Below are 54896 nucleotides of genomic sequence, written 5' to 3' on the forward strand. Positions count from 1 at the left end.
CCCTTTTCCGCCGCGACTTCAAACAACCTAACGGCACGCTGATAATCCTGGACGACGCCGCGACCGGAGGCGTAGAGGGCGCCAAGATTGGTATTGGCCGCAGGTAGTCCTTGCGCTGCCGCCTTTGCGAACCAAATGGCGGCCTGTGCGGCATCGGGTGCGACGCCTTTACCGCTGTCATAAAGTCCGCCTAGATTGTTTTCCCCGATGGGGTTGCCTACCGCGGCGGCAGCCCGATACCAGCGCATGGCAGCGACGAAGTCCTGTGGGACACCCCGGGCATACTCATACAAATAGCCAATTGCCGCCAGCGCCGTGGGATCGTTCTGGGCTGCCGCTTTCTGATACAACATCATCGCTTGCGCATAATCTCTCTCAATGCCTTCGCCGCTCTCATAGACTGCGCCGAGCTGAAATTGGGCAGGGGCAAACCCTTGGCCCGCCGCCTGGCGGAGGAGTTCGACGGCCCGGACCGGATCCTTTGGTCCTACTTGGCCATTCCGATACATTGTGGCCAGGCTCAATTCCGATTGAGCAAATCCCTTGGCCGCCGACTTGGTATACCATGCAAAGGCGAGAGCGCTGTTTTGAGCCACGCCGATGCCGCCCTTATCATAGAGGTAGCCCAGATTGTGTTCCGCTTGCGCGTCGCCCTTGTCGGCGGCCTGCTCAAGGTATTCCCTTCCGCGCTCCGCGTCCTGCTTCACGCCGCACCCCATCAGGTACAAAAACCCGAGATTGTTGAGCGCCGACGGCTTGCCTAAGGTAGCGTCATTTTCCCATTCCTGTCGCTTCGCGGCGAGATCACCGACTGCTGCACACGTCTCTTGCTCTGTTATAATGAAATCGCCTGCAAGCGCGTGGGAAAAGGAAGTTGCAATTGATATTCCGGCGCAGGTTGCAGCCAGTATTATTACTTTGTGCCTTTCCGGATTAGTCATTTCAGGCCGTCCATATTGGCTGATCGCCTCTCTGCGGAATGTCAAGGCCAGTTCAAAAACGATGCTCGGTGAATGAGCGCAAGACACAAGTATTTGACCGGTCGCCATCGCTCAGCGCGCAGGTCGGTTCCCGCCGTTACGGATGCAACGAGCGCTGCACTCGGTGCGCAAATCAGGGATGCCAAGATCGCGAATAAGGCGCCAGCGGCCACAGGGCTAGCCAGGACGCGCGCGGCGGGGTTGGGGAGTAGGGTCGCTTCCACGGGCCGCTACGCAAAAAACGGCCGCCGCGAGGACCAGTCGCGACGGCCTCCCTACCAAGTCGGCCGAGGGGGAAGCGGCCGACCCGGATTCTACATCAGCATGGTGCGGGCATGTGCCTGGCGCAGCTGCGACTCCATCGAACGGATGGAGCGCGACGCCGCCGCCAGCGTGTCCGCCCATTTGTCGGCCTTGGTGGGATCGACCGACTTCAAGACGATGCACTCGCCGTCCTTGAAGCCGCCGGCGATCGCGGCGATGATCCGCTCGACCGTCTTCTCCATCCTGCTCATGGCGGCGATATCGTCCTTCGACGGCTCCGGCCTGTCGTCGTCGAACATGCAGCCCTGCTCGATCCTGTCGCGGACGGCTTGCGCCGCCGCCTTGATGCTCGACCAGTCTTTCAGCTTGCCGCTGGAGAACAGCTTCACGATGTTGACCTGATCGGCCGTGGGGAGGTCGACGAGGTCGTTTGCATGGCCGAGCGGGAAGGCACCGCTATCGACCAGCTTCTGGATCGTCTCGTCCAGATTAAGCAGCGCCGTGCGGGCCTTGATGCGCGTCGGCTGGACGCCGATGTCCTTCGCCAGCTGCTCGACCGTCCAGCCGCGGTCGATCATCGCGTGAAACGCCCGCGCTTCCTCCAGCGGCTTGATGTCGGCGCGGGCGAGGTTTTCCACGATCGCCTGCAGCGCCATCTCGTTGTCGTCGATCTTGACGACCTCGCACAGAATGTCGGCCGCCTCGATCAGCTGGTGAGCGCGCCAGCGGCGCTCCCCACCGACGATCTCATAGACCGCCCGGCGGCTTGGCGAGGCCGAGGGCTCGACGTTGTCGGACGCTTGTAGCGCTTCGTCTGAGCTGTTCGCCGATCCAGTCGTCGTGCCGCCACCATTGATCTCCGAGAAATTTGATTTCCTCCGGCGACCACCGGCACCGATGCCCGTTGTTGAGGAAGTCGTTGACTCTAACTCCGACTTGCTCTGCCGCGCTTCGTTTGACGTGGAAGTAGGGAAGGCAACAATCGATGACGTGCTTGACCTCTCTCGCCGCCGCGACGGTCCAGAACTATTGCTCCCAGGTTTTCCCGTGAAAGACTCGGTGTGATGGAGCGACGGTGCCGACGCACCATGCGTCTCGCAACCATCGGCAGATCGTTGCGCCGTCGTTTGTGACTGACTGGCTGACGACGACGCGGAACCGGTTGCCTTTGACGCTGATCGTTCCCTCTCCGTCGATGAAGCCGACCGTGTAGGCGACGACTTCGATTGGAGGTCGAGCAAAGTGTTCCATTCTGCGATGTTCTCCGATGTGATTTCTTCGATTCGACCGTCGGTCAGGAAAACCGGGCGAACCGTGATGGCCTGGATAAGGCCGCGCTCGCGGATCGATTCAGCCAGCTCGCGAAGCTTCACCGGGTCGAAATGCTTGCGCGGCTGGTCGAGGTTCGGGATAACAAGGTTGAGGGGGATGCGCTTCTTCATGGTCGGGCTCCGTGGTAGGGAATTTCCTAGCAACATCAATAACTTAGTATGTAACCGATATGGATACAAGTGGTTACTAAGAAAAGTTCCGATCAGCGGGCCCCCCGCTTGCGCGCGCGACCGCCAGCAACGAAGCCGTGCAAAATGGTAATCCTGCCTCGGCGTCTGATGATCAGGGAAGCGGAAGCATGGCTGGTATCAAAGTTTCCAACAACAGCGGTCAAGGGAGCGGCAGCGGTGCATCACTCAAGGTCCGCAGGTAGGCAATGAGGTCCGCCCGCTTGTTTCCCTCCTTCAAACCCGGGAAAGACATGTCCGTACCGGGCAACGTGAGCGAGGGATTCGAGATGAAGAGATTGAGCTCCTCAAAGGTCCATTTGCCGCCAGCGTCTTTCAGAGCCGCCGAATACTGGACATCGCTTTGGGATCCTTTCTCGCGCCCGACGATGCCCCACAGATTGACCTTTTTGGGCACCTTGACGCCCGGCGAAAGATGACAGGCGACGCAGGTGCTGTCGTATATCTCTTTGCCCGATTGAGCGTTTGCTGATGCAAGGAGTGCGGAAATCGGCGCGATGGCCGGTCTTGCGGCGCCATGATCGCGCAAGTACGCCGCGACGTCCTCGTGGCCTCCGACCTTGGCCAGATGTATCGGCGGACTTCCATTCGACGTCAGGGCGTTGACGTCTGCTCCGGCGCCGACAAGGTGGATAACGCACTCAAGGCAGCCATTTTCGGCAGCAACATGCAGCGGCGTCTGCGCTTTCGCCACCCGATTTGGATCGGCCCCGTTGTCTAGCAGCAGCTTGACGATGGCAGCATGCCCACCCTTATTGGCGGCGTAGAGTGGCGTTCTTTGCCAACTGACAGGCAGGTTGACGTCTGCCCCACGCTTGATCAGCAGCGCTGCCAACTCGACATTTCCACGTTCGGAGGCGATGTAGAGCGCCGTAACACCGTCGATTTCGTTGACATCTGCGCCTTTGTCCAAGGCGGAGGTCACGGCCGCGACGTCGCCATCCTTGACCAAATCCCCCAAGCTGCTCGCTTGCGCGGGCAGGGCCAGGAGGGCGCACGAAACCCACAGCGTCCACATGCGTCCCGGCTTGATCATTGCACCCCTCTAGGCTGCTCGTATCTCACCCTGCAATTTAACCGAACGCAGAGAGTTAGTACACGCTAATATATGAAGAGGGGACGACGATCGGCTGGACGGTGGTGGTGTGTCGATGTTCATGCCGGCCACCCTCAGTCTATATTGCAGTGAACGAGCGCGGCCGCGTAGTCGACGCCGGTCTCTTCGGCATAGATTGCGGCCTGATCGCCGGGACGATTGGTGGCGGCCGCCGTCGGCTCGGCCTTGGCAATGGCTTCGGTCACCATCGCATTGCTTTTCAGGCTTGGGTCTCGGATGACGCAGAGTTTGAGCGCCGCAAGGATGTCCGGCCGCGCCTGTTCGCGCGGGATCGCGGCGCGCAAGCTGGCCAGGATGTCACCGACGCCCTTCTGCAGCGGATCACTCTCGAAGCCGGAAATGAACGACTCGGCCTGAGTCAGAGCGTCGACGGTGTTGCTGGCGTGGTCGAAGGCCAGCCTTTCGACGAGCTCGTCGCGAAGCGTGGCGGCGGACTCGAGCGTGAGGGTTTCACACGCCCGCGACCCTCCCTTCGGGCCGTAGAACGAAAGCACGACTTCGCCCTTGCCTCGCGCGGCGCTGTTCAGCGATTCCATCGTGCCCTTGGCGGCGATGCTGATGTAAATCGCGTCCATCACATTTCCCCTTCGAGCTTGTCGGCCAAGGGCGAAATGACCTCGTCCCAGATCGCATTGCAGATTTCGTTGTCGGCATGGTCGGACACGACATCGTAGCCCGAATTGCCATAGATCAGCTGGAACCAGCCGAGCTTGTCGCCGGTGGGACTTCGCAGATGGATGCCATCCTCGTCGGTCGAAAACAGCGCCAGCATGATTGCCGCCTTGTCGTCGGAACGCCTCACCACCCAATCCTCGCTGTCGTAGACGGAAATCAGGTAGCCCCGGTCGAGGCAGGCCTTCACCAGGGCGCGGGCGATGCGGCGTTCGGCGCGGATGCGGTTCGCGGTGTCGTGCGACCGGCGCGCCAGCGCCTTCTCGATCGCTTCGTCGAAGCCGGTCTTCGGCTCGCCCATCTCGGCATCCTCGGCCAGCCGGGCGGAAAGCGCCTGGTTGCCCGAGGCGGCGAGAGCATTGCAGATCGCCAGCATCTCGGCCGGCGTCACGTTGATGGTCATTGTCTTTCTCCGTGGTAGGGGGTTGGGTCTCGAGGAAGGCGCGGGGATCAACCCCACGTCAGTCCCCAGCGCTTGGCGCAAACCGGCCCGTCGCCGACATCGATGGAGCGGTGGTCGGTCAGCTCGATCGCGCAGAAACAGCAGTTGCCGGTGCGCTTGCCGTGGGCGGCGCCGGCCTTCGAAGGGTTCTCGGCCAGAGCGGTCAGAGCCGAGACCGGGCCGTCGGGACCGGGCGACCGACGCGAGCGGGTGAACTCGCCCTTGCGGTCGATGCGGCCGTACCAGTCGCGGCTCTCGAACGAGCCCGGCGACGAGACGTTGATCTGGCCGGCGTGAGAGGAACGCTCCCCAGCGAGAGCAAGGACGACCGTCTCGCCGTTGACGTCGAAACGGATCTTCGGATGCTTGAGCTTGTTGGCGATCGCCGTGTCGAACAGCGCGATCAGGCCATCCATCGAGCCGACCTTGGCCTTTGGCGCCGCGGGCTCGCCGGCTTGTGCGCGCTGGGTCAAAGTCGCCACCCAGGGCCACTGCCGCTCCGAGAGACTCGAGCGGCTGTCATACTGGTGCAGGAGGGATGCGGCGAACTCCGCGTCGCGGCCGTGCAGCTTCGGGGCTGACTGGCGCAGAGCTTCGATTTCGAGGTTCATGTCTGGTCTCCGTGGTAGGGATTTCCCAGATCGGTGCGGCTCCGGCGGTTATGCTAGGCCTGGCCCGTCCCCGGTTCGATTTCACTCGGCCGGTCAGTTTGACGAGAAGTCACCAATCGCCGGCCCGTTGCTGAAAGGGGAGTTCCGGCGAAGGCTGCAGCGGTGAAAGGAAACGGCTTTCTGCTGCACCGATCTGAATTTCTAAGTTACTTCAATAACTTAGCCTGTTACCAAATCGGTTACAAGTGGGCATAAGCCAAAAAGCCGAATAATTTCAAGTACTTCGGCGGTGGTCAGTTCACCTGCTTGAAGCGGGATTCCAGGACGGCGCCGGAAATCGAGAGCTGGTCGTCGCCGGATTGCACGATTGCCTGATCGACGTGTTCCGGGTTGATGCCGATCACCTTCCAGACGCGGCCCTGGCGGTCGGGCGCCTCGGCGCCGAGGTAGGACGCGACCTGGAGGGGCTGCGGCGGCTGGCGGAGGCGGTATTGCGCCGGCAGCTTGGGATGGTGCCAACCGCAGCCCTCGGCCTCCAGGCCATGTTCGAACACTTCGAGCCGGAGCTTTTCTTTCAGCCAGACCGAGATGTAGGCGCGATGGCAATACTGGTTGTCGGTCGGGGCCTCGTAGCAGAGCAGGGCGACGTCCCTGCCGCCCGAGAGGTCTTCCATCTTGGCGACGATCCGGCCAGGATGGAGCCTGTCGAGGCCTTCGAAGTAGAGCTGCTTATACTCGCGCTCGCTGGCGGTCTTGAACCATTCGCCTGGGGCGAGTTCGGGCATTTTGCGGTAGCCCGCCGGATATCCTCGCGGCGTGCCCCTCGACACTCCGATTTTCTGGATTTCGGGCGGGAGCTTGGTGAGCCAGGAGCTGGTGAAAATGCGCATCTTCGACTCTTTCGGTGGTAGGGCTTTGGACAGGTCCAAATGTAAATCCGGTGAACTTCTCAAGCAACCAAGATGACACTGTGTGTTACCATTTTGGTACGTTGCCTCACCCGTACATCTGCATTAGGTATGGGTTCTCTCCAGCGCCTTCGGGCGCTGTCCTGTGGTAGGGATGGAGAGGAGGGCCGATCAGGGGCAACCCGGTCGGCCTTTGATATTTCCGGCGCGGCTGCGGCGCCTCGAAGCGCACTTCGGGATAATTGACCCACGCCGTCACCGTCTCGAAACTGATGGCGCGCGGCAAGCTCTTGACGTCGTCGAGCAGCGTTCGTCCTGCCAGGATCCCATTGCCCGCGAACTCGGCGCCCGAGCGGAAAAACTGGAACGTCCTTCGCCATGGTCCGGTTGAGAGCCAGAGGTCCAGGCCCGGCGCCAACTCCACGCGGTCGAGGCTGTCGCTCTCAAGAAGTTCGCAGAAGAGCTGGTGCCCCAGAGGGCGCGGCGTCTGGTAGTCGATGGCGCGCCGGAGTGTGGCATCGATCAGGATGAAGCGCATTGCAGTTCTCGTGCCTCGAGGCGTTGGTTGATGGTGGGGAGCGTCTCGCTGGCAAACAATTCGAGCCACCACTTGATCAGCTCGGCCTGGTAGCGGTCGTCGGCCGCACGATGGCGGGGCTCGCGTAGCTGTCGCTCGATCCAGTCAAGCCGGTCGCGAAGCTCCGGCCGGTAGAGCAGATTGCGGAATGCATCTGCGAGCCGCATGTCCAGGGCGTAATCCCCGGTGCAGCCGAGGGGCGACCAGTCGCTATGCCAGGACGACCACATGTCGAGGGCCTGGCTGATGGTGGGGAGCCGGCGCCGCCGCTCCTCCTCGTCTTCTGGTAACGGGCGAAACACTTTTGGACTCCGTGGTAGGGATAACGATCCTATGATGTAACCAATTTGGTTACAATATGGTCAAGCTAAAAGTAATTTCTGCGGCCGTCCTTCCATAGCTTGACCGTGACGGTGTTCACGTAGGTCCCGACCTCGGCGAAGGATCCGTGCGGCAGATCGCGGAACTGGCCGTTCAGCTTCTCGATCAAGGCCCGGAAAGCGATGGCCTTGCGAGTTTCGCGAAACTCGGTGCCGGCCGACATGATGGCCGCGAGGCACCCGCCGTCTTCCAGGAAGTCGAGGGCGTGCACGACATGGTCGATATCGCGCTCCATGTCGAACGGCGGGTTCATGATGATGCGATCGTATTTTCCCGTCACGGAGGGGCGCAGCGCCAGGAAGTCGGCGGCGTACACCTTGCGGTATTTGCCCTGCGCCTCGAGCGCGGCGGCAAGCGCTGGCTGTAGCTCCACGCAATCGACCTGGTTGTCGAAGCGGTATTCCTTGCGCCAGCGGTCCATCCGGGCCTCGTCCCCATATCCGTAATGATCGGCGAAATCTTCGATGCCGGTCAGGCAGCGGCGCGCCAGATTGCCGGTGCCGGCGCTGGGCTCCAGGATCCGAAGGCGCGGCTTCTCGATAGGCTGGAGAAGGGGAATGCTCTTAAGCAACTCCTCGGCCGCGGCGTCGGGCGTCGGGAAGAAACCGAAGTTCTTAGCCGGCGTGGTCTTCCGGTTGCGGAAAAGGTCGTCGGGTTCCTGGGTCTGCCCGTCGCCGATCACCTCGCCGTAGTATTCGGCGAGCATCTTGTTGACCCTTTCCACCAGGTCGTCACGCGTGAACCAGAGATGGGCATTGCCGTTCTTGTAGGCGACGATCCTGAAATACTCGCCGTGATGTTCGGACTGCTGAGGCTGAAAGCCCCTGCGCTCGGCTCGCACCTGGTTCTCGATGCTGTTGTAGGTCGGCTTCTTGCCGTCGAGGATTGAGAACGTCCGCTCGATATCGCGCACCGTCTCCCATGTTCCGCCCCACGTTACGTTGCCGTGGTCGCGGTCAAAGGCGTAGGGCAGGATCATGCGGCTGCCGACCTTGAAGCCGTCGTGCGAACGGAAACGGCGATCGAGCTTGGAAAACGCCGTGGCGATGCCCCGGCGGAAGATCATTTCGGATTCGCCGGCCCACTTGTCGATCGTGGCGTACACGTTGTCGACGGTCACCGGCGGGATCCCCATGATCTCGTCGAGATTGACCAGTTCCTTTCCGTTGCCGTGCCGGTGGTCGTAGCGCTCCGGCACCCACCTGAGAGTGTCGCGCAGCTCGTCCTTGGCCTGCTTGTCCATCAGGATCTCGAGGTCGGTCATCTGGACCAGGTAATGCCAGCACGAGATATCGATCAGGCGGATTGCTGTGCGCTTCCACTGCTCGGCGTCTGGCAAATCGACGGCTTCGAAAAATGCCCTGACCTCGTGGTTGTCGCGGTCTCCGTATCGAGAGCAGGCATGATCTCCGGCGGCCGCTTTCCAGAGCGCCGCCGCCTTCTTCAATTCCCGGTCGGCTTGCTCCATTGAGGCGAACGCCCCGTGATAGGCCGCGACCGCGGCGTCCCGATAGGCGACGATCTGCTCGATCGTGTTGCGCGGGATGAGCGCGTTCATGGGCTGATCCCTTCTGCGATGCAAAGAGTCTTCCAATCGACGTATGCAATCGACACACCGCAGCGCGTGAAATGGCTGTCTCTCTGTTCCCAACCTGCGGCTCGGGCGGCGGTCTCCCATAGGTCGGGCGCGTCCACCGGCTTGAAGGATCGCGCCTTGTGCATGCGCTGGAAGGCGAACGCGTCGCCAAGCTCGCTCACGAACTCGTAGCGCTTGCTGCCGTCGAGCAGGGTGAACTCGTATTCAGTCATCTTGTCGGTCATGGTCTCTGGTCTCTGTGGTAGGGGTTGGTGGGCGACGGGACTTCCTCCCGCCGCCCTATCGAAGGGATTGTTTGCCTCTCTCAGTGCATCGCGCCTCCTTCTGCTGGTGCGTCAGCTTCCATGTCCGCTTCGGCCGCCTGGAGGTCGGCGAGCCGGTCGCGGCAGGAAGAGCAGCGGCAGCTTTCACTGCTGTCGAAGGGAAAAGGGGTTAGGCAGTCGTCGCAGTAGGGCATCTTTCAACCGTGGTAGGGAAAAACCTTGTAACCACAGTAACTTAGTCAGTTACCAATTTGGTTACAATGCAACCACGGACAAAAAATCGTGTTCGCCCAGTGCAGTTGTCAGGATGCGGCCCTAGCGGTCGCGATCGCGCTAGTCGCGCTGCTCGCGCTTGTAGTAGATGGCGCCCCAGACCGCGCCGGGGGCGACCAGCACGCCCAAGATGCGACTGCTGTAGAAGGCCCATGATGAGCACGCCTGCAAGCGCGCCGGGCGATGTTGCCCGGCCGTCGACAGGGTGGGCGACCGCCAAACTCGCCTAACCAGGCGAACTGCGAGCAAGCCAATCCGGCTCAAGTTGCAATGCTTCAATCTGACGTCGAGGGCTTGGCTCGTGTGAGCAGCATCAGAGCGCCAAAGCCGAGCGCGCCAGCCTGGCCGCGGGACCAGCTTTTCCAATTGCTCTTGCGCAATTCTGGGAGTCGATATCAACTGAGCAGCGTGTCGCCGGAGCTGCCGGAGGTCAGTTGTGGCTGAAGAAGCCATCGTTTCTGCCGATCCCCTTTATCTGACTGCGCTCGCAAGCCTCGGCGCAAGCGTGCCAGAACGTCTGACGGCCTTTGTCCCCAATAACAGTATCGCCGTCCTTCCTTTCGTGAACATAAGTGGCGAGACCGCTGAGGAGCAGTTCACCGACGGCCTGACCGAAGACATCATAACGGACCTATCAAATGTCTCGGGCTTTCTCGTCATCGCACGCAATTCAACGTTCGCATACAAAGGCAAATCCGCTGATGTTCGTGAGATCGCTCGCGACCTAGGTGTCAAATACATACTTGAAGGTAGCGCCCGGCGATCCGACAAACGCCTTCGCATCAATGTGCAGCTTATCGACGGTGCAGACCGGGGCAATCACGTCTGGGCCGAACGCTTTGATCGGGAACTATCTGATATTTTTGAGCTGCAAGACGAAGTTACCCGACGAGTTGTGGAAGCGATTTCCGGCAAGATAGGCGTAAAAAACATTTCTTCGCGGTCAAAGCCATCCAATCTCGAGGCCTATGACCTTTGCGTTAGGTCGCGAGGAAAATGGGACATTTCGAGATCAGACACCAATGAGGCGTCTGCTGATCTGGAGCGTGCTGTCTCGCTGGACCCAAATTATTGCGAGGCCCACAGCAATCTTGCCGTCTCACTGCTACACGGCTGGATGATTTGGGGAGGGCCGCAGATGCCCGGCCGCGCCAAGGCTCTGGTGCACGCGCGACGAGCGGTGGAAATCGACCCGGATGATTCTCACGCTCGCGCGATTCTAGCTTACGTTCAGCTTTATGAGCGCAATTGGGATGAAGCAAAGCTCCAACTAGATGCTGCGGTTCGGCTAAATCCCAACGACGCACATGCGGTTGCGTTGAAAGGTGAGCTTCAATTCTACTTAGGCAATCCGCAAGCGGCGCTGGTGGCTTGTGCGGAGGCACTGCGTTTGAATCCTCGTCCGCCGGGTGGGTATTTCTGGATCATGGGAATGGCGCAAATATCCTCCGGTCAGTACGAAGAAGCTGTAGTGTCCTTGAGCCGGGAAGAAACCTATGGGACGGGTTCGAGAGAGTCTCTGATTGCCGCGCTTGCCCTTTCCGGTCGCCTCTCTGAGGCACAGGAGGAAGCTCGTCTATTTCTTACGGTCAATCCAAATTGGAGGTTCGGTGATCTGGCGGCGAACTCACCCTTCAGAGAGGTGAGCATTGGGCAGCCATTCATTGGTGGTTGGCGTTTGGCGGGCCTACCAGAGTAGGCAACGCGGGTCCTCTCGCAAACATCGAAAAAGCGCCTCGGATAAGCTCCCGGCCTCTTCCCATTGACAGGCACTACAACACCCGTAAACTCGAATGGTGGATGAAAGTAGCTTTCGTTATGCCCGACGAAAAGCCAACGCTTACGCTTCCCCTAGTGGGCATAGACCCGCTTCTGTTAGACGCGTTCTCGCAATATGAAGGGCCATCCCAACAAAACTCACTGAGACAAGATCGAACCTCTACCGGCGCTGGGGCGAAGATCGTCGACAGGATGGGCGCAGGACTGGAGCTCGATGCTCCGCCACACGCGCCGGTCCCAATTTTCGCATCTATCGCGGTACTTCCATTCTCCGACGTCGGGGGCGGATCGGATCACGCGTATTTCGCCGAGGGAATATCCGAGGACATCCTGACCGAACTTTCGCGATTTAGAGGCTTGTTGGTCATCGCGAGAAATTCGTCATTCGCGTTCAAGGGTGAAAACGTCGATATCAGGGCCGTCGCAAAAGAGCTGAACGTCGACTACGTCGCGACGGGCAGTGTGCGGCGAGCGGGGAGCAGGGTCCGGGTGGCTGTTCAACTGACCTATGCTCCTACTGGGCATGAAGTTTGGGCCGAGCGCTATGATCGCGATGTCGTAGACATATTCGCCGTGCAGGACGACATTGTCAGGACGGTTGCGGTGACGCTTGAAGCGCGCCTCGGGCAGGCAATAGCAAGTCACGCGGCCCCTCGGAGTGTTCCGACGTTGGCCGCGTATGAATGTATCCTGTTGGCGCGAAAGTACGATGAGTTGCATGATTCAGCCCGCGCCAGGCCCTTTGCAGAGAGGGCGCTCGCCCTTGATCCAAGTTCATCGCAAGCTCATTCCGCAATGAGCTATTGTGCCTACATCGATTGGTTGCAAGAACCCGATGACGAAACCCTCGAAAAGATGGTCGCGTATGCGAATGCCGCCGTGCTGCTCGATAGGGGGGACGCTTCTGCTGAAGCACTTTTGGGCATGGCTCTGACATGTCAGCAGAAGTATGACGAAGCGGGCTCTCATCTCCAGCGCGCTCTAAGCCTTAATCCGGGTGAAACGAAAGCGCTGGCCTATTATTCAGAGTGGCTCGTTCGCACGGGCGACGCCGAAGAGGCTCTGCGGAACATGGACGAGGCCCTTTTGCGAGACCCTATTCCGCCGCCATGGCATTGGGAGATCCGCGGAATGGCGTTCTTAGTGCTGGAAAGGTACGCCGAAGCCATTCAAGCTTTCGCCCGTCAGACGAGGCAATTCTGGTACATCGCCGCCTACCTTGCGATCTGTTTCGCTAGGCTTGGCAGGATGAATGAAGCTACAGCCGAACTGAATAAGGCGCTACAGGTTGTACCTGATCACGAAACTCTTCGCATTCAAGTTGTGAACGAGTTTGTCAGCCAGGGCACCCGCGATAAACTTTCTTACGGGCTTTCCCTCGCCGGGCTCGACTAAGGCGAGGAGTCTTGCGCAACGGGACGGTCTGAGTGCCTAACCTTATCGCAGTGGGGGATGCCAATGGCGATTCACGAAGAACTGCAGCGTTTCTGGGAAGCCTATGTCGCTGCCTATCGTGCCGCCGACGCTTCAGCATTAGGAGCGATGTTCACTCCCGACGCCGAGGTGCATTCGCCCTATGCACCCCCAGCTCGCGGCCGTGATGAGATTGCGGCCCTCCATGCAGCTTGGACACAGGGCCACGGAGAAGCAGGCGACAAGACGATGAGGGTCATACAAGCAGGTATGTCGGGCGAATTGGCTTGGAGTCTCGCAAGCTATTCGGAAGGTCTTGAGACCGGAAACGGTACGTCGGTCTCTATCTTCGAGCAACAAGGCAACGGTTCGTGGCTGATACGAATGTGCTCCCTCAATAGCACCGATTGACCTCTTCCCGCGAAGTGGGCGCGACCCCGCCGAGGGCGTGAATTGCCCGGATCATTGACTGCAACATTCAGGTCCTTAAGCTATCGCTAAAAGGCCGGGCGCGCGTGGATTGGATCATAAACTACCAAGGTATTTTGGGCCCGCTAGTTGCTCTCTTCGCGGCGTTGATCGGCTTCGGAGGAGTAATCTATTCGCAAAGGGCGCTGGCAAAGGAATCCGCTAGGCGGCGGTCGCACGAAGAGGCTCTCGCCAAAGCCGATGCCGAGGCGGACCGCCGACAAAAGCTCGCGTCTGTCGTCAACGCAATTCTTGGCGAAGTGCAGGCACTTGGGTTGGCGCTTGCGGACGCATCGCGCTTATTGACCGCACAAATCCAGATCGCCGAGGCTATCGCCAAGGAAAGCGGAGACAAGAAAACGCGGCCACGCATCTCCTTCCGATTCGAGACACCGATTTTCAACGCTTACGTTGCGAGCATCGGGTTGCTTGAACCGGAAATGGCCTTCAAGGTTGCCAACTTCTACGGCCGCCTGATGTCGCTCGGAGTACATGATTCTGCGGAAGCGCCCGAAATGGTAGCGAGCTTAGCCGTGCGGGTAATGCGTTCAGTGGAGGTGACTCTATCGACAGTCCAGTCTGAGGCTGACGGCCTCGTCGATCTGCTCAAGTCCCACAAGCTCAGGTAGCCAGAACAAATGCCTACCGATTTCTGAGATGCCCGCCGAGTCTCCGTGGTAGGGATTGTTGCCAAAACGGTTGCAAAACACACTTGACAAAAAGCCAGGGGAGCAGGCAGAAATCGCGCAGCCTGATATTGCTTTGCGATTCGGCCGGTCCCTGAAAAATCAGTTGGTGTTGAAGCGGTCCGGCGATGGCTGAATGCCGGCCTCTTTCGCCACAAAGCCCACGACGTCGAGCACGTCATCAGAGCTTAGTTTCTCGATGGATTCGGCAAAGCGCCGCTTGAAATAGGTCTGGTGCTCGGCGCCGGCGTAGCGGGCCATGCCGATGGCAGCGGCGAAGGTGATCGCTTCGAGGCGCGCGCCGCCGAAGCCGGACTTCTGATGGAGGCTGGCGGCGAGGTCGTTGAGGGTCATTGGTCGGTCGTCCGTGGCAGGGAGTAACCGTTCTGGTTACAAATATCTTATTCGGTTACACCCCCGATGCAAGAGAAAAAGCGAGGCCCTTGCCGTTATGTTTCAAGGCGTTGTGCCGAAGGAGTGCATCGCGCAAATCCTTCGCGTCTCTGAGGTCGACAAGTGGGGACGGGTCTATAACTGCTGCTCCGGAACGTTCCGGTTCGAGCAGATCACCCTCGCCACTTTCCCCGGCGTCGAGATGCATTCCAACGACGTCAGCCTCTACTCGTCAGCCATCGCCGGCTACGTGCTGGGCAAGCCGATAGACTATGAGTTTCACGGCGCGCTCGACTTCGTGAACGAGTTCAATTTTCGGGAGCCCGATCAGCGCCTCGCCGCGTTGGCCGTCGGGTTCAATCTCGGCCGCTTCGCTGGCGGCAAGGCGAACGCCTACAAGACCAGCCATCGCGAGCACCTGGTTGAGAACTTCGGCAGCTATGTCGAGCGCACCCTGGAGAAGGTCCGCAAGCTTCCGGGCATGATCCCGATCAAGAGCTATTCGCCGCGCGACTGGATCCTGCATCTCGAGGAGGCGATCGACCGCAAGGCCGCGATCTTCTCCTACCCGCCGTTCTACAAAGGCGGCTACGAAAAGATGTTCGAGTTCCTGGCCGAGAACATCAAATGGGGAGCTCCCCGATATGAGCTGTTCGACCCCAAGGCGCTGCGCGGTCTCATCGAGCGCGTGCGGCAGGCGGGCGTCCCCTACTGCATCCTCTCGGACCAGATTTACGACGATCTGAAACCGGAGCTGGAATTCGTCTCCGGGCGCGGCCATCCGCACTACTGCTACGTGTCGACAGGCAAGTCGTCCTACCTGCAGCTCGTGCCGCGGTCGGCGCCGTTCCGCTACAAGCCGATCGACATCGACAAGATCAAGCCGGATTCGGTCGTGACGATTGGCCGGGCCGATGCCGCCCAGATGACGTTCCTCAAGGACGTTTACCTCAAGAAGGGCATCACCCACACGCCCGGCATGGTGAACTATCTGGTGCGGGTCGACGACATGCTGGTCGGCGGCCTGATCTACAACCTCGACAAATTCGCGAAGCGGTCGATCTACCTGCTGTCCGACTTCGCCATCTCGCGCGAGGGCAGGCTGTCAAAGCTAGTCACCAGGCTCGCCTGCAACGGCGAGCTGCTGCGCGACATGGGCAAGCGCTTCATCGACCGTTTCGACAAGGTGCAAACCTCGGCGTTCTCGGATCATCCCGTCTCGATGAAATATCGCGGCATCTTCGAGCAGACCAAGCGCGAAGAGATCGACGAGCCGGAAGGCAAGTTCCGCCTGCATTACGTCGGCGCCCGCATCGACGAGACGCCGCAACAAGCGTTCGAGTGGTGGTATGGCAAGCACTTCAAGCGTTGACTGGAAGGCCCTTGATATCGAGGCGCGCCAGGTTGATCCGAACACGCTCCGCCGCCGCGAGAAGAACGCGCACTACATGGCACCGGCCATGTTCAAGCGCCTTGTCGAGAACGTCAAAATCGATGGCCGCCTCACCACCACGGTCCTGGCGTGCGAGAACAAGGACGGCTCTCTCGAGATCCTGTCGGGACATCATCGCACGGCCGCGGCGATCGAGGCCGGCTTGCCGATGGTCGACGCGCTCGTGATCACCACCCCGTTGAGCGAAAAGCGCAAGGTGGCGATCCAGCTCAGCCACAACTCGATCAACGGCGAGGATGACCAGTCGCTGCTTGCCCAGCTCTACGCCTCGCTCGACATTGATGCGAAGAAGTTCTCCGGTCTCGATGACAGCGTGCTCTCTGGTGACAAGGGACCAGGTGCGACAGCGCTCGGCGGGGCGAACATCAAATACGACGAGCTGCTGTTCTCCTTCCTGCCGGAAGACCGCGTGCGTTTCGAGGTAGAGCTGGAGGCACTCGCCAAAAGGGCCAAGCGCTTCCGCATCCATGCCGCGCCGCAGTCGAAGTTCGACGAGTTCTTCGACGCCATCGTGCGCACCAAGAGCCAGCTCAACATCGTCAATTCGGGCATCGCCCTCTCGGTCATGGCGCGCCTTGCCGGCGAGCGGCTGGATCAACTCGAAGCGGAAGCGGAGGACAAATCCGATGCGGCATGAACTGCCCAGCTTGCGCGGCTCGTTTCCCAAGCCCGAAGCGCCCATCGCCGGCCCGCCATTCGGCACCCCGTTTATCGTGGTGCTCGCCATCCTGTCGTTCACCTTCGTCATGTGCCTCGCACGCGTCCTCCTTCCATGATCCAGATGCATTCGTGTGTGTGTAACGTAGTGCCGGTGGTTAGCGTGGCCGCAGCGTCAAGCATTATGGGTCAGTTTGCATTTCGGCGCATGTTTGCAGACCTTATGCCCAGCAAGGCTTTGCGGCCCGATTTGACCAGCACAATCGCATTCGGTTCGGCTCGCGGCATGATGTCCATGCGTTGCGGGATGGGTGGCAAAAAAAAGAGCCATCCCGAACATTCCGAACACTCGCACGCGCGAGTCGTCCGGTGATCAAGACCACGACCAGCGTGACGACATCGAAGCCGAAGGCCAAGGCCAAGGCTGAAGCGGCCACAGCGAAGCCGAAAGCCGAGCCGAAAAAAAAGCCGGCGCGCGGCAAGAACAAGCCGGCCGGCAAGGCATCGCCCCCTGTGGCGCCGAAGCCTGCTCCCAAACCTGAGCCGACGCCACTGCCGAAGCCGGCGGAAGGCAACCGGGGCGGGGCATCGCCGAAGCTGACCGAGCGCGATGTGCCGCGCGTGATCGCGATGCTGCGTCAGTGCGGCGGCATTAAGACGGTCGCGGCGGAGAAGCTGAACGTCGGCCGCACCACGCTCTACGCCTTCCTGAACGAGCATCCTGAAATCCAGGAGGCCGATTCCGAGATCGCCGACGAGCTGCTCGACGTTGCCGAGGGCCAGGTGGTGATCGCGCTTCGCTCTGGCGATTTGCAGACCGTGCGCTGGTACCTGGAGCTCAAAGGCAAGGACCGGGGCTATGTGCGCCGCGTCGAGCAGACCGGCAAGAACGGCGGTCCGGTCGAGACGCAAGCACGGGCGAACCCGAAAGACTACACCGACGAGGAGTTGGACGTCCTGATTGCGGCAGCGCAACGACGGAAGGCCGCCGAAGCGCAAGGGTGAATTGAATGGCGCAGAAGTCTGCCGCCGCCCGCGCGCCGCTCATTGCCCCCGACCTCGAAGACCTGCTGATCGAGCGAGACCGGCGCAAGGCCAAGGGATCGTTCGCCGAGTTCGTTAAGATGGCCTGGCTCGAACTCGAGCCAGAGACGCCGCTGGTATGGAACTGGCACATGCAGGTGGTTTGCGACCATCTGCAAGCGCTGGTCGAGGGCAAGTTTCTCGAGCTGGGCCTCCGCAACCGCCTCGTCATCAACGTGCCGCCCGGCACATCGAAATCGCTTCTCGTCTCGGTGCTGTTGCAGGCCTGGGAATGGGGACCGGCCGGCCGGCCCGGCATGCGGTATCTGTCGACAGCGTATAACGACGGGCCGGTGAATCGCGACACCCGCAAATGCCGCGATCTGATCCTGTCGCGCTGGTACCAGGATCGCTGGCCCGAGGTTTATCTCAGCCGAAGGGCCGAGACCTCGTTTGCCAACAACAGCACCGGCACCCGCGAGGGCGTGGCGTTTGGCTCGCTCACCTCGCAGCGTGGCGATCGCCTGATCATCGACGATCCGCACTCGACCGAGACGGCGGAATCGGCGACCGAGCGCACCGCCACAACCCGCAAGTTTCGCGAGGGCGCGCAAAACCGCCTGAACGACCAGAAGCGCAGCGTGATCATCGTCATCATGCAGCGCCTGCACGAGGCCGACGTCACCGGCGTCATCCTCGACGGCAAGATGGATTATGTTCATCTCTGCCTGCCGATGCAGTTCGAGCCGGACCGTTGCTGCTACACCCCGGTCAAGGTTTCCAGCTCCGTCGGCGAGCCGATCCTGGCGCGCTATGACGCGAGCAAGCAACACTGGTACGGCGAGAACGACAATCTGCCAGACGAGCGTCGCGCCGAGATCGAGGCGATCAAGCTCCAGCTCGTCTGGCGGCAGGATCCTCGCACCGTCGACGGCGAGATCCTCGATCCGATCCGCTTCCCGCCTGATGAGCTGAAACAGCTCTACAACGACATGACGTCGTATGCCGTCGCGGGCCAGTATCAGCAGCGCCCAGCGCCGCGCGCCGGCGGCATGTTCCAGCGCGCCTGGTTCGAGGGGCGCATCGTCAGGGCAGCGCCGAAGGGTACGATCTGGGTCCGCCATTGGGACTTGGCCGGGACTCGAGGCGGCACTGGCGCGCGCACCGCCGGCGTCAAGCTCGGCCGCGATCCCGAGGGCCGGTACTATGTCGGCCATGTCGTGACGCTTCGCGAGGAAGGCAAGTCGGTCCGCAAGACCATCGAGACGCAGGCCGCGCTCGACGGGAAGACGGTCCACATCAGCCTGCCGCAAGATCCTGGTCAGGCTGGCAAGGCGCAGGTGCAGGATTTCGTCGCCCAGCTCGCCGGCTACAAGGTGCATGCCGAGGGCGAGACCGGCGACAAGGTCACGCGCGCCGAGCCGTTCGCCGCTCAATGCGAGCACGGCAACGTCTACATCGTCGAAGGTGAGTGGAACACGCTCTACCTCGACGAACTCTGCCTGTTCCCAGCCTCCAAGCTGATGGACCAGGTCGACGCATCTTCCGGAGCCTTTACGAGGCTGCTCAACATCAAGGGGGCCATGGTGATCAGCGACGACGTTCTTCGGCGCGCTGCCCAGCCGGGGCCGCGATGATCAAGAAACTTTGGGGCGCATTGCGCCGTCGTTGGACATGCGGACCAGTCGCCGACGTCCCTGCGTCGGCGCCGCCGGCAGCGGTTCCTCCAGGAGCGCGTCCTCCCACGCGCATCTCGGATGCGATGCTGTCGGCGATCCGCGCGCAAGCGGCCGCACCGAAGCAGCCGGTGCCGGTCTTCACCCTGCCCAAGCACCCGGATGGCGTGCTCCCGTCGGGCAACACGGGGCTTGCCATGGACAGCGCCGTCGGCGCGGTTCAGAGCTGGGCGAACGCCTTCGCGCTGAGCGGCTACTTCTCGGAGGGGATCACCTTCCTCGGCTACGCCTACCTCTCGGAGCTGGCTCAGCGCCCGGAATACCGGGTGATCTCCGAGACCATCGCGACCGAGATGACGCGCAAATGGATCCGCTTCACCTCGAACGACGGCGAGGATAAGGCCGACAAGATCGCGGAGCTGGAGGCCGAGTTCAAGCGCCTCAACGTGCGCGACATCTTTTGCCGCGCCGCCGAGCAGGATGGCTTCTTCGGCCGTGGTCACATCTACATCGACACCGGTGACACTGACGACTCGGACGAGCTGCAAAAGCCGATCGGCGACGGCTGGGACAAGCTCAGCGTCACCAAGTTCTCCAAGAAGCCGATCAAGGCGCTGCGCACCGTCGAGGCGGTCTGGTGCTATCCGACCAACTACAACTCGAGCGATCCGCTCAAGGACAACTGGTATCGGCCCGACAGCTGGTATGTGCAGGCCAAGATCGTCCACACTTCACGCCTCATCACGTTGATCGGGCGCGAAGTGCCCGACCTGTTGAAGCCGACCTATTCGTTCGGCGGCTTGTCGCTGTCGCAGATGTGCAAGCCGTATGTCGACAACTGGCTGGAGACGCGCCAGTCGGTGAACGACATCATCTCGATGTTCAGCGTTTTCCTGCTCGCCACCAATCTCGGCGAGACACTGCAGGCGGATGGCGACCAGCTCTTTCGGCGCGCTGAACTTTTCAACTTGGTCAGGTCCAATCGCGGCTTGATGATGATCGATAAGGATAGCGAGGACTTCAAGAACGTCGCGGCTCCGCTCTCCGGGCTCGACGTGCTCCAGGCGCAGGCGCAAGAGCACATGGCGTCGGTGAGCCACATTCCGCTGGTGAAGCTGCTCGGCACGCAGCCAGCGGGCCTCAACGCCTCATCGGAGGGCGAAATCCAGGTCTTCTACGACTACGTGCACTCGTTCCAGGAACACCTGTTCCGGCAGCCGCTGCACCGCCTTCTCGGCCTGGTGATGATCTCGCTTTGGGGCGAGACCGACCCCGGCATCGACTTCGAGTTTGAGAAGCTCGAAGAGACCAACGAGAAGGAAGCGGCCGAGGTTGAAAAGATCAAGGCCGAGCGCGACGTCATCCTGATTGACGGCGGCGTGATCTCGCCCGAGGAATCGCGCCAGCGCGTTGGCGGCGATCCCGACTCTGACTTCTCCTCGATCGATGTCGAGGACCTGCCCGACCTTCTCCAAGAGGAGGAGGAAGGCCTGGTGGTCAAGGGCGCGTCGGAGGAACAAAACGAGGCGGCATGAGCGAGGGCCCGCGAAATCCGGCTTCGGCTGGTCGAGCTGGTGGGCGCAAGCACGTCGGGCGAGATAGACCCCGACAAGTTCTTCAAAACCGTTCTCGTGTTGGAACGGTTTATCTGGGATGCAGGTGTTGCCAAGCCCGAGGAGCCGGCAGATAGTGCGGCTCCCGCCAGGATAACGCCGGCACCGCTTGATCACGCTCAACCTCTGGGAACTCCTCAAAGCACAGACGCCCGACGATCGCGAGATCGCCGAGACGCTGAGGGATCGTGATGTCCAGCCTGCAAAGTCGTCGGACGGCCAAGCGCAACGAAAAGGTGCTTCGCCCCGTCCGGCCCAACGTCGGGATTGAGACGGCCTATGGGGGCCGGCTGACGCGCTTGATCGACGTCATGAGCGACAGCGTGATCTACTGGCTCAAAGCCTCCTACCGGGCCAATACGCCCCGCTTGGCGCAGGACGAGACGCCGGCGGATGCGCTGCGCCGAGCGATCCGCAAGCTTGCCGCGCAGTGGATCAAGCGCTTCGACGTCGCGTCCGAGCAGCTGGGCGACTATTTCGCGCTCTCGGTCGAGAAACGTTCGAGCGCGGCGCTACGCAAGATCCTGCGCGATGGCGGCATCTCGGTCGAGTTCAAGATGACGGCGGCGATGCGCGACGTTGTCGACGCGACGATCCACGCCAATGTGGCGCTGATCAAGTCGATCCCATCTCAGTATTTCGACCAGGTCGAAGGCGCGGTGATGAGGTCGGTCCAGACCGGCCGCGACCTCGCCGGCCTCGTGCAGGACCTGGAGCGCTATTCCGGGATCACGAAGCGCCGCGCCGCGTTCATCGCGCTCGACCAGAACAACAAGGCGACATCGGCCTTCAACACGGCGCGCCAGCTGGAACTCGGTATCGATGAAGCTGAGTGGCACCACAGCGGCGGCGGCAAGGAACCTCGGCCCACGCATGTACAGGCCGGCCGTGAGAAGGTCCGCTACAAGATTTCGACCGGCTGGTATGACCCGGCCGTCAAGCGTTTCATCCGGCCGGGCGAGGAACCCGGTTGCCGATGCGTCGGGAAGCCGATCATCAAGGGCTTCTCCTAAGGAAAAGCGCGTGATCGTACGGGATCACGCGCTTCAGTGCGCCCGTTTTGCCGGTTCAGCGTCTGAACATTCGGGCAACGGCGATCAAAATACATGCGCCAATGAAGCCGGCGACGAGATAGCCAAGCCATCCGGTCAATGATACGCCCAGCAATCCGAGAAGGAGGTTAGCGACGATGGCGCCGACAACCCCCAAAAGGATGTTCATGAGCACGCCCATATTGCTCTTCATGAACATCTCGGCGAGCCAGCCGGCGATCCCGCCGATGACGATAGCCGCTATCCAACCGACACCTGCAGTTTCCATGTTTCCCCTTTCCTAGAACCGAAATTGGTTCGGCGGGAAAACGTGCGGTAAACGAATAAAGTTCCTCGGGTGCGTGTGTGAACGGTCGCCGTGCTCTCGATAACGGCTCAGGCGGCAGCATGCAGCGTCGGGATGGCCTCGATCTCGGCGCTGAGGGCCTTCTCGGCCTGCTCCAGATCATAGTTGCGCTGGAGGTTGAGCCAGAGCACCGGACCGTTGCCGACCAGCTTTCCAATGCGGAGAGCCATCGCGACCGTGATGGGCTGCTTTTCGTCCAGGATGTCGTAGAGCGTGCGGCGCGAAATGCCGAGCAGCTTCGCGATCTCCGACTTCGGCTTGTCGAGCGCCGGAAGCACGTCTTCGCGCAGAAGCTCGCCGGGATGCATTGCGGGCAGGCTGCGCTTGATGTGTGGAGTGTTCATCAGTGGTAATCCTCTAGATGGATGTCGGTAGCGTCTTCGCCGTCCCAACCGAAGGTGATGCGCCAGTTTCCGGTCACCCGAACAGAATAGCGGCCTTTGTCTTGGCCGGCGAGTCCGTGGAAATGATAGCCGGGCAGGTCCATGTCCTGAGGCCGCGCTGCCGCTTCCAGAGCCCGCAAGATGCGAGCGACACGCTTGTCATCCTGAACGCTAAGGCCGCGTGCTTTGCCGGTCTCGAAGAAGCGTTGCAGGGCCTTCCTTTTGAATGACTTGATCATGCCGAAAGTGTAAGGCGCTGCCTCACATAAGTCAACCAGAATGTGAGGCTACGCCTTACAGTTTAACGGAAAGTCTGACCGATGCCAGCCACCTCTGAGGCCCAGCGCCGCGCCATGTACGCAGCGGCCGAGGGTCGGGGCGTGCTCGGCATCCCGAAGGCGGTCGCAGAAGAGTTCATCGGCAAGGACAGCGCGGGCCAGGCGGCCTCGTTGATGCTGGTCGCCCCCGATGGCGACGTCCTGGTGCTCAGGCGCTCGTCGACCGACACCAGCTGGCCCGGCCATTGGTGCTGGCCCGGTGGCAAGTCGGACGAGGGCGAAACGGCACTCCAGACCGCCCAGCGCGAGACCGAGGAAGAAGCCACGGGACCTGAGCTGTTCCTGGAGACCGGCCCCGCTCAGCTGCTCGACGTGCGCCCGACGCCGCAAGGCTGGCTGCACTACACCTATGCCCAGCCGGTGGTCGAAAAGTTCGCGCCGAAGCTGTCGGCCGAGCATTCCGGCTATGCCTGGGCTCCCCTGCGCTCGCTGCCCGAGCCGCTGCATCCCAGCCTGCGCGACATGCTGGGCGAGCGGCTTGGTATCGCGGCCGACATGTCGGCCGAAGCATGGGACTCGCTGCGGTCCAACTTCGTGAAGTGGACGAGGGGCGAAGACATCGTGATCGAGGGCGCTTGCCCGATTTGCGGCGGCACCGGTGAAGTCGCTGGATCTGGGATCGTGTGCGACGAATGCCGCGGCGCGGGCGCGGTGGCGCAGGCCAAAGACGCCCTCGCCATGGATCGCAACAGCGTGCGCTCGTTCGACCAGGACGGCCATCTGCGCGTCGAGATGACGCCGATCTCGAAGGCCAACATCTGCCCCTACTATGGCCGCGAGATCCCGGGCTTCGAGGCGCTGGGGCTCGATCCCGAGCGCATCTATCGCCTCTACCGCGATGCGGACGAGCTCGCGAAAGCCGCCCCGACCTTCGTCGGCAAGCCGCTCTTGCTCAAGCACATTCCGATCAGCGCCAAGGAGCACCCGCGCGAAGCCGTGGTCGGCGCGCTCGGCGACGCCGTCGAGTTCCATGCCCCGTATCTCATGGCGCCGCTCAGCATCTGGGACGGCGCTGCAATCGCGCTGATCGAATCCGATCGGCAGAAAGAACTTTCGAGCAGCTATCGCTACCGGGCCGACATGACGCCCGGCAGGCTGGCTGGAGAATCCTATGACGGCGTGATGCGGGACATTTCCGCCAATCACGTCGCCTTGGTTGAGGAAGGCCGCGCCGGGCCTGATGTTGTTGTCGGCGACAGCAAAATGGAGATCATCACGATGAAGAAAACAGCACTGCTGTCGCGCATGGCGTCCGTCGCCCACGGCGCGATCCTTGCCCACGTCATGCCCAAGCTCGCCAGCGATCAGAAGATCGAATTCAGCGCGGCTCTCGCGGGAGTTACCGCCGAAAACTTCAAGGCCAAGCGCCCGGCCATCCTCAAGGCAGTCGGCAAGGCCGCCGAGGGCAAGCTCTCCGCCGACGAGAAGCTCGACGGTCTCGAGGCGGTTCTCGTCGCGCTCGACGAGGTCGAGGTCCAGGAAGCGATGGACGAAGACGACGAGGAGGAGGAGGACAAGAAAAAGAAAGCCGAGGACTCCGAAGAGGAGGAGGACGAGGACGAGAAGAAGAAAAAGGCCGAGGACGGCGACGAGGACGATGATGACAAGGTCGACAAGAAGGCCATGGACGCGGCAATCGCCGCGGCTGTGGCGCAGGCCAAGACCGAGGTCCGCGCCGAGATGCTCAAGTCGGCCGCCGAAGTGCGCGCCGCCGAGGAGGCCGTTCGTCCCTACATCGGCAAGCTCGCCATGGCCCATGATAACGCGGATGCCGTCTATCGCACCGCGCTCACCTCACTCGGCGTCAACATCGATGGTGTCCATCCCTCGGCACTGCCGGCCATTCTCAAGGCCCAGCCGCTACCTAGCGTCGGCGCACCGAAGAAGCCGGTCGTCGCCCTGGACGCTGCCGGGGTGAACTCGTTCTACGAACTTTTCCCAGCCGCCAAGACCCACATCGTCAAGTCGCTCTAAGGCGAGCGGCTTCCCCTTCCAAGCCCGTCGAGCCGGCCAGCGAGCCGGCTCTTTTCATTTAGGAGATCGCCCATGTCTGGGTTTCAGACGCAGGTTGCCTACAATCCCGCCCCCGCTGTCGAGGGCGATTTCGCTTCCACCAACCCTCGCTCTACAGTCCTTGCCGCCGCTGGCGCGCTGGTCTGCGGCGCGCTAGGTGCTGTCATCGGCCGCTTCGCCTGGCTGAATTATGCCCTAGCCGACAGCGACAATGCGCCGGCCGTGGTCAACACCTTCGGCACCGGCCCGGTTGCCGGCTTCGTCCATCGCGAACAACAGGGCCTCATCGAGCAGTATCTGCAAGAATCAACCATGCTGGTTCCTGCAGGCTTCCCGATCACCATCTTCGATGCGGGCGATTTCTGGGTGAAGAACAACGGCGCTACGCCGGCGCAGTATGGCATGAAGGTCTATGCCAACTACGCGGATGGAACGGCAACCGCCGCGCCCACCGGCACGCCAAATGGCGCGACCGCTTCTGCAGGCTCTATCGCGGCCGCTACCAGTGGCCTCGTCGGCTCGATCAACGGTAATGTATTGGCCGTCACCGCGCTCAATTCCGGCACGATCTATCCCGGCACAACGATCTCGGGCACCGACGTCGTCTCCGGCACCAAGATCGTACAGCAGCTCACTGGCACCCCCGGCGGTGTGGGCACGTATGCAGTCAACATCCCCGACCAGGACGTCGACCCCGGTACAGTGATTTCCGGCAACTATGGCGTGTTCACGGCGGGCGGCGCGATCGCAGGCGTCTTCGGCGTCGGCGACACGCTGACCGGGGCTGGCATCACCGCCGTCACCACGATCACCCAACAGCTCAGCGGCCCGGCCGGCGGCGCTGGCACCTATGCCGTCGATGTCAACACCGTCGTCAACGCGGCGGCGCTCACCGCGGCCACCAATGTCGAGACCAAGTGGACCGTGCGTTCCTTCGCGCAGCCCGGCGAGCTGATGAAGATCAGCTCTTGGCCTCAGGGCTAAACCCGCCCGTCAATCTCGAAACCATGCGCCGCAAGCCGGCGATCTGCGAGGATAACCACCATGAAATTTCACGACTTCGATCAGGCCGCTGCGGCGTGGGCTCAGCATCGCTCGATGTTCGAGCAGGCCGGTATCTACCTTCCCGATGCACGCGCATACATCGTCGAGGCGTTCCGCACCAATCACCTCGCGATGGATGCACAACCTCAGCTAGCGACAGCACCGAACGCCGGCATTCCGGCGTTCCTCACCACGCTTGTGGATCCTGAGGTCTACCGCATCCTTTTCGCCCCAACCAAAGCTGCCGAAATCTTCGGCGAAATTCGAAAGGGCACCTGGATCGACCAGACGGCGATGTTCCCCGTCGTCGAGCAGACCGGCGAAGTGTCGAGCTATGGCGACTACAACGACAACGGCCGAGCCGGCGCCAACATGAATTGGCCGCAGCGCCAGTCGTATCTGTTCCAGACGATTTCCGAGTATGGCGAACTGGAGATCGAGCGCGCCGGCCTTGGCCGCGTCAATTGGGTTGGCGAAGTGGATGGCGCCGGCGTCACCGTGCTCGCACGATTCCTCAACACGACCTACTTCAAGGGCGTGCAGGGTTTGCAGAACTATGGCCTTCTCAACGACCCGAACCTGGCGGCTCCGATCACCCCGGCGCCGAAGGCTTACGGCGGTGTGAAATGGATCAACAACGGCCAGATCGTCGCCACCGCGAATGAGATCTATTCCGACCTCCAGTCACTGTGGCTGCAGCTCGTTACCCAGACAGCCGGCCTGGTCGACCAGAACACCAAGATGACACTGGCCATGTCGCCGGAATCGCAGCTTGCCATGACCGCGACCAATTCGTTCAACGTCAATGTCGAGGACCTGCTCAAGAAAAACTTCCCGAACCTTCGCGTCGTTTCAGCGGTGCAATATAGGGCGAAGACAGCGATCAACCCGACGGGCATATCAGCCGGCAACGTGGTTCAGTTCATTGCCGACGGCATCGATGGTCAGCAGACCGGCTATTGTGCGTTCAACGAAAAGCTCCGCGCTCATCCAATCGTGCGCGCGCTCTCCTCATGGAAGAAGAAAATGTCCAGCGGCACCTGGGGTGCGATCATCCGCCAGCCGATGGGCATCTCTCAGATGCTGGGCGTCTAACGATCCTACAACGCTTGGTGCCGGATCGTAACCGTTCTGGCACCAAAGCGTGAAGCGGGGTGGAGCAGCCCGGTAGCCCGCCTGGTCGAATCGGACCCCAGGCTGCGCGAAACTCGGCCACGGCTAGGAAGACGGGAACCATGCGGGCATTCGGCGGTTTACCGTTCACCCATGCTGAAGGTCGGTTGTTTGGGCCGCGGGGTGCGTGCCGGCCATGTGCCGGAGGCCACGCGTGCAAAACGGTGACAAACAAGACGAAAAAGGCGAAGGTCAGCGGCCGCTCAGTGATAGCGACCTGTTGCAGCTCATCTTTGACAGCGCGACCGACTTTGCGATCTTCACCATGGATCCCAACGGCATCACCACGAGCTGGAACGTGGGTGCCGAGCGCGTGCTCGGCTATGCCGATGAGGAGATCATCGGGAAGTCTGCCGATGTAGCCTTTCCTCCCGAGGAGGGCGGAACGAGCGCAGCCGCGGAGGAGCGCCGGATCGCACTCGCGGAAGGGCGAGCCGAGGACGAGCGCTGGCAGATGAAGAAGGACGGCACGCGGTTCTGGGCGTCGGGGCTGATGATGCCGCTCGGGGACAGAACCCGAGGTTACGTCAAAATCCTACGCGACCGGACCGCCCAGCACCGTGCTGAAGTGCAGCTTCAGCAGAGCGAAGAGTTATTCCGGCTCCTCGCAACCAATATCCCGCAGCTAGTCTTCCGCTCGAAGGTGAACGGTGACCGGACGTGGGGTAGTCCACAGTCACGGGCTTGGCCTTTGCCGAGAGCGTCGGCTTCGGCTGGCTCGATGCCGTCCATCCTGAGGATCACGACGCGACGATGACGGCATGGGCTGAGGCGCCGAGCAAAGGCGAATACTATTGCGAGCACCGCATCCGCCGATCGGCCGATGGCGAGTATCGCTGGCACCAGACCCGTGCCGCCCCCCTGGACGACGCCGGCGGGGCCGCACTCGAATGGGTCGGAACCTCCTCCGACATCCATGACCTGCGCACGCTCAAAGACCAGCAGAAGGTGCTTTTGGCCGAGCTTCAGCACCGCACGCGCAACCTGATTGCGGTCGTCCAATCACTCGCACGGCAGACGATGCGGTCAAGCGCGTCGCTGGAGGAGTTTGCGGAGGATTACGAGAGCCGGTTACGCGCGCTTTCGCGCGTCCAAGGATTGCTCGCGCGCGCCGACCATCAGCCGATCGACCTGCGCGAACTGATCCAAGGCGAGCTCCACGCGCACGGCGACGGAAGCGTGGACGGGGGCAACGTCACGATCGAAGGCCCCGCGACCTCGTTGCCGGCCATCTCCGCGCAATCCGTAGCGCTCGCGCTGCACGAACTCGCGACGAACGCGGTGAAGTACGGCGCTCTTCACCAACCGTCGGGCCGGCTCACCGTCAGGTGGAACATAGAGCACGACGGGTCGAAGCCACGCGCGAGACTTGAATGGCGCGAGAGCGGCGTCACCATGCCGGAGGGCGGACCCACGCGGAGGGGCTACGGCAGCGAACTGATCGAGCGGGCGCTTCCCTACCAGCTCGGCGCTAAGACGAAGTTCGAGTTCGGATCGGACGGGGTGCGCTGCGAGATCGTCGTACCGGTGACCAAGGATGAGAAGCAATATGGATGAGCCGCAACCCGATGCCCTGCGGGGCCGCCGTCTTCTTGTGGTTGAGGACGAGTACATGATCGCTGCTGACCTCGCCCGCGATCTGGAAGACAGAGGCGCGAACGTAATCGGCCCGGTGGGCTCAATCGAGGATGCGCTTGAGCTGCTCGGGGCGGAAGACCGGATCGACGGCGCCGTGCTCGACCTCAACCTGCGCGGCGAACGCGCCTTCCCTATCGCGGACGCGCTTCGCGAACGTGAAGTGCCCTTCATCTTTGCCACGGGTTACGATGCCTGGTCCATTCCTGAAGCGTACGCCGAAGTGCCGCGCATCGAGAAGCCGATCGACACCCGAGCGCTCGCACGCCTTCTATCGCTGGGCTAGTGGTCGGGGAGAACATAATGCCTATCCACTTAGCTCTTCACGGATAGTAGTTTGCGGATGCTGCTTGCGAGGGTGCCTGTTCCACAGGCGCTGAGCCAGGCGTGACACCTGGGATCCGCTGCAATCTCGCTATCCGAACTTGATCTTGATGATCTTCCACACGCCTACCAGCAGCGCGCTGATCGGCCAGCTAAAGCGTCAGGCCCCCAGTCTGAAAACCTCTCCCGTGCCGCCCTCTCGAGGCAGGGGGCCGGCATCGGCGACTTGAACCGCTTTCCACCAACCGGAGCAAATCGATGTCCACCACTGTCACCGTCGCCTGCAAGCTGCCGCACGGCCTAATCCTGCGCCTTCACGAGATGGTCGAGCAGAACGAACCGACCGCCGGCGGCAGCTTCCGCAAGGTGAAACGCGCCCAGGTGATCGGCGAGCCGGTCGTCCTGAAAGGCTATCTGCGCCGCTTCGACCGCCGCAAAGAGCCCGCCCCGATGGCGCAAGACAGCGACTACGCCCTGACCTATGGGGTCGATGCCGATTTCTTTAAGAAGTGGCTCGAGCAGAACAAGGACCTCGACGCGGTCAGGAACAACCTCGTCTGGGCGCACGTCGAGACCGACATGGTCGAGGACTTTATCAAAGAACATGAGGCACAGAAGTCGGGTCTCGAACCGATCGATCCGAACAACCTGCCGCGCGGCATCCAGGCCTTCAAGAAGGAAGAAGCCTGAGCCAGGTGACGCCGGCGAACACGGGAGGTCCGCATGGGCGTCATTGTCGCTTTCAGCTATGAGGACTTCATAGCCATCTACCCGCAGTTCGCGACGCTCAGCCAGCCGCAGGTTTTGCAGGGCGCGCTGCCGGTCGCGGTTCTCTATTGCCGCAATGATGGCGGTGGCCCCGTCACCAAGGCCGAGACGCAGACTACGCTGCTCAATCTCATGGTGGCTCACATCTGCCAGCTCATGTACGGCGCCAACGGTCAGGCGCCGGCCGGGATCGTGGGACGCGTCTCAAATGCTACCGAGGGCAGCGTATCGGTACAGGCCGACTTCCCCGTAACGCCAAACAACGCCTGGTTCATGCAAACCCCATTCGGCGCGGCCTACCGGCAGGCCACTGCCGCCTACCGGACCATGCGCTACATGCCCGGGCCGCGCCGCGCGTTCAACCCGTGGCTCAATCAGTAAAGGACATCGTCCATGGACCTCCTCCAGCAATTGCAGCGCGAGTTCCGCGCCTTCCGCAAGCACGCCGAAGATCGCATCCAGACCCTTGAGCGCAGCCTGCGCCTCGCTTCCCAGGCACCTCTTGTGGATCCGCCGGAGAGGCCCGCCACCTCCACGGCGGCCGCAGATTGCGCGCCCGGCGCGACCGGCGCGACCGCGACCACTGGTGCCACCGGCGCCACCGGCGCGGCGGTTGAAAGCGGAGCGACGGGTTCCGCGGCCGACGCCGGCGCGACTGGTGTCACCGGAGCGACCGGCCCCGCCGATCCCGCCGTTGATGCGAAGGGAAAGGCAAAGGCGAAAGCCGCCGATCAGCCCGCCGATCAGAGCGCACCTGGCGCGTAAAGCGATGGTGAAGCTTTCCGGCGGCGATAAGCTCGCCGCGAAGCTGGCCGAGATCGCGAAGAACCTCCAGAAAGCCGTGTCGGTCGACGTCGGCTTCCTGGAGGGCGCGACCTATCCTGACGGCACCTCCGTCCCGCTAGTTGCAGCGCTGAATGAATTTGGCACCCGCGACACGCCGCCCCGCCCGTTCTTCAGGGGCATGATCGCGGACAAGAGCCCCGAATGGCCCGACGCCGTGAGGGACCTCCTGGCCGCGAACGGCTACGACGCCGAAAAGACGCTGGGCCAGACGGGCGAGGCCATCAAGGGCCAGTTGCAGGCGGCGATCACCGCCTATGACGGCCCGCCGCTGCAGCCCGCCACCATCGCCCGCAAGGGCAACGACAAGCAGCTCGTCGACACCGGCCACATGCTGGCGTCGGTCGACTATGCCGTCAAGAAATCCTGAACCCGGAGACCACCACGATGAGGGCCGTCCTTTTTTCGAGCAACCTCGGCGACATTCCAGCCGACCTTGCATTCAAGAACAACTTCGCGGCCGTGACCGATCCAGCCGCCGCTAACGACTCGAGCGAGGGTTATCAGGTCGGTTCGGCCTGGGTGAACACCGCGACCGACACCGCGTTTGTCTGCGTCGATGCGACCCCTGGCGCGGCCATCTGGACGGCCACCGCACAGGTCGGCAGCACGCAGGGCGCCCCGGCAGCGCACACCGTCTCCGGCACGCTCACGCCCGCCGATCTGCTCACGCGCATCATCACCATCCAGCAGGGCGCCGGCGCTGCCTCAGTGCAGCAGCTCCCGACCGGTGCAGCGCTCCAGGCAGCGCTGCCGGCCGACTTTGAGGCCAACGAATCCTTCGACGTCTCGGTGATCAACACCTCCATCGTCGATGCCGAGGATGCCACCATCACCACCAACGCCGGCATGACGCTGGTCGGTTCGATGGACTTCCCGGCGCATAGCAGCGCCACGATCCCGTCGAGCGGCATCCTGCGCTTCCGCAACACGGGCGCCGGCACCTTCACGGTCTACCGCGTCGGCTGATCGACCATGAACCTGCACGGGATCGTCTCGGCGGCGATCGGGACGGTGAACCCGTTCGTGACCGCCACGCTGAAACGGTCCAGCGGCTACACCACGGCGGCCGACGGCACGCGCACCCCGAGCTTTGTCGACGTGCCCGGCGTCTCTCTGCAGGCGCAGTCGCTTACCTACAACGATCTGCAGCTGCTCGACGGGCTCAACATTCAGGGCGTGCGCCGCGCCGTCTACCTCAACGGTTCGGCCCTCGGCGTGGTGCGAGAGCTGCAAGTCGGCGGCGATCTCTTTGTCTTCCCCGCCGGCACTTTCCCGGAAGGCGACACCTGGCTCGTAGCACTCGTGCTCGAGTCGTGGCCCGACTGGTGCAAGTGCGCCCTGACCCTGCAAATGGATGGAGCCTGATATGGCGAACGGAACCTTCATGGTGCCATGCCCCGCCGGCCAGTGGACTAAGGTCGCCGACGGGGCCAACTATTCATCGGCGCTGTTGCAGGTGACCAGCATAGGCGGCGTGATGGCAGCGATCGCCGACAGCCAGCCGGCGGCGGATGCCTCGAATTGCGTCCTGCTCTCCCAGAGCTTCGTTCCGTTCCCGCTCGCGGCCGGCGACCAGGTGTGGTGCCAGCCGGTCGGCGCCGGCGAGGCCACGGTGCGCGGGATCGGCACCAGCGTCTGATGAGCGGCCCGGTCCCCAGCCAGTCTGGCATCCAGACGGTCCTGCGCGGCTTTCTGCTGCAATACCTGCCTGCCGGCGTCGAAGTGATATCGGCGCAAGACGACCGGGTCCCGGAGCCGGCTGGCGATTTCGTCACAATGACCGTGAGCCATCGCGGTCGCCTCTCGACCAACGTCGACACCTATCAGGACTGCGCCTTTGAGGCCTCGATCGCGGATACGGTGATGACCGTCACTCAGGTCGCGTTCGGCGCGCTGCTGGTGGGGGCGACCGTCTTCGGAACACAGGTGACTGCCGGCACGCTCGTCAGCGAGCAGACGAGCGGCACGCCGGGCGGCATTGGATCCTACACGGTCACGCCGGCGCAGACCGTGGCGGCGCAGACGCTCTCGAGCGGCGCCGAGACCATCACGCAGCCGACCGACGTCGTCATCCAGCTCGACGTGCACAGCGCCTCGGATGGCAGCGCTTCCGACATGGCGCAGACGATCGCCACGCTGATCCGCGATGAGCGGGCGACACGATACTTCGCCGACGCCGGCCTGGATGGCGCGCCGCTCTATGCCGACGATCCCAAGCAGGTCCCGTTCTTCAACGGCGAGCAGCAATACGAGACCCGCTATGTCGTCGACGTGCATCTGCAGGCCAACCAGGCAATCGGCCTGCCACAGCAATTCGCCGACCAGGCCGTGGTCGACGTCGCCAACGTCGAAGCGACCTTCCCGGCCTGACCCCTCAATCGAAACAGAAAGGACCTGGTCCATGACGACCATTCCGGCCTCGCAGCTTGTGAACGTCATCCCGAACGTTCTCAACGCCGGCGGCAAGGCGCTCGTGATGAACGGCCTCGTGCTGACCCAAAACACCCGCGTCCCGATTGGGCAGGTGCTGTCGTTCCCGAACGACGGCAAGTCGGTCTCGAACTTCTTCGGCGCATCGGCCGAGGAGACCGAGATCGCGGCCGTCTATTTCAACGGCTTCAACAACTCGACGCAGAAGCCCGCGACCATCCTCTTCACGCAGTATCCCTCGGCGGCGGTCGCGGCCTATCTGAGGGGCGGCAAGGCCAATCAGCTTTCGCTGGCGCAGCTCCAGGCTTTGAGCGGCACGCTCTCGGTTGATGTCGACGGCTATGTGCGCACCGCGAACGCGATCGACCTTTCGAGCGCGAACAGCTTCTCGGCCGCCGCGGCGCTGATCCAGACCGACCTGAATGCCAGCTTGCCGCAAGCCGCATCCGTGACTGGCGCAATCGCCGCCACGACGGCCTCGGTGACTGCGTCCATCGCCGGCAGCGTCATGTACGTGACCGGCGTCACGTCGGGCGTGCTGGTCGCTGGCGCTGCGCTTTCCGGCTCTGGCGTCTCGGCCGGAACGCAGATCACGACCCAGCTGTCGGGCACGCCGGGCGGCATTGGCGAGTATGCGGTGTCGATCGAGCAGGTGGTGCCGAGCGGGGCGATCACGGCGACCTATGGTACGCTCACGGTCAGCGCCGTCGCGTCCGGCACCCTGGCAGTCGGCCAGACGCTGGCCGGGGTCGGCGTGACAGCCGGCACGCACATCACGCAGCTTGGCACCGGCGAGGGCCTGGCCGGCACATACTTCGTCGACCAGACACAGACTGTGGCGAGCGAGACCATCACGGCCGCGCCCACGCCGCTGGAGGTCTCCTACGACTCGGTCGCCGGCCGCTTCGTCATCACCTCTGGCGTTGCCGGCGCGGCCTCTTCCGCTGCCTTCGCCACCGGTTCGGTTTCGGACGGTCTCTTCCTGACGCAGGCTACCGGCGCGACCCTCTCCCAGGGCGCCGATGGAACGACGCCTGCCGCTTTCATGGCCGGGATCACCCAGATCACCCAGAATTGGGCGACCTTCATGACGATCTTCGATCCCGATGGCGGTTCGGGCAACGCGCAGAAGCTGGCTTTCGCCGAATGGGTCAACAACACCAACAAGCGCTTCGCCTATATCGCATGGGACACGGACATCACGCCGACCGAGGGCAACGATGCGACGTCCAGCTTCGGCAACATCCTCAAGAGCGCCAATCTCGACGGCACCTGCGCGATCTACCAGCCTGCCGGTGGCATGACGACGCCCGAGCAGATCGCCGCCTTCATCTGCGGCGCGGCGGCCTCGATCGACTTTCAGCAGACCAACGGCCGCATCACCTTCGCATTCCGAGGGCAGGATGGGCTGGTGGCTGGCGTCACCACGGCGACGGTCGCGAGCAACCTGATCGCCAACGGCTATAACTTCTATGGCGCCTACGCGACGGCCGCGCAGCAGTTCCTGGAGTTCCAGAACGGCACGGTGTCGGGCGAGTTCGAATGGCTGGACAGCTACATCAACCAGATTTGGCTGAACAACCAGCTCCAGCTTGCCCTCATGGAGCTGCTCCAGAACATCAACTCGGTACCGTACAACGCGGCCGGCTTTGAGCTGATCAAGGCGGCGTGCCTCGACCCGATCAACCAGGCGCTCAACTTCGGCGCCATCCGCGCCGGCGTGACGCTGTCGGCGCTCCAGATCGCGCAGATCAACTCGGCGGCTGGCCTCAAGGCGAGCGACACCCTCCAGCTGCAAGGCTGGTATCTCCAGGTGAAGGATGCCACCCCGCAGGTGCGCCAGGCCCGCCAGAGCCCGCCGATCAACTTCTGGTACATGGATGGCGAGTCCGTCCAGGTGATCGAGCTCACCTCGACCCTCGTCCAGTAAGCGGCAACCCCATTCCCCTTCAAGGAGCTTAGATCATGTCGTCTCTGACGGCCGCGAACGCGGTCATTACGCTTGCGGTGGCGAACCTCTTCCCGACACCGGTCCAACTGCAAGGCTTCGCGGCCGACAACATCTACGACCTGGATAGCGTCGACCAGGTCGAGACCGCCATGGGCGTCGATGGCATCCTGTCGGGTGGCTTCGTCTACAACCCGATCAACCAGACGTTCGTGTTGCAGGCCGATTCCCCGTCGATCGCCTTCTTCGAGACCTGGGCCGCGACGCAGATCCAGGCGAAGGACGTCTATACCGCGAACGGCAGCACGACCCTGCCGTCGGTAGGCCGCTCCTACATCTCGACCAAGGGCTTTCTGGTCAGCCTGCCGCCGATGCCAGCAGCCGCCAAGATCCTGCAGCCGCGCCGTTTCGCGATCCGCTGGCAGAGTGTTCAAAGCGGACCGAACTGAGGGTAAGTCATGGCGCGTAAAGAGATCGACGTCACGATCCCCGATGAGGGTCGTGATCAGGGCAAGACCTTTCACATCCGGGAGATGCCGGCGACGCGCGCGGAGAAATGGGCGATGCGCGCTCTGCTCGCCGTGGCGCGCTCCGGCGTCGAACTCCCCGACGACTTCGCCGGCATGGGCATGCAGGGCATCGCCATCGTGGGCATCCGGGCGATCACCAAGATCGATTTCGAGGATGCCGAGCCGCTGCTCGACGAGATGATGGAATGCGTCACCATCAAGCCCGATCCCCGCAACCCGGCCATCCAGCGCCCGCTTATCGAGGGTGACGTCGAGGAGATCGCGACGCTGATTCAGCTCCGGCAGGAGGTCTTCAACCTTCACGTCAGTTTTTTTACAGCCGGCGGCCAGTCGAAATCGATCTCGACACAGTCGCCGGCGTCCGCCTCCTCGAATACGGCAACGTCTCCCGAGCCATCGGTCAGGTTCTCTCAAAGGGCAAAACCTCGCTCCGCGAGCTAGACGAGTGGTTGTCGATCGAGGACGTCCACGACCTTCTCGAGGTGGCGATGGTCGACGCCCACAACCTGATGCTGCTGAAAAAGAGGGGCGCCAATGGGCACGATCATTGATGAACTGATCGTCCGCCTGAATCTCGATCCAAAGAATTTTGAAGATGGCCGGAAGAAACAGACCGAGGCCTGGCTAAAGTCGCGCGATGAATTCCGCAAGGGCGGGAAGGAGATCGAGGACAGCTCGAAGAAGGCGGCCGAGACCGTCAACCTGATCACGCGGCGCGTGCTCGAACTCTTCGCCGTCATCACCGGCAGCCAGGCGCTCAGCGACTTTGTTCGCAAGCTCACCAATGCGGATGCCTCGCTGGGCCGCTTCGCGTCGAGCCTTGGGGAATCGCCCCAGCGCATCGCGGCCTGGGAGAATGCGGCCGAACGCTTCGGCGGCTCGGCCGACGCCACCGCGTCGACCCTGGAGCGCGTCAACAAGCAGCTCTACAACCTCAACAAGAACGGTGAGGCGCTGCCGCGCGAATTCTCGCAATTGCAGGCCTGGACCGGCATGCGGATCGACCCCAACCATGGGCTCGATCGCTATCTGTCCGATGTCGCGGCGGCTTTGCAGAGGTTGCACCAGATCGACGCCGGTGCGGCTCACAATGTCGCGCAGGCGCTGGGGATAGACCCGGCGACCGAACAGCTCATGTACAAGATGGGCGCCGGCATCGACGTCTATCTGGGGAAACTGGAGAAGAGCCTTTCGCCCAGCAATGAGGCGATCAAGGCGGCGCAAAAGCTCCAGGCTAGCTGGAACGAATTGCTCCAGCACATCATCGCACTCGCCAACGCCATCTATGACAAGCTCGGCCCGGTCTTGGTCGACGCGGCCGACAGGATGACGACCTGGATCGAAAAGAACCAGGACTGGATCCGGACCGGCATTGTCGACGCGGTGAAGAAATTCATCGACTGGCTCGAAAGGATCGACTGGAACGCCGTCGAGACGGGCATGCAGAATTTCGCGCACGGCGCGAAAGAGGTGGTCGACGGGGTCGGCGGCATTGTCCATGCCACCGAGATCCTGTTCGGCCTGTGGCTCGGCGCAAAGTTTCTCCGGGTTCTTGCCAATATGCGCATGCTCGCGGCGGGAGGAGCAGGTGGCGGTGTCGCCGCAGGCGGTGCTCGCGCGGGCCTGGGGTTCCTCGGCACGATTTCGACGGGCGTTGGAATGCTTCTTGCCGGCGCGGCCGCGATCAAATGGGGCGGGTCGCACCTGCGCTCCGATCCTCACGCTGCCGATCACGGCACGATCGGCAATTGGCTCATGGCGCATCTGCGCAGAGGGCCTGGAAGCCATCCCGGTAAGGATGCCGACGACAAGATCGCCGTCGACGGCAAGCCGATCTCGAGGAGCAATCCGGTTCCGGTCACGATGGCCGAGCAAAGCAACTCTGGCGGCGGCTTCTGGAGCAACCTCCTCAGTGGCATCGGCGCTGCGTTCGGCGGCGGCAGCGCATCGTCCAAGGCCGGCGGCCTTGTCGGCGGCATGGTGGGCGGCACCGGTTCTACTGGCCCCCAGCACGCCTCTGGTGGCACCCGGGGCTGGTGGACGCCCGAACGGCAATCGCAGGCTTACCAGACCCTCACGGGCGGCGGCCTATCAGATGCCGGCGCGCGCGGCCTCATCTCGCGCTGGATGAATGTCGAGGCGGCCGGCGGTCCCTCGACCGTCAACGGCATCGGCGCGTCTGGTGTGGCGCAATGGCTGGGCTCGCGAAAGGCGCGCCTCATGGCCTTCGCGAAGGCGCGCGGCAAAGACTGGAACGATGCCGACACGCAGTATCAGTTCGCTCTGTCCGAACTGAACGGCCCCGATAGCCGGGCCGGCAGCATGCTGCGCAATGCCAAGACCGACGCGCAGGGCGCTACCGGTGCATCGATGTTCGAGCGCGCCGAGGGCTACAATGCCTGGAACGGCATGGACAACTACACCGGCCGAACCTATCGGGGCATGAAGGCGATCAACACCGGCGCCGCGTCGGCAGCGCTGTCGAACATCTCCAGCACGCACACGGCCACGACGTCGACCAGCTCGGTCGAGGCCCATATCGGCAAGGTCGAGGTTCACAGCCAGGCCACCGATGCCAACGGCGTTGCGGCCGACATCAATGACGCGCTCAGCCGGCGTCTCTTCACCGCGCAGGCAAATAGTGGATTGGCGTGATGGCCGGCATTCTTGAACTTCTGACCCAGGATGCCTTCGGGTTGCTGTCGAACGCGTTCGGCCTGCAACCCTGGGGCATCTACTTCGGCGGTGTGCCGGTGATCATCGCCGATAACATCGTGGAGGTGCAGTATCGCCAGCAATGGTCGATCTCTGACTTCCCGGTCGAGCAGGGGGCCTTTCAGAGCTACGACAAGGTCCAGGTACCCTACGATGCTCGGCTCCGCTTCACCGCCGGCGGATCGGCCGCAAACCGCGCCGCGATGCTGGCGTCGATCGCGGCCGTCGCCGGCGACACCAACCTCTATGACGTGGTGACGCCGGAGGCGGTCTACCTCTCCTGCAACATCACCCACTACGACTATAGCCGGCGCTCGAATGAGGGGATGGGGCTTCTGTCGGTCGATATCTGGCTGATCGAAGTGCGCCAGGCCGTCAGTGCCGCCATGTCGAACACCCAGGATCCGAGCGGCGCTTCTCAGATTAACGGCGGCACTGTCCAGACCGCGCCGGCGAGCAGCGCGCAGCTCGCGCAATTCCAGACATCGTCTGGGCTGCCGGCCGGAGGCTTCTGATGGTCATCATCCCACTGCAGGCGGTGCCAAACCAGGCGGTCGGCGTGACGCTGGACGGTCAGGTCTCGCAGATCAGCCTCTACCAGAAGAACCCCGGCCTGTTCATCGACCTCTATGTCGACAACGTGCTCGTGATAGGCGGCGTGATCTGCCAGAACCTCAACCGGATCGTCCGGTCGCTTTACCTTGGCTTCTCTGGCGATCTCATCTTCATCGACAACCAGGGCGACACCGACCCGTACTATACCGGGCTGGGCACGCGCTACAGCCTCGCCTATGTGTCGGCGAGCGAGCTTCCGGCGCGCTAGGAAATCAGTGGATTTTAATCAAATGAGGTATCGAGGTGTGGATGCTAATTTAGGCTCGCCCTCAGCCGGCTCTGTCCCCTACACCGAGAGCCGGTCAGGCCCGGCAGTTCGACCGAACGCACCCCAACGCGGAACTGTCGGGCCGCTGCTTCTAGCCCACGCCCGCTCCGATCGGCGAAATGATCTGTGGGCCTAGCACCCTTCCGCCCTTAAAGACCGGACCATGCGAACTATAACCGGATCGTAGGGCACTTTTTCGTCACGGCTGTAGTTGATCGTAAACAGCGCCGCGCGGTCGGCGCATACTTGGATGGCGCGAACATACCTGATCTGACCGTCTTTGATCCCCGAATAGCTGGCCCAATTCGGCGTCAGGCGTTTATACGTCAATTTCCAACCGTCTTTTTCGTCCTGCCCCATGCGATGCTCGATCTCGGCTTCGAAACTGGCTTTGCCCAGCCGAGCACCCCACACGGCTAGGAACGCGTGCCTTTCGCCTTCAAAAGCTGCGCCCTGATCCGAACGCTGAGCCAGCGCGAACCCGGGTGGCACATCAAAGATGAAACCAAATTCCTTGACCCCGAAATGCTGCCACGGCTTTGCCTGGACCAAGGCAGTGGAGCACAGAATGCAAACGCAGGCCAAAATCGTACGACGCATTAGCGTTACTCGTTCAAGGTGCCCGGACTTGCGCTCCACGCCTCCCGACAAAGCGTGAGCGAATCCATGCCCCCATCCAACTTGTTGGCGGAGCGAACGTTCCATTAGCTCAGGCGATGGCGGTCGGCCTCAACTAATCAGCTCGGCAGCGTTGGAACCGGTCGCCGGCAAAGCAAGTGTAGAGTTGCTTCAGCTGCGCCGCCACCGCCTCTCGCTGATCGCACGCCTTGATCGTGTCGGGATCATCGCCCGAGCCGCCGCGGCACTGCTCATTGAGGTCGAGATAGGTCTTTTCGAGCGCGGCCTTGTTCGGCTTCGCCAGCGCCGGCGCGACGGTGAAAAGCAGGAGGGCGGCGCTCGCGGCGGCAAGGACTTTCGGCATGGGCGTAACTTTCTTCATGTGAGGCGGTGATCGAGATGGCGTTTAGCCAGAAGCGAATTTCCGTCGAGTTCGAGCTGGCAAACGGTCAGTTTGAAGGCGGCGGCAACACCGCGGAGGTATTCGGGCTGCGCGTCGCCTGCAACATCGTCAACGCCGGGCAAGGCTCGGGGCAAGCGGAAATTTCAATCTGGGGCCTGCCTCTGGCTCTGATGAACCAGCTATCCACCGTCGGTTCACAGTATCTCCAGATGTACAAGAACGGCATTTCGGTGCTCGCTGGAGACGACGAGACCGGCCAGAACGTCGTGTGGACTGGCACCATCGTTTACGCCTATGTCGACGCGCAGGCGATGCCCGACGTGTGCTTCCGGATCAGCTCGCTCCCGGGCGTCTTCCATGCCGCAAAGCCGATCCCGCCGCTCTCCATCAAGGGCTCCGGCGACGCCTCGCAGATGATGAAATCTCTCACGGGGCAGATGGGCCTGGCGTTCGAAGACGCCGGCGTCAAGGTGAAGTTCGCCAACCCCTACTATCCGGGCACCGCGTGGACGCAGATGCTGGCGATCGCGCGTGACGGCGGCTTCGACGTCGGCATCGATCGCGGCACGATGGTCATCACGCCGCCCGGCAAGGCGCGAAACAGCGACACGGTGCTGATTTCGAAAGACACCGGCATGGTCGGCTACCCGTTCTTCCAGCAGGCCTTCGTGCTGGTCCGCGCGCTCTACAATCCGGCCGTGAAGTACCAGGGCAAGGTGCAAATCCAGAGCGACCTGACGCCGGCCAATGGCACATGGAAGGTCAACCGTCTTGAGTATCAGTTGGAGGCAATGATGCCCCACGGAAAGTGGTTCATGCTCCTCGAATGCATCGCCGTTGATGCCTCGGCGCCGGCATGAGCGGCCAAGGCTATTTCGGTCAGCAGACCACGTCTGACGACACCGCCGAGATCAACCGGCTGCGCTTCCTCATCCGCCAGGAGCTGGCGCAGGCACGCACGGGCATCCCGGTCAAGGTCGTCGCAGTGCATGGTGGCGGCGTCGGCGCGCCGCCCACGGTGGATGTGATGCCGCTGATCAATCAGACGGACGGGCAGGGCAACCAGACGCCGCATGGCATCATCTACGGCATCGCCACGATGCGGAATCAGGGCGGCACGAACGGCATCATCAACGATCCCAAAGTCGGCGATATCGGCCACATGGCCATATCCGACCGCGACATCTCGGCGCTGAAAGCCAATGGCGGAGCCCAATCAAACCCGGGCAGCTTTCGCCGCGGCAACATGTCGGACGGCGTCTACATGGGCACCATCGTCAACCCGGCAAACCAGGACCAGGCCGTCCAGTTTACCGAGAGCGGCATCAAGCTCTTCGACAAGAACGGGCAGATCATTGAGTTTGCGGCCGGCTCCATCACCATCACCACCGCGCAGCTGCGCGTGACGGGCGACGTCATCGCGGGATCGGGCGGCGAGAACATCAGCCTCCTCAACCACCTCCACACCAACGTCCAGCCTGGCGGCGGGACGTCTGGCCCACCGGAGCCCGGAACATGAAGACGCTCCTTCTCGACACCGACACATGGGACCTGATGTCCGACGCGTCGGGCAACATCGCCGTCGCCGACGAGCCCTATGCGCTGGCGCAGGACGCCGCGAGCGCGATCAGGCTTTTCGCGGGCGAGCTCTACTACGACACCACACAGGGCATTCCCTTTTTCGACCAGATCCTGGGCAGGGCTCCGCCGGTCTCGCTCATGAAGCCGTACTTCAACCGCGCCGCCCTAAGTGTGCCCGGCGTGGTCTCGGCGCAGACCTTCATCCAGTCCTGGACCGATCGGACTGTCACCGGCCAAGTGCAGGTGACGGACGGGGCCGGCAACACCACCGCAGCGAGCTTCTAGCACATGGTCGACACCACCAACGTTCCCCCGCCGCAGTGGACGGACAGGGGGTTCCTGATCCCGTCGGCCGCGGAGGTGCTGGCGGGCGTGACCGAGGACATCAACGGCGCGTTCGGCGGCGTCCTCAATCCCGCGCTGAACACGCCGCAGGGGCAGCTCGCCAGCAGCGAGACGGCGGTCATCGACGAGGTCAACTCGATGTTCCTCTATTTCACCAACCAGGTCGATCCCGCCTATGCGACCGGCCGGATGCAGGATGCGATCGCGCGCATCTACTTCATCGAGCGCAACCCGGCCCAGCCGACGGTCGTGCAGGCGCTTTGCAGTGGCTTGCCGGGCGTCGCCATCCCGACGGGCTCGTTGGCCCTTGCCGAAGATGGCAACCAGTATCTGTGCACCGAGGATGGCGTCATCGGCGTCGACGGCACTGTCACCTTGCCGTTCGAGTGCCTGGTGGTCGGGCCGATCCCATGCCCTGCCGGAAGCCTCGACCAGATTTTTCGAGCGATCCCCGGATGGGATTCGATCACGAACCCGGATGACGGCGTGCTGGGCAACAATGTCGAGAGCCGGTCGGCTTTCGAGGCCCGCCGTGCTGCCTCCGTCGCGTTGAATTCGCAGGGCTCGCTTCCGTCGGTCCTGGGCGCGGTGCTGGCGGTGCCGAACGTCATCGACGCGTTCGTGACAGAGAACGCCAGCAATGACGTCCAGACCATTGGCGGCGTCTCGATCTATCCGAACTCGCTCTATGTCGCGGTGGTCGGCGGCGACGCTGACGATGTCGCGCAAGCGATCTGGTCGCGCAAAGCGCCCGGCTGCGCATACAACGGCAATACGACGGTCACGGTCTACGACCAGAGCCCCGGCTATGTCCCACCGTACCCTGCCTATCGGGTGAGCTTCGAGATCCCCGATCCCTTGGCGATCCTGTTCGCGGTCAACATCGTCAACACGCATCTCGTCCCCGCCGATGCCGCGACGCAAATCCAGAATGCCATCGTCAGCGCCTTTGCTGGCGGCGATGGTGGGCCGCGCGCGAAGATCGGCACCACGCTATTTGCGAGCCGTTTCTACGCGCCCGTGGCTGCCCTTGGCTTGTGGGCGCAGATCATCTCGATCGAGGTAGGCTCGAACAACAACCCCAGCGCCGTCTTCACGGGCCAGATCGCCGGAACGATACTGACGGTCTCCGCCGTTGCGTCGGGTGCGCCGGCGGTCGGGCAGATCATTTCCGACACCACCGGCGCGCTGACCGTCGGCACCACCATCACCGCGCTCGGCACCGGCTCGGGCGGCACCGGTACCTATGTCGTCTCGAACAACAAGAACGTGTCAATCGAGACCATGACGGCCGCGATCCCCAATCGCTTCGACATCGCCGTCGACATCGACCAGGTGCCGACGATCTCCCCCAACGACATCTTCGTCACCCTGACCTGATCGATCATGGAAGACACAGGACCTCCCTATCCCAGGCCACCGGCCGGGATACCGAACGGCTTTGGCCAATTCGCCATTGGCATCAGCCCGATCGGCGATTTCCCGCCTTTCGACGTTTGGCGCACTGTCATCAGCCAGTATGCGAATGCGCCCACGCTGACGCAGCTGATCGGGAACATCTTCTCGTATCTCGACCAGACGGCCAACTTCGATGCGTTCTTCGACTACATCTGGAACGTCGACACGGCGCAGGGCTATGGGCTCGACGTCTGGGGCCGCATCGTCGGCGTCAGCCGGGTTTTGCAGGTCACGACCGGGGACTGGTTCGGCTTCGACGAGGCGAGGCCAGGAGCCGATCCGTTCGGGCAAGGCGCGTTCTATTCCGGCGCTCCGCTGACCTCGAATTTCGCGCTGTCGGACGAGGCATACCGCCGGCTCATCTTCGCCAAGGCGGCAGCCAACATCACTAACGGCTCGATCCCCGCGATCAACCAGATCCTGCTCAGCCTCTTCCCTAATAGGGGCAACGCCTACGTTACCGAGGGCGGCAATTACGGAACATGGTTCGGCTTCGAGGAATCGCTGAACTCCGTCGGCTTCAACCAGGCATCGTTCTACGCGGGCTCGTCGATCGAGACGATGACGATGACCTACACCTTCGCATTCCAGCTGACTCCTGTCGAACTCGCGATCGTCCAGAACTCCGGCGTCTTGCCGAAGCCGACCGGCGTCAAGGCGTCGGTCGTCATCATCTAAGGATCCTTCCATGAAGCTTTCCGCCTTGCCTGCCAAGTTCCCCGTAGCTTGGGGAGCTTCGGCGAGCCCGAGCTACATCCGCTCCATCCCGCTCGGCTCGCAGATCGGGATTGTGAATGGCGCGGCCTCCCTGACCGACGGCTTTCCGCCACTCAACTTCCTGCCGGTCGGATCGGGCGGCGTGCCGCCATTCGGCCAGGACATGAACGGCATTCTGCAGCAGATCACGCAATGGTCGCAGTGGCAGAATGCAGGCGGTCTGGTTCCCTACGATCCGGCCTTCTCGGCAGCGATCGGCGGGTATCCCAAGAGCGCGTTGCTGGCCGGCGCGGCGACCGGTGTCGTTTGGCTGAGCACGGCCGACGACAATACGTCCGACCCTGATACGGGCGGCGCGAATTGGGTCAACATCGGAGCCGCATCCGCGCCCATCATGGTCGGTACCGACGCGGGCTCGGCCAATGTCTGCACCGCCGCGGTCCTGCCGGCGCCGAGCGCTTATGTCGACGGCCAGATTTTCGTCGTCCAGAAGGCCGCCTTCGACAACAACGGCGCCATGACGGGCAACATTGACGGTCTGGGCACCCATCCGATCGTCAACATGGACGGCACCGCGCTGACGGCAAAGCAATGGCCGGCCAGCGCCATGGGCATCCTTGAGTTCAACAACGCGACGACGTCGTTCCGTCTGCTCAACCCTGCTGTGACCGTGGCCGCCAATGCGGGCCTTGCCGCGACCGATCAGCAGGTCCTTTCGCTGAGCATCACGAGTTTGCCGGCACCGACCGGCGCACTTTCCTTGAACGACAGCCTTCCGCTGCATGTGGTGTCGGACGGTGCGGACCGCGAGGTCACGCTCTCCGCGCTCGCCGCAATTCTCCCTGGCGCGATGAAGGCCATGCGCGTCATGACCGCGAGCGGAACCTACGTGCCGACGGCCGGTGCCAAGAGCATGCTCGTCTTTGTCACGGGCGCAGGCGGCGCAGGCGGCGGCAATGCCACGACAAACGGCTTCACTGGCGGCGGCGGAAGCGCGGGCGGAACGGCGGTCTATTTCGGTCCGGTCTCGCAGCAGACCGTCACCATCGGTGCCGGTGGCGTCCCCAATCCATCATCCGGTTCCGATCTCATCGGCGGTACCGGCGGAACAACCTCTTTCGGCGCTCTTGCCGTCGCTACCGGCGGCATTGGCGGTTCTTCCAGCGGCACCAACTCATTTGGAGCGGGCGGGCAAGGGGTGGGGACCGGAACCGCCGGAACCCTCTTGATCCCCGGCGGTGCCGGCTCGCCCGGTTCAGGCCATGACGGCGGTTGCGGGGGCACCTCGTTCTGGGGCGGCGGCGGCTACGGCGGCGCAACTCCTTCGACCGGTGTCCAGGTGCCCGGCGGTCCGGGCTCTCTCGGCGGCGGCGGTGGTGGTGGCGACGGCGGCGGCTCCGGCGGGGCCGGCGGCAACGGTGTGGTCGTCATCTTCGAATTCGACTGATCGCGGCATCGCCGCCCTCGCGTAAGCCAACCACTCACACACATTCGGATTGGGACAAATGAATCCCTTCAGCTACGGCAATGTCCTGACCGCTGGCCAGTGGAGCTATCTGTTCTCGCAGAAGCAGGACGCGCTCGGCTATACCCCCGTGAACCGGGGCGGCGACACGATGCAAGGGCCGCTCAACACCCAGGCCTCTACGTCCAACGGCGCGGGATTCAGCATCCCTCCTGGCGCTGCCCCGGGAGTGCCGGTCGATGGCCAGATCTGGATGACCATCTTTGGGCTCTTCTTCCAGATCGGCGGGAAAACAATCGGACCGATCGCCAACGGCACCATCGTTGGGCCTTCGACCTCCGTGGTGGGCGATATTCCAGTTTTCTCCACGATCGGCGGCACTGCCCTCGCGGACAGCGGGATCTCGCTCGCTTCGCAGTTCCCCAACCTCATTCTGGCTACTCCAGCCTTCGGAAGCGGAGTGCCCGCATTCCGAGCGCTGATCGGGGCTGACCTACCCACGCCGCAGCCCGTGGCCCTCGGTGGCGTGAAATCTGCGGCGGCTCCACCCCATCAGTTCGGGACCGGAGTCGACACCAGCGGCAACCCGACGTTCGCTCAGCCGGCGATCGGCGACGTCTCGGGCCTTGCCGCGAACATGCTGGCCTTTCTTGCCGGCGGCACGAGCGCCCAGCTCGCCGCGGCGATGGTCGACGAGACCGGCAGCGGTCCGCTTGTCTTCGCCACGAACCCGACCGTCGCCCTTGGCTCGGCCTCGACCGCCGTCACGCAGACGCCCGGCGACAACTCGACCAAGTTGGCCACGACGGCCTATGTGCAGGCAGCGATATTCGCCACCACGACGCTGCCGGCGACCAGGCTGGCCACGACCACCGCGCTTCCGGCGGTCACCTATGCCAATGGAGCATCCGGCGTCGGTGCCACGCTCACCGCTTCTGCCAACGGTGCCTTGACGGTCGATGGCGTAGCCGCGAACCTCAACGACGTGATCCTGGTCAAGAACCAGGCCTCGTCGTTCCAGAACGGCATCTATACGGTCACGGCGACCGGTAGCGCGGGCGCGCCTTTCGTCCTGACGCGTGCGACCTACTACAATCTCTCTGCCGACATCGATCTTGGCGACCAGACGTTCGTGACGGGTGGAGCGACGCAGGGCGCCACGACCTGGACGCAGAATGCCAAGGAAAACCCGGTCATTGGTACCGACCCGATCACGTTCGCCCAGACGGCGGGCGTCGGTTCATACACGGCCGGCAATGGCCTTATCCTGGCGGGCACGCAGTTCTCGATCGACACTACGATCACCGCTGACCTAACTTCGGCGCAGTCGCTCTCCAACAAGACGCTGGTGAGCCCGGCACTCAGCGGCGTGCCCACCGCGCCGACTGCAGGGGCCGGCACGAGCAGCGCGCAGATCGCCACCACGGCATTTGCGGCGGCCGCTGCAGCAGCCGCCGCGGCCGGGACGCTTGTCAACGTCCAGGTAAAGACTGCCTCGGGCACCTATATGCCGACCGCAGGCGCAAGTCGCGCACTCGTCTTCGTCACTGGCGGCGGCGCGGGTGGCACGACCGGCACGGGCAGCGGCAGTGAAAGCGGCGGCGGCGCTGGTGGCACGGCCATCTTCTTCATGAACGGTGTCTCGGCACAGACCGTTACAATTGGCTCGGGCGGCGCTGCCGGCGCCGCAGGTGGATCATCCGCATTCGGCACTGTTACGGCGAACGGCGGCTCTGCCGCAGCCTCTCAGAACATCGGCGGCCGGGGCGGCACGGCAGCCAACGGCTACATGAATATTGCTGGCGGCGACGGCGGCTCCGGCACCAATGCGACCGGCAACTCCCAAGGCGGCGAGGGCGGCGCCAGCTTTTGGGGCGGCGGTGGCGCGGGCGGCCAGACCGCTAACAGCCACAATGCCGGCGCGGCCGCGCAGGCATACGGCGCTGGCGGCGGCGGCGGTTCGTACAGCGCTGGCGCTGGCGGCGCTGGCGCGCCCGGCGTCGTTCTCATACTCGAGTTCAAATAAGGATCGCATTCATGCAACTGGCAGTCATCCAAGGCACCGAAGTCGTGAACCTCATCGAGGGCGACCCGACCTTCACACTCGACGGGTTCACCATCGTCCCGCTCGCGGAGCCGGGGTATATCGGCGGCACCTATAGCAATGGCGTGTTCAGCGCTCCCCCGGCACCGCCTGCCGTTGCCGGAAAGCGTGTCGGCTCGGCAATTCCACCTCCAGCTAAGCGTTGCCGGTTTGCGCGCCCAGGTCATCGCCTGGATCGGAACGCAGCCTGTCGAGGTGCAAGACGCCTTCGAATACAGTGGAAGCTTCGTGCGCAACGAGCCGATGATGGAATCCGGCTTCGCCGCGCTCGGCTACACGTCGGCCCAGATCGACGCGTTCTTCACGGCCGCCGCGCTGCTCTGACGGCCGCCCACCGTCGGGCTCGACCATCCCCTCTTTCCGAAAGGAACTGTAATGCGTCTCGTCCCTGACGTGCGTCGCGTGGTGCTTTTGTCTCTGAGCTTCTGGATGCAGGTTTTCGGCCTCGCCGTGCTCATCGTGCCTGAGCTTTGGTACGGCTGGACCGGCCAGGACTATGATCCGAACATCGCATGGTGGCTCGCTGTCGGCCTTCTGCTTGCCGGCATCATCGGCCGAGTCTTCCAGCAGGGAATTTCCCCGTGGAAGGAATGGCTGCGCATCGCCGCCGTCGCGGCAATCGTCTTTGCGCTGGCGCTTCTGCTCGCATGGCCGTCCAGCGCCGCAAGCCTTCCAGATGGTCCGGCGACCGAGGCGCAGACGCTGGCGATCGCGGTGCCGTTCATCGCTAAGGAAGAGGGCAAGAGCAACCGCGCTTACCGTGATGCCGTCGGTATCTGGACGATTTGCTACGGCTCGACACGCGACGTCCGCGCCAACATGGTGCTGACCGACCAGGAGTGCCTCGACCTTCTCAAGATCGAGGTGGCCCAGCATCGCACCGGCCTGCACCGCTATTTCACGCCGTCGACAATCGACATTCGCCTGCCGGCGACACGGGACGCGGCCTACACGTCGCTTGCCTTAAACGTCGGTCCCGCCGGCGCGGGAAAGAGCACCGCAACGCGCCGCCTCAACGCTGGTGATGTCGCCGGCGGCTGCGATGCGCTCACCTGGTTCGATAGAGCCGGCAAGCGCGTGCTGCGCGGCCTGTTCGAACGGCGCCAGCGTGAGAAGGCGCTCTGCATGATTGGCGCAAGCCGATGATGCTCGCTTTCCTCGCACCGGTTCTGGCCCTCCTCGGCCCGGTCTGGAATTTCTGCACCAGCCGTATCGGCCTGCCGCTGGTCCTGGCCGGCGGCATCATCCTCTTTTACGAGGGCCTGCCGCTCGGCCCGGTCCGCGACATCCCCTATGTCGGGCCGGCCCTGGCCGGCTTGGTCGACGGCCGCGTCGATCGACAATATGCCGCCGGCCAAAAGGCGGAGGACGCGCTGTGGCAGGAGAAGATCAAGCTCGCCGCCATCGCTCAAGCGGCCGACAACAAGACGCGGCAGCAGGACATCGATGCCGCGGCACAAGCCTACATCGACAGGCAGCATAGCGACGCCGGCCGCATCGGCCAGCTGGTGCGCGCGCAGAAGGACCAAGACAATGCACCGCCCGTTTCGACCAATCCTTCTGGCTGCAAGCCTGATGGCATCTCTGCAGGGGTGTCAGAGCGCCTCGACGCCATCGGTCGATAGCCTGGTGACCAAGCCGACGGCACACGTCGATCCAAGCGTGATGCAGGATTGCGTCGGCGTGGTCGATATCCCCCATCGCTTCGTCTCGACGGAGGAGGAAGCCCGGCTGCACGCGGAAGATCGCCGCCGTCTCGGGGACTGCGTTCGCCTCAACCACGCCAAGGGCGATACCATCCAGGCGCTCGTGAAATGAGCGGAGGGTTCCCCCAGCGCCTTCGCGAACTCGACCCGGAAACGATCCTCTGGCTCGATCGCCTCGACAGCAAGCAGCGCGAGGCCCTCATCTGGGCCGGCCGCCTGAAGCCCGAACAGCGGGACCGGCTCGATGATTTCCTCGATATGGACGAGGATCACTTCCAAGCGGGATTCGCTGTGGTGAAGCTCTGGACGCGGTTGCGCTGGCTGGGCTCCACATCGATGTGGATCATTCTTACGGTTGCGGGGTTGTTACTGGCATTGACGCAGATCATCGACCAGTTGAAGGGATCCAAGCTGTGAGGCTGCCGCGCACCGCTTCCGAAGTTCTGACCGGTCTGATTTTCCTCTTGGCCGGGGCTCTCGGGGTGCTGCTCTACCTGCAGATCGCACAGGCGCTCACCCTGTAATTCCCTGCACATCACTTCCAGTCTCCCCATCGGCTTCGGCCGGTGGGTTCTTTTTTGCGCTCTCGGCTCGCCGCGCCGGCTGGGATTCATCTGAAGGTTTTTATCAGCTATTGTGCGCAATCATGCCGCGCAGGACCGCCGAGGAGGACTTCATATGGCTGACACCACGATCGAATGGACGGACGCCACTTGGAACCCGGTCGCCGGGTGTACGATCCTTACCGCAGGCTGCACGAATTGCTACGCCATGAGAATGGCCGCTCGGCTGGAAGCCATGGGAATGGAGAAATACCATGGCCTCACTCGCAAAAGCGGGGGCCGTGCGAAGTGGACCGGCAAGGTGGTAATCGACCCGAAGTCACTCGCTATACCCGCAGCCTGGTCAAAGCCGCGCCGGGTGTTTGTGAATTCTATGTCAGATCTGTTCCATATTGATGTGCCCCCGGACTTCATCCGGCAGGTCTGGGCGGTGATGGAGCAAACGCCCCGGCACACCTATCAAATCCTTACGAAGCGACCAGAGGTGATGGCAGAAATCCTGTCGCGAGGAGACTTCCCGGTGCTCTCAAACGTGTGGCTCGGGACCAGTGTTGAGGATAGCCGCGTGCTCGATCGTCTCGACGATTTGCGACGTGCCCCTGCGGCCATCCGCTTCGTGTCACTCGAGCCGCTGATAGGTTCAGTGGCAGGTGCCAATCTTTCGAATATCGATTGGGCAATCGTTGGGGGTGAATCCGGACCTGGCGCGCGAGATATGGACCCACGGTGGGTCGACGAGATCGAAGCCATGTGCCGAAGGAGCGGAACCGCGTTCTTCTTCAAGCAGTGGGGCGGCCGCAATAAAAAAGCGACCGGACGGACCCTCAACGGGCGGACCTACGATGAAATGCCAATCGGGCCCTCTCTCGCCCTTTGATTGTGGGTGTCAAGACGTCTCTCTAGACCGGATTGGTCATTAGGCACTAATGTTTCCCGGCGAGTCGACTTCTGCCTGACGCGCTGGTTGCGGGGAATCTCAAGTGCAAGACATATATTTTGGCCGTGAACAGACTGCTGCGAAGCATTTCATCCTGCGAAAATACTTACAGTCTCTGGCGTTTAAGGTGCTGCTCGGAGGATATCCGACATTGACTTATGTGGACGGGTTCTCTGGCCCCTGGGAGACCCGCACCACGGACTATTCAGATACATCTTTCATGATAGCCATTCAAATGTTGAAAGACGCCCAGCTTCAGATGAAGCGGCAAGGCAAGTCCAAAACCATTCAATGCTTCTTTGTTGAAGCGGATCGGGCAGCCTTTGCAGAACTAGACCGCGCGGTGAAGGCGCACCACGACCCGTCAAACAACTTTCACGTCCACAGTTTTTGTGGCCGGTTTGAAGATGCCGTCGACCTCATAATGAAGGTGGTCGGTCCGTCGTTTGCGCTCACTTTCATAGATCCTACTGGTTGGACGGGGTACGAGTTCGGCAAGGTCAAGCCAATCATGCAGCACCGACCGGGAGAGGTGCTGTTGAATTTTATGTTCGATCACGTGAACCGGTTCACCGCTTGGGACGACGCAAAAATCATTGCGTCCTTCGATGGGATACTAGGTGCGAACTGGAAAGAGAGACTAGACGCTCGCCTAGCTAGAGAGGTGGCAATCCAAGCTCTGTTTTCAGAGGAATTTCGAAAGTCTGGTGGGTTTCAGCATGTGCTGTTGACGCCGATCGAAAAACTGGCAGAGCGAACGTTCTTCTGCATCGCATACGGAACCAGGAATTCGAAAGGCCTGGAGACCTATAGAGAGGTCGAGTTCGCGGCCTTAAAGGACCACGGACTTCGGCGGATCGAAGCGCGCCAATCGATCGAGACAGAAAGAACCGGGCAAACAGATATTTTCAAGCTGGCAGGGTTTAAGGACGTGCCAGCTGTGGAACGGCAACTCCCGGGTATTCGGGCTGATGCACAGCAATGGCTCTTATCCAAACTTCGGGCACACGACATAGCCTTGCCTTTTTCTCAGATTTGGCCCGAGATGATGGAAACGTTTATGTTGCGAATGAAAGATGCAAAACAAGTCTGCGCCGATCTGGCCACGGACGATTTGATCCGTGCATCGTGGCGGGAGGGGGGATCCAGACGTCGCACTCCAAGCGATGACGACCCCATCGAATTAACGCCAAAGGGCAAGGGAGACATCGGGCTCGCCTAGAATGTCCGGAACCATTCGAGCACGGGCAAATTGAATCGCCTGTAGTGGCGTCAAGAGTTCGGCGTTCATGAGCAGTCCGATAACCAGCCAGAATTTAAAGCGCGCCGCAGTCCGTAAGGCGCTCGACCGCCACAAGGTCTACATCACGGCGCAGCGTTTCTCCGGAGGCTCCTACGAGGCTCGCGTGCTGGTCGACGGCGAGGTCTATTGGGTCGATGAATTACGGCTGAGCCAGCTGCGCGCAGGCATATCGCCTTCGGAGCTGGAGTGGATACCGGCAGGAGAAGATAGCTGATCGCTCCGCCGTTCCGATAGCGTGACGCTTGCCCGAGCGTCCGTTGCGTTAACCGCTCGCTCCACAATTTTCGGGGGAACCGGCCGCCACTAACATTTGTTATAGGCGGAATGCAGAAACCAGAAGCCAAATCCGACACAATTCCGGTCGCCCTCGTGCTTGCAGCCATCCGGCTCCAGGTCGCGATCGACAGGCGCCAAGCGGAACAGAGGCGAGGCGCCGAAAAATAGTCCGTGCCTGAAGGCTCCGGAACTTAAGCCCCGGAAAAGCATTGCCTTTCCATGTTCAGTGACAAAGAAACAATCATCTTAGAAGCTTGTTTGCTGGTGGCCGTGCCTCTGTCGGTTGGCATGTCCGTCCTCTCGGCCGTCCTATTCCATTGATGAGCACACGGGGTGTAAATTTCCTCGACAAATGGATGGCAGAGCACCTGCCGAACGCGATGACTGATGATCCCGTCGCAGTGAGCGACTTGGCCGACCAGCTCATGGGAGCGGCCGACCGAGAAGGCATCCCGGCCGCCGAGATCAACGAGGAAGTCGAAAGCGTCTACGGAGTGATCTTCGAACCCCTGGCGAACCGCGAAGGAAGCTTGGCGGGGTAGACCGCGAATAACGCATACTACATACAAATTCGCTAAAATGCCCGGAACCGATGGGCCGCGGACGGCTTGAATCGCGTTTGGAGAGTTCGGGTGCATGCGTAACGCCAGAGAGCGGTTGATGTTCATCAAGCCGCTTGAGCCTATCCAGGTCGAGACGCCGCCGGTCAGCGACGACTGGCTGCACGAGATCAAATATGACGGCTTCCGCACCCAGCTCGTCCGCGATTGGGCAGGTGTTAGGGCATTCTCACGAAACGGGCATGACTGGTCTCAGCGCTACTGGCCGATCGTCACCGCGGCAGAAAAGCTGCCGGCGGAATCGTTTATCATCGATGGGGAGATGATCGCGCCCGATCCCGATGGCCGGCCGAACTTTCACCAGATGCATTCTCGGATGGTGTGGAATGCCGAACAACTCGCCTTCGTTGCTTTCGATATCTTGCATCTGAACGGCCAGGATCCCCGATCCCTGCCGCTGATCGAGCGCAAGGCCAAGCTCTGGAACCTGATCCGGCCGGCCAGGGACATCATTCAATACAGCGACCATGTTGAGGGCAACGGCGTCGCGTTCTTCGAGGCCGTCGAGCAGATGGGCCTTGAGGGCATGGTCTCGAAACGACGCGAGAGCCTCTATCGAAGCGGGAAGGTCGATTCCTGGGTCAAGTGCAAGTGCTGGGATGTCGGCGACTTCGAGCTTCTCGGCATTAGACGCGAGCCTGGGAAGCCCGCTGCGGCGATCGTGGCGCGCGGTGGTGATATGCCGGCACAGCGTTCATAACGCTGCCCAGCGGCCTCAGGGAAAGGCTGTGGCAGCGCGTCGAAGCGGTTAGGGCCTCGAAGCCTTCCCAGCCTGTCCCCAGCGCCTTCGCCGATGATGTCGAATGGCTGAGGCCTGGCATCACCGGCCGGGTAAGGTTCCTTCGTGGCGAGCACACGCTACGCCATGCGACACTGCAGGACTTGGAGGAAGGAACCAAATAAGGTGGCCTCCCAGCTTGAGGTCAGCATGAGCGCGCGGGCTTTGAAATTTCTGGACCGATGGATGGCAGAACATCTGCCAAAGGTGAGCACCGACGACTCAGGAACCATTGCCGATCTCGTCGTTGAACTCCTGGCTTCTGCCGGCCGGCTGAGACTCAACAGATGCCTGCCACCCCAGGCAACGGGATGACGGGCATCTATCCACTCTCTCATGCCGCCGAACGAAGGGACACATGTTCGCCGGCTCTATCAAATGTATGCAGTGGGATGTAGGTTTCGGGACAGGGACCAAAGCGTCATTCTCTACGACTTCTGTCTGAATTGGGAACATCCCGACGGGATGCGAATATGGCCTCGGCGGCACGGGTAGTTCCGGCATTCTATCCGAGCCGCCTGAAAGGCAAAGCATGGAGCCCGCTCGCACTCCTTCTCTCACGAGCGGGCTCTTGCCCGCCGCGCTGAGGACCTTTACGTCACGCTCCGCTTGGTTGCCTTCTTCGCCGGCTTAGCTGCAGCCTTCCGCTGAAAGCCAAACCCCTTCGCCAACGCCGATCGCCGCTCCGCATAGTTCGGCGCCACCATCGGATGGTCTGCCGGCAGGTTCCATTTCGCGCGATACTGCTTTGGTGTAAGACCGTGATCGGTCATCAGGTGCCGCTTGAGCGACTTGAACTCCTTGCCGTCCTCCAGGCAGATGATGTGA

The 54896-nt window shown here is 62.4% G+C and carries 66 protein-coding genes (2 of these 66 running past the window's edge); 48 read left to right on the top strand and 18 right to left on the bottom strand.

What is annotated here, in order from left to right; all coding sequences use genetic code 11:
* The 11 genes from CK218_RS16500 to CK218_RS16550 form a co-directional block, all read right to left on the bottom strand.
* Positions 1 to 1049, bottom strand: the 5' portion of a protein-coding gene (locus CK218_RS16500) for an SEL1-like repeat protein (protein ID WP_095828310.1). 367 nt of this gene lie to the left of the window's left edge; the window shows 1049 of its 1416 coding nt (coding positions 1–1049); its start codon is at positions 1047 to 1049; its stop codon lies off the left edge, out of view.
* Positions 1050 to 1294: 245 nt separating this feature from the next.
* Positions 1295 to 2686, bottom strand: coding sequence for a ParB/RepB/Spo0J family partition protein (locus CK218_RS16505; protein WP_179294525.1), 1392 nt, complete (start codon positions 2684 to 2686; stop codon positions 1295 to 1297).
* 220 nt (positions 2687 to 2906) lie between these two features.
* Positions 2907 to 3800 (bottom strand): ankyrin repeat domain-containing protein, encoded by an 894-nt coding sequence (locus CK218_RS16510; RefSeq protein WP_066993683.1) that lies wholly within the window; start codon positions 3798 to 3800, stop codon positions 2907 to 2909.
* Positions 3801 to 3934: 134 nt separating this feature from the next.
* On the bottom strand, positions 3935 to 4456 hold the full coding sequence (locus CK218_RS16515; protein ID WP_066993681.1) for a hypothetical protein: 522 nt from the start codon (positions 4454 to 4456) through the stop codon (positions 3935 to 3937).
* The gene (locus tag CK218_RS16520; protein WP_082980420.1) at positions 4456 to 4956 is read right to left on the bottom strand and encodes a hypothetical protein; all 501 of its coding nucleotides are present in this window, start codon (positions 4954 to 4956) and stop codon (positions 4456 to 4458) included. The genes CK218_RS16515 and CK218_RS16520 overlap by 1 nt, the downstream gene beginning before the upstream one ends.
* Before the next feature lie 47 nt (positions 4957 to 5003).
* Positions 5004 to 5606, bottom strand: coding sequence for a DUF6011 domain-containing protein (locus tag CK218_RS16525; protein ID WP_095828312.1), 603 nt, complete (start codon positions 5604 to 5606; stop codon positions 5004 to 5006).
* 293 nt (positions 5607 to 5899) lie between these two features.
* Positions 5900 to 6391, bottom strand: a complete 492-nt coding sequence (locus CK218_RS16530; protein ID WP_156752619.1) for a hypothetical protein — start codon at positions 6389 to 6391, stop codon at positions 5900 to 5902.
* Positions 6392 to 6602: 211 nt separating this feature from the next.
* Positions 6603 to 7052, bottom strand: coding sequence for a hypothetical protein (locus tag CK218_RS16535; protein WP_066993673.1), 450 nt, complete (start codon positions 7050 to 7052; stop codon positions 6603 to 6605).
* Positions 7037 to 7393: a hypothetical protein gene (locus CK218_RS16540; RefSeq protein WP_066993672.1), complete on the bottom strand. Its 357-nt coding sequence runs from the start codon at positions 7391 to 7393 to the stop codon at positions 7037 to 7039. The genes CK218_RS16535 and CK218_RS16540 overlap by 16 nt, the downstream gene beginning before the upstream one ends.
* Before the next feature lie 65 nt (positions 7394 to 7458).
* A complete protein-coding gene (locus CK218_RS16545) occupies positions 7459 to 9030 on the bottom strand; it encodes a DUF4942 domain-containing protein (protein WP_095828313.1) in 1572 nt (523 codons plus the stop codon).
* Complete coding sequence (locus tag CK218_RS16550; RefSeq protein ID WP_095828314.1) at positions 9027 to 9293, bottom strand: hypothetical protein; 267 nt, start codon at positions 9291 to 9293, stop codon at positions 9027 to 9029. The genes CK218_RS16545 and CK218_RS16550 overlap by 4 nt, the downstream gene beginning before the upstream one ends.
* Before the next feature lie 748 nt (positions 9294 to 10041).
* On the opposite strand from CK218_RS16550, the gene CK218_RS16560 reads away from it, so the two are divergent.
* The 4 genes from CK218_RS16560 to CK218_RS16575 all read left to right on the top strand — a co-directional run bounded on the left by CK218_RS16560 (position 10042) and on the right by CK218_RS16575 (position 13894).
* A complete protein-coding gene (locus CK218_RS16560) occupies positions 10042 to 11304 on the top strand; it encodes a tetratricopeptide repeat protein (RefSeq protein ID WP_095828316.1) in 1263 nt (420 codons plus the stop codon).
* A gap of 101 nt (positions 11305 to 11405) precedes the next feature.
* Positions 11406 to 12779: a tetratricopeptide repeat protein gene (locus CK218_RS16565; RefSeq protein ID WP_066993662.1), complete on the top strand. Its 1374-nt coding sequence runs from the start codon at positions 11406 to 11408 to the stop codon at positions 12777 to 12779.
* 63 nt (positions 12780 to 12842) lie between these two features.
* Entirely contained in the window at positions 12843 to 13208 is a 366-nt protein-coding gene (locus CK218_RS16570) for a nuclear transport factor 2 family protein (protein WP_066993659.1), read from the top strand.
* A 104-nt stretch (positions 13209 to 13312) separates the two neighbouring features.
* Positions 13313 to 13894: a hypothetical protein gene (locus CK218_RS16575; RefSeq protein ID WP_066993656.1), complete on the top strand. Its 582-nt coding sequence runs from the start codon at positions 13313 to 13315 to the stop codon at positions 13892 to 13894.
* A gap of 159 nt (positions 13895 to 14053) precedes the next feature.
* On the opposite strand, the gene CK218_RS16580 is transcribed toward CK218_RS16575, so the two are convergent.
* Positions 14054 to 14305, bottom strand: a complete 252-nt coding sequence (locus CK218_RS16580; protein ID WP_066993653.1) for a hypothetical protein — start codon at positions 14303 to 14305, stop codon at positions 14054 to 14056.
* A gap of 97 nt (positions 14306 to 14402) precedes the next feature.
* Between CK218_RS16580 and CK218_RS16585 the strand changes: the two genes are divergently transcribed.
* The 7 genes from CK218_RS16585 to CK218_RS16610 all read left to right on the top strand — a co-directional run bounded on the left by CK218_RS16585 (position 14403) and on the right by CK218_RS16610 (position 21779).
* On the top strand, positions 14403 to 15716 hold the full coding sequence (locus CK218_RS16585; protein ID WP_066993650.1) for a hypothetical protein: 1314 nt from the start codon (positions 14403 to 14405) through the stop codon (positions 15714 to 15716).
* Positions 15694 to 16434: a ParB/RepB/Spo0J family partition protein gene (locus tag CK218_RS16590; RefSeq protein WP_066993647.1), complete on the top strand. Its 741-nt coding sequence runs from the start codon at positions 15694 to 15696 to the stop codon at positions 16432 to 16434. Before CK218_RS16585 ends, CK218_RS16590 begins: the two co-directional genes overlap by 23 nt.
* On the top strand, positions 16424 to 16573 hold the full coding sequence (locus CK218_RS30645; protein ID WP_156752618.1) for a hypothetical protein: 150 nt from the start codon (positions 16424 to 16426) through the stop codon (positions 16571 to 16573). Before CK218_RS16590 ends, CK218_RS30645 begins: the two co-directional genes overlap by 11 nt.
* 250 nt (positions 16574 to 16823) lie before the next feature.
* Positions 16824 to 17459: a helix-turn-helix domain-containing protein gene (locus CK218_RS16595; protein WP_066993644.1), complete on the top strand. Its 636-nt coding sequence runs from the start codon at positions 16824 to 16826 to the stop codon at positions 17457 to 17459.
* A 5-nt stretch (positions 17460 to 17464) separates the two neighbouring features.
* Entirely contained in the window at positions 17465 to 19114 is a 1650-nt protein-coding gene (gene terL / locus CK218_RS31160; RefSeq protein WP_066993641.1) for a phage terminase large subunit, read from the top strand.
* Positions 19115 to 19239: 125 nt separating this feature from the next.
* Positions 19240 to 20688 carry a DUF1073 domain-containing protein gene (locus CK218_RS16605; RefSeq protein WP_095828317.1) on the top strand — a complete coding sequence of 483 codons (1449 nt, stop codon included), beginning with the start codon at positions 19240 to 19242 and terminating at the stop codon, positions 20686 to 20688.
* A 269-nt stretch (positions 20689 to 20957) separates the two neighbouring features.
* Positions 20958 to 21779, top strand: a complete 822-nt coding sequence (locus tag CK218_RS16610) for a phage minor head protein (protein ID WP_197504212.1) — start codon at positions 20958 to 20960, stop codon at positions 21777 to 21779.
* Between the two features lie 55 nt (positions 21780 to 21834).
* Here the strand turns inward: CK218_RS16610 and CK218_RS16615 are convergent, their stop codons facing one another.
* From CK218_RS16615 to CK218_RS16625, 3 genes are all read right to left on the bottom strand, one after another.
* Positions 21835 to 22086: a GlsB/YeaQ/YmgE family stress response membrane protein gene (locus CK218_RS16615; RefSeq protein ID WP_066993638.1), complete on the bottom strand. Its 252-nt coding sequence runs from the start codon at positions 22084 to 22086 to the stop codon at positions 21835 to 21837.
* Positions 22087 to 22193: 107 nt separating this feature from the next.
* On the bottom strand, positions 22194 to 22508 hold the full coding sequence (locus CK218_RS16620) for a HigA family addiction module antitoxin (RefSeq protein WP_066993635.1): 315 nt from the start codon (positions 22506 to 22508) through the stop codon (positions 22194 to 22196).
* Entirely contained in the window at positions 22508 to 22786 is a 279-nt protein-coding gene (locus CK218_RS16625) for a type II toxin-antitoxin system RelE/ParE family toxin (RefSeq protein ID WP_066993632.1), read from the bottom strand. The genes CK218_RS16620 and CK218_RS16625 overlap by 1 nt, the downstream gene beginning before the upstream one ends.
* A gap of 81 nt (positions 22787 to 22867) precedes the next feature.
* Between CK218_RS16625 and CK218_RS16630 the strand changes: the two genes are divergently transcribed.
* The 20 genes from CK218_RS16630 (at position 22868) to CK218_RS16720 (ending at position 39134) form a co-directional block, all read left to right on the top strand.
* The gene (locus tag CK218_RS16630; RefSeq protein WP_095828318.1) at positions 22868 to 24859 is read left to right on the top strand and encodes a DUF2213 domain-containing protein; all 1992 of its coding nucleotides are present in this window, start codon (positions 22868 to 22870) and stop codon (positions 24857 to 24859) included.
* Between the two features lie 72 nt (positions 24860 to 24931).
* Positions 24932 to 25882: a hypothetical protein gene (locus tag CK218_RS16635; protein WP_095828319.1), complete on the top strand. Its 951-nt coding sequence runs from the start codon at positions 24932 to 24934 to the stop codon at positions 25880 to 25882.
* Positions 25883 to 25942: 60 nt separating this feature from the next.
* Positions 25943 to 27037 carry a hypothetical protein gene (locus tag CK218_RS16640; RefSeq protein ID WP_197504211.1) on the top strand — a complete coding sequence of 365 codons (1095 nt, stop codon included), beginning with the start codon at positions 25943 to 25945 and terminating at the stop codon, positions 27035 to 27037.
* A 232-nt stretch (positions 27038 to 27269) separates the two neighbouring features.
* On the top strand, positions 27270 to 27872 hold the full coding sequence (locus CK218_RS16645) for a PAS domain S-box protein (protein ID WP_179294526.1): 603 nt from the start codon (positions 27270 to 27272) through the stop codon (positions 27870 to 27872).
* Positions 27800 to 28672, top strand: a complete 873-nt coding sequence (locus CK218_RS16650; protein ID WP_095828320.1) for an HWE histidine kinase domain-containing protein — start codon at positions 27800 to 27802, stop codon at positions 28670 to 28672. The genes CK218_RS16645 and CK218_RS16650 overlap by 73 nt, the downstream gene beginning before the upstream one ends.
* Complete coding sequence (locus tag CK218_RS16655) at positions 28665 to 29036, top strand: response regulator (protein WP_066993624.1); 372 nt, start codon at positions 28665 to 28667, stop codon at positions 29034 to 29036. Before CK218_RS16650 ends, CK218_RS16655 begins: the two co-directional genes overlap by 8 nt.
* A 296-nt stretch (positions 29037 to 29332) precedes the next feature.
* A complete protein-coding gene (locus tag CK218_RS16660) occupies positions 29333 to 29764 on the top strand; it encodes a hypothetical protein (protein WP_066993621.1) in 432 nt (143 codons plus the stop codon).
* Positions 29765 to 29797: 33 nt separating this feature from the next.
* The gene (locus CK218_RS16665; protein ID WP_066993617.1) at positions 29798 to 30223 is read left to right on the top strand and encodes a DUF4054 domain-containing protein; all 426 of its coding nucleotides are present in this window, start codon (positions 29798 to 29800) and stop codon (positions 30221 to 30223) included.
* Positions 30224 to 30235: 12 nt separating this feature from the next.
* On the top strand, positions 30236 to 30607 hold the full coding sequence (locus CK218_RS30955; RefSeq protein ID WP_210201069.1) for a hypothetical protein: 372 nt from the start codon (positions 30236 to 30238) through the stop codon (positions 30605 to 30607).
* A gap of 4 nt (positions 30608 to 30611) precedes the next feature.
* Positions 30612 to 31055, top strand: a complete 444-nt coding sequence (locus CK218_RS16675) for a hypothetical protein (RefSeq protein WP_066993611.1) — start codon at positions 30612 to 30614, stop codon at positions 31053 to 31055.
* Between the two features lie 17 nt (positions 31056 to 31072).
* Complete coding sequence (locus CK218_RS16680) at positions 31073 to 31654, top strand: hypothetical protein (RefSeq protein ID WP_095828322.1); 582 nt, start codon at positions 31073 to 31075, stop codon at positions 31652 to 31654.
* 6 nt (positions 31655 to 31660) lie between these two features.
* A complete protein-coding gene (locus CK218_RS16685) occupies positions 31661 to 32053 on the top strand; it encodes a hypothetical protein (RefSeq protein ID WP_066993605.1) in 393 nt (130 codons plus the stop codon).
* A 1-nt stretch (position 32054) separates the two neighbouring features.
* Complete coding sequence (locus CK218_RS16690) at positions 32055 to 32327, top strand: hypothetical protein (RefSeq protein WP_066993602.1); 273 nt, start codon at positions 32055 to 32057, stop codon at positions 32325 to 32327.
* The gene (locus tag CK218_RS30650) at positions 32327 to 33058 is read left to right on the top strand and encodes a hypothetical protein (RefSeq protein WP_066993600.1); all 732 of its coding nucleotides are present in this window, start codon (positions 32327 to 32329) and stop codon (positions 33056 to 33058) included. Before CK218_RS16690 ends, CK218_RS30650 begins: the two co-directional genes overlap by 1 nt.
* 31 nt (positions 33059 to 33089) lie before the next feature.
* A complete protein-coding gene (locus CK218_RS16695) occupies positions 33090 to 35048 on the top strand; it encodes a DUF3383 family protein (RefSeq protein WP_066993597.1) in 1959 nt (652 codons plus the stop codon).
* 35 nt (positions 35049 to 35083) lie between these two features.
* The gene (locus CK218_RS16700) at positions 35084 to 35515 is read left to right on the top strand and encodes a hypothetical protein (RefSeq protein ID WP_066993594.1); all 432 of its coding nucleotides are present in this window, start codon (positions 35084 to 35086) and stop codon (positions 35513 to 35515) included.
* Positions 35516 to 35524: 9 nt separating this feature from the next.
* Positions 35525 to 36037 carry a hypothetical protein gene (locus CK218_RS16705; protein ID WP_066993591.1) on the top strand — a complete coding sequence of 171 codons (513 nt, stop codon included), beginning with the start codon at positions 35525 to 35527 and terminating at the stop codon, positions 36035 to 36037.
* Between the two features lie 93 nt (positions 36038 to 36130).
* Entirely contained in the window at positions 36131 to 38251 is a 2121-nt protein-coding gene (locus CK218_RS16710) for a phage tail tip lysozyme (protein WP_066993587.1), read from the top strand.
* A complete protein-coding gene (locus tag CK218_RS16715) occupies positions 38251 to 38826 on the top strand; it encodes a phage baseplate protein (protein ID WP_066993584.1) in 576 nt (191 codons plus the stop codon). The genes CK218_RS16710 and CK218_RS16715 overlap by 1 nt, the downstream gene beginning before the upstream one ends.
* Positions 38826 to 39134, top strand: a complete 309-nt coding sequence (locus tag CK218_RS16720) for a hypothetical protein (RefSeq protein ID WP_066993581.1) — start codon at positions 38826 to 38828, stop codon at positions 39132 to 39134. The genes CK218_RS16715 and CK218_RS16720 overlap by 1 nt, the downstream gene beginning before the upstream one ends.
* Positions 39135 to 39326: 192 nt before the next feature.
* On the opposite strand, the gene CK218_RS16725 is transcribed toward CK218_RS16720, so the two are convergent.
* Both CK218_RS16725 and CK218_RS16730 read right to left on the bottom strand, forming a co-directional pair.
* Positions 39327 to 39794 carry a hypothetical protein gene (locus tag CK218_RS16725; protein ID WP_066993578.1) on the bottom strand — a complete coding sequence of 156 codons (468 nt, stop codon included), beginning with the start codon at positions 39792 to 39794 and terminating at the stop codon, positions 39327 to 39329.
* 133 nt (positions 39795 to 39927) lie between these two features.
* Positions 39928 to 40176 carry a hypothetical protein gene (locus CK218_RS16730; RefSeq protein ID WP_143749653.1) on the bottom strand — a complete coding sequence of 83 codons (249 nt, stop codon included), beginning with the start codon at positions 40174 to 40176 and terminating at the stop codon, positions 39928 to 39930.
* A 35-nt stretch (positions 40177 to 40211) separates the two neighbouring features.
* On the opposite strand from CK218_RS16730, the gene CK218_RS16735 reads away from it, so the two are divergent.
* The 17 genes from CK218_RS16735 (at position 40212) to CK218_RS16815 (ending at position 53990) form a co-directional block, all read left to right on the top strand.
* Entirely contained in the window at positions 40212 to 41075 is an 864-nt protein-coding gene (locus tag CK218_RS16735; RefSeq protein WP_066993956.1) for a hypothetical protein, read from the top strand.
* The gene (locus tag CK218_RS16740) at positions 41072 to 41734 is read left to right on the top strand and encodes a hypothetical protein (RefSeq protein ID WP_095828325.1); all 663 of its coding nucleotides are present in this window, start codon (positions 41072 to 41074) and stop codon (positions 41732 to 41734) included. The genes CK218_RS16735 and CK218_RS16740 overlap by 4 nt, the downstream gene beginning before the upstream one ends.
* Entirely contained in the window at positions 41731 to 42081 is a 351-nt protein-coding gene (locus CK218_RS16745) for a hypothetical protein (RefSeq protein ID WP_066993570.1), read from the top strand. Before CK218_RS16740 ends, CK218_RS16745 begins: the two co-directional genes overlap by 4 nt.
* 3 nt (positions 42082 to 42084) lie before the next feature.
* Positions 42085 to 43521, top strand: coding sequence for a baseplate J/gp47 family protein (locus tag CK218_RS16750; RefSeq protein WP_095828326.1), 1437 nt, complete (start codon positions 42085 to 42087; stop codon positions 43519 to 43521).
* A 6-nt stretch (positions 43522 to 43527) separates the two neighbouring features.
* Positions 43528 to 44277: a DUF2612 domain-containing protein gene (locus CK218_RS16755; RefSeq protein WP_066993565.1), complete on the top strand. Its 750-nt coding sequence runs from the start codon at positions 43528 to 43530 to the stop codon at positions 44275 to 44277.
* A gap of 10 nt (positions 44278 to 44287) precedes the next feature.
* The gene (locus CK218_RS16760) at positions 44288 to 45763 is read left to right on the top strand and encodes a hypothetical protein (RefSeq protein ID WP_095828327.1); all 1476 of its coding nucleotides are present in this window, start codon (positions 44288 to 44290) and stop codon (positions 45761 to 45763) included.
* A 58-nt stretch (positions 45764 to 45821) separates the two neighbouring features.
* A complete protein-coding gene (locus CK218_RS16765) occupies positions 45822 to 47807 on the top strand; it encodes a hypothetical protein (protein WP_066998660.1) in 1986 nt (661 codons plus the stop codon).
* A 186-nt stretch (positions 47808 to 47993) separates the two neighbouring features.
* Positions 47994 to 48209 (top strand): hypothetical protein, encoded by a 216-nt coding sequence (locus CK218_RS16770; protein ID WP_245435062.1) that lies wholly within the window; start codon positions 47994 to 47996, stop codon positions 48207 to 48209.
* A gap of 51 nt (positions 48210 to 48260) precedes the next feature.
* Positions 48261 to 49031, top strand: coding sequence for a lysozyme (locus tag CK218_RS16775; protein WP_082980583.1), 771 nt, complete (start codon positions 48261 to 48263; stop codon positions 49029 to 49031).
* On the top strand, positions 49028 to 49510 hold the full coding sequence (locus CK218_RS16780) for a hypothetical protein (RefSeq protein ID WP_066998657.1): 483 nt from the start codon (positions 49028 to 49030) through the stop codon (positions 49508 to 49510). Before CK218_RS16775 ends, CK218_RS16780 begins: the two co-directional genes overlap by 4 nt.
* 4 nt (positions 49511 to 49514) lie before the next feature.
* Entirely contained in the window at positions 49515 to 49703 is a 189-nt protein-coding gene (locus tag CK218_RS16785) for a hypothetical protein (protein WP_066998654.1), read from the top strand.
* Entirely contained in the window at positions 49700 to 50008 is a 309-nt protein-coding gene (locus CK218_RS16790) for a hypothetical protein (RefSeq protein WP_066998652.1), read from the top strand. Before CK218_RS16785 ends, CK218_RS16790 begins: the two co-directional genes overlap by 4 nt.
* Before the next feature lie 261 nt (positions 50009 to 50269).
* Complete coding sequence (locus CK218_RS16795) at positions 50270 to 51031, top strand: DUF5131 family protein (protein ID WP_066998650.1); 762 nt, start codon at positions 50270 to 50272, stop codon at positions 51029 to 51031.
* A gap of 103 nt (positions 51032 to 51134) precedes the next feature.
* Complete coding sequence (gene tcmP / locus CK218_RS16800; protein WP_095828329.1) at positions 51135 to 52313, top strand: three-Cys-motif partner protein TcmP; 1179 nt, start codon at positions 51135 to 51137, stop codon at positions 52311 to 52313.
* Positions 52314 to 52380: 67 nt separating this feature from the next.
* Complete coding sequence (locus CK218_RS16805; protein WP_066998646.1) at positions 52381 to 52608, top strand: hypothetical protein; 228 nt, start codon at positions 52381 to 52383, stop codon at positions 52606 to 52608.
* Positions 52609 to 53026: 418 nt separating this feature from the next.
* On the top strand, positions 53027 to 53212 hold the full coding sequence (locus tag CK218_RS16810; RefSeq protein ID WP_245299671.1) for a hypothetical protein: 186 nt from the start codon (positions 53027 to 53029) through the stop codon (positions 53210 to 53212).
* A 94-nt stretch (positions 53213 to 53306) separates the two neighbouring features.
* Complete coding sequence (locus CK218_RS16815) at positions 53307 to 53990, top strand: RNA ligase family protein (RefSeq protein WP_245435063.1); 684 nt, start codon at positions 53307 to 53309, stop codon at positions 53988 to 53990.
* Between the two features lie 671 nt (positions 53991 to 54661).
* Here CK218_RS16815 and CK218_RS16825 read toward each other — a convergent pair.
* Positions 54662 to 54896, bottom strand: partial view of a MucR family transcriptional regulator gene (locus CK218_RS16825; RefSeq protein ID WP_066998642.1) — the 3' portion only. The gene runs 173 nt beyond the window's last position; only the last 235 of its 408 coding nucleotides appear in the window; the start codon falls outside the window, past its right edge — the gene reads right to left on this strand; it ends in the stop codon at positions 54662 to 54664.

The organism is Mesorhizobium sp. WSM3879 (genome assembly GCF_002294915.1).
In the GTDB taxonomy this organism is placed as follows: Bacteria; Pseudomonadota; Alphaproteobacteria; order Rhizobiales; family Rhizobiaceae; genus Mesorhizobium.

Coding starts and splice junctions, on each gene's coding strand:
- CK218_RS16505 (WP_179294525.1), bottom strand. CDS start 2,686: ATGAAGAAGCGCATCCCCCTCAACCTTGTTATCCCGAACCTCGACCAG.
- CK218_RS16510 (WP_066993683.1), bottom strand. CDS start 3,800: ATGATCAAGCCGGGACGCATGTGGACGCTGTGGGTTTCGTGCGCCCTC.
- CK218_RS16515 (WP_066993681.1), bottom strand. CDS start 4,456: ATGGACGCGATTTACATCAGCATCGCCGCCAAGGGCACGATGGAATCG.
- CK218_RS16520 (WP_082980420.1), bottom strand. CDS start 4,956: ATGACCATCAACGTGACGCCGGCCGAGATGCTGGCGATCTGCAATGCT.
- CK218_RS16525 (WP_095828312.1), bottom strand. CDS start 5,606: ATGAACCTCGAAATCGAAGCTCTGCGCCAGTCAGCCCCGAAGCTGCAC.
- CK218_RS16530 (WP_156752619.1), bottom strand. CDS start 6,391: ATGCCCGAACTCGCCCCAGGCGAATGGTTCAAGACCGCCAGCGAGCGC.
- CK218_RS16535 (WP_066993673.1), bottom strand. CDS start 7,052: ATGCGCTTCATCCTGATCGATGCCACACTCCGGCGCGCCATCGACTAC.
- CK218_RS16545 (WP_095828313.1), bottom strand. CDS start 9,030: ATGAACGCGCTCATCCCGCGCAACACGATCGAGCAGATCGTCGCCTAT.
- CK218_RS16550 (WP_095828314.1), bottom strand. CDS start 9,293: ATGACCGACAAGATGACTGAATACGAGTTCACCCTGCTCGACGGCAGC.
- CK218_RS16565 (WP_066993662.1), top strand. CDS start 11,406: ATGAAAGTAGCTTTCGTTATGCCCGACGAAAAGCCAACGCTTACGCTT.
- CK218_RS16570 (WP_066993659.1), top strand. CDS start 12,843: ATGGCGATTCACGAAGAACTGCAGCGTTTCTGGGAAGCCTATGTCGCT.
- CK218_RS16580 (WP_066993653.1), bottom strand. CDS start 14,305: ATGACCCTCAACGACCTCGCCGCCAGCCTCCATCAGAAGTCCGGCTTC.
- CK218_RS16585 (WP_066993650.1), top strand. CDS start 14,403: ATGTTTCAAGGCGTTGTGCCGAAGGAGTGCATCGCGCAAATCCTTCGC.
- CK218_RS16590 (WP_066993647.1), top strand. CDS start 15,694: ATGGCAAGCACTTCAAGCGTTGACTGGAAGGCCCTTGATATCGAGGCG.
- CK218_RS30645 (WP_156752618.1), top strand. CDS start 16,424: ATGCGGCATGAACTGCCCAGCTTGCGCGGCTCGTTTCCCAAGCCCGAA.
- terL (WP_066993641.1), top strand. CDS start 17,465: ATGGCGCAGAAGTCTGCCGCCGCCCGCGCGCCGCTCATTGCCCCCGAC.
- CK218_RS16605 (WP_095828317.1), top strand. CDS start 19,240: ATGCTGTCGGCGATCCGCGCGCAAGCGGCCGCACCGAAGCAGCCGGTG.
- CK218_RS16610 (WP_197504212.1), top strand. CDS start 20,958: ATGTCCAGCCTGCAAAGTCGTCGGACGGCCAAGCGCAACGAAAAGGTG.
- CK218_RS16615 (WP_066993638.1), bottom strand. CDS start 22,086: ATGGAAACTGCAGGTGTCGGTTGGATAGCGGCTATCGTCATCGGCGGG.
- CK218_RS16620 (WP_066993635.1), bottom strand. CDS start 22,508: ATGAACACTCCACACATCAAGCGCAGCCTGCCCGCAATGCATCCCGGC.
- CK218_RS16625 (WP_066993632.1), bottom strand. CDS start 22,786: ATGATCAAGTCATTCAAAAGGAAGGCCCTGCAACGCTTCTTCGAGACC.
- CK218_RS16630 (WP_095828318.1), top strand. CDS start 22,868: ATGCCAGCCACCTCTGAGGCCCAGCGCCGCGCCATGTACGCAGCGGCC.
- CK218_RS16635 (WP_095828319.1), top strand. CDS start 24,932: ATGTCTGGGTTTCAGACGCAGGTTGCCTACAATCCCGCCCCCGCTGTC.
- CK218_RS16640 (WP_197504211.1), top strand. CDS start 25,943: ATGAAATTTCACGACTTCGATCAGGCCGCTGCGGCGTGGGCTCAGCAT.
- CK218_RS16655 (WP_066993624.1), top strand. CDS start 28,665: ATGGATGAGCCGCAACCCGATGCCCTGCGGGGCCGCCGTCTTCTTGTG.
- CK218_RS16660 (WP_066993621.1), top strand. CDS start 29,333: ATGTCCACCACTGTCACCGTCGCCTGCAAGCTGCCGCACGGCCTAATC.
- CK218_RS16665 (WP_066993617.1), top strand. CDS start 29,798: ATGGGCGTCATTGTCGCTTTCAGCTATGAGGACTTCATAGCCATCTAC.
- CK218_RS30955 (WP_210201069.1), top strand. CDS start 30,236: ATGGACCTCCTCCAGCAATTGCAGCGCGAGTTCCGCGCCTTCCGCAAG.
- CK218_RS16675 (WP_066993611.1), top strand. CDS start 30,612: ATGGTGAAGCTTTCCGGCGGCGATAAGCTCGCCGCGAAGCTGGCCGAG.
- CK218_RS16680 (WP_095828322.1), top strand. CDS start 31,073: ATGAGGGCCGTCCTTTTTTCGAGCAACCTCGGCGACATTCCAGCCGAC.
- CK218_RS16685 (WP_066993605.1), top strand. CDS start 31,661: ATGAACCTGCACGGGATCGTCTCGGCGGCGATCGGGACGGTGAACCCG.
- CK218_RS16690 (WP_066993602.1), top strand. CDS start 32,055: ATGGCGAACGGAACCTTCATGGTGCCATGCCCCGCCGGCCAGTGGACT.
- CK218_RS30650 (WP_066993600.1), top strand. CDS start 32,327: ATGAGCGGCCCGGTCCCCAGCCAGTCTGGCATCCAGACGGTCCTGCGC.
- CK218_RS16695 (WP_066993597.1), top strand. CDS start 33,090: ATGACGACCATTCCGGCCTCGCAGCTTGTGAACGTCATCCCGAACGTT.
- CK218_RS16700 (WP_066993594.1), top strand. CDS start 35,084: ATGTCGTCTCTGACGGCCGCGAACGCGGTCATTACGCTTGCGGTGGCG.
- CK218_RS16705 (WP_066993591.1), top strand. CDS start 35,525: ATGGCGCGTAAAGAGATCGACGTCACGATCCCCGATGAGGGTCGTGAT.
- CK218_RS16710 (WP_066993587.1), top strand. CDS start 36,131: ATGGGCACGATCATTGATGAACTGATCGTCCGCCTGAATCTCGATCCA.
- CK218_RS16715 (WP_066993584.1), top strand. CDS start 38,251: ATGGCCGGCATTCTTGAACTTCTGACCCAGGATGCCTTCGGGTTGCTG.
- CK218_RS16720 (WP_066993581.1), top strand. CDS start 38,826: ATGGTCATCATCCCACTGCAGGCGGTGCCAAACCAGGCGGTCGGCGTG.
- CK218_RS16725 (WP_066993578.1), bottom strand. CDS start 39,794: ATGCGTCGTACGATTTTGGCCTGCGTTTGCATTCTGTGCTCCACTGCC.
- CK218_RS16730 (WP_143749653.1), bottom strand. CDS start 40,176: ATGCCGAAAGTCCTTGCCGCCGCGAGCGCCGCCCTCCTGCTTTTCACC.
- CK218_RS16735 (WP_066993956.1), top strand. CDS start 40,212: ATGGCGTTTAGCCAGAAGCGAATTTCCGTCGAGTTCGAGCTGGCAAAC.
- CK218_RS16740 (WP_095828325.1), top strand. CDS start 41,072: ATGAGCGGCCAAGGCTATTTCGGTCAGCAGACCACGTCTGACGACACC.
- CK218_RS16745 (WP_066993570.1), top strand. CDS start 41,731: ATGAAGACGCTCCTTCTCGACACCGACACATGGGACCTGATGTCCGAC.
- CK218_RS16750 (WP_095828326.1), top strand. CDS start 42,085: ATGGTCGACACCACCAACGTTCCCCCGCCGCAGTGGACGGACAGGGGG.
- CK218_RS16755 (WP_066993565.1), top strand. CDS start 43,528: ATGGAAGACACAGGACCTCCCTATCCCAGGCCACCGGCCGGGATACCG.
- CK218_RS16760 (WP_095828327.1), top strand. CDS start 44,288: ATGAAGCTTTCCGCCTTGCCTGCCAAGTTCCCCGTAGCTTGGGGAGCT.
- CK218_RS16765 (WP_066998660.1), top strand. CDS start 45,822: ATGAATCCCTTCAGCTACGGCAATGTCCTGACCGCTGGCCAGTGGAGC.
- CK218_RS16775 (WP_082980583.1), top strand. CDS start 48,261: ATGCGTCTCGTCCCTGACGTGCGTCGCGTGGTGCTTTTGTCTCTGAGC.
- CK218_RS16780 (WP_066998657.1), top strand. CDS start 49,028: ATGATGCTCGCTTTCCTCGCACCGGTTCTGGCCCTCCTCGGCCCGGTC.
- CK218_RS16790 (WP_066998652.1), top strand. CDS start 49,700: ATGAGCGGAGGGTTCCCCCAGCGCCTTCGCGAACTCGACCCGGAAACG.
- CK218_RS16795 (WP_066998650.1), top strand. CDS start 50,270: ATGGCTGACACCACGATCGAATGGACGGACGCCACTTGGAACCCGGTC.
- CK218_RS16805 (WP_066998646.1), top strand. CDS start 52,381: ATGAGCAGTCCGATAACCAGCCAGAATTTAAAGCGCGCCGCAGTCCGT.
- CK218_RS16810 (WP_245299671.1), top strand. CDS start 53,027: ATGGCAGAGCACCTGCCGAACGCGATGACTGATGATCCCGTCGCAGTG.
- CK218_RS16815 (WP_245435063.1), top strand. CDS start 53,307: ATGCGTAACGCCAGAGAGCGGTTGATGTTCATCAAGCCGCTTGAGCCT.